Annotated in this window: 58 protein-coding genes, 2 tRNA genes, 1 other RNA gene and 1 riboswitch (1 of these 62 running past the window's edge); of the genes, 28 read left to right on the top strand and 33 right to left on the bottom strand. The window is 36.0% G+C overall.

Annotation, left to right across the window (positions count from 1 at the left end; translation table 11 throughout):
- Together BGO88_RS01275 and BGO88_RS01270 are read left to right on the top strand one after the other, a co-directional pair.
- A protein-coding gene (locus BGO88_RS01275; protein WP_056073710.1) for an OmpA family protein crosses the window boundary here: on the top strand, positions 1 to 1,203 show its 3' portion. 63 nt of this gene lie to the left of the window's left edge; the window shows 1,203 of its 1,266 coding nt (coding positions 64-1,266); the start codon falls outside the window, past its left edge; its stop codon occupies positions 1,201 to 1,203.
- 69 nt (positions 1,204 to 1,272) lie between these two features.
- Complete coding sequence (locus tag BGO88_RS01270; RefSeq protein ID WP_273237219.1) at positions 1,273 to 1,674, top strand: glyoxalase; 402 nt, start codon at positions 1,273 to 1,275, stop codon at positions 1,672 to 1,674.
- A gap of 36 nt (positions 1,675 to 1,710) precedes the next feature.
- Here the strand turns inward: BGO88_RS01270 and BGO88_RS01265 are convergent, their stop codons facing one another.
- The 15 genes from BGO88_RS01265 to BGO88_RS01195 all read right to left on the bottom strand — a co-directional run bounded on the left by BGO88_RS01265 (position 1,711) and on the right by BGO88_RS01195 (position 17,088).
- Positions 1,711 to 2,508, bottom strand: coding sequence for an META domain-containing protein (locus tag BGO88_RS01265; RefSeq protein ID WP_286705662.1), 798 nt, complete (start codon positions 2,506 to 2,508; stop codon positions 1,711 to 1,713).
- Positions 2,509 to 2,513: 5 nt separating this feature from the next.
- Positions 2,514 to 2,936: an META domain-containing protein gene (locus BGO88_RS01260; protein WP_056073718.1), complete on the bottom strand. Its 423-nt coding sequence runs from the start codon at positions 2,934 to 2,936 to the stop codon at positions 2,514 to 2,516.
- A 407-nt stretch (positions 2,937 to 3,343) separates the two neighbouring features.
- Positions 3,344 to 5,371 (bottom strand): hypothetical protein, encoded by a 2,028-nt coding sequence (locus BGO88_RS01255; RefSeq protein ID WP_286705661.1) that lies wholly within the window; start codon positions 5,369 to 5,371, stop codon positions 3,344 to 3,346.
- Positions 5,372 to 5,704: 333 nt separating this feature from the next.
- The gene (fabG, locus tag BGO88_RS01250; protein WP_056073724.1) at positions 5,705 to 6,451 is read right to left on the bottom strand and encodes a 3-oxoacyl-[acyl-carrier-protein] reductase; all 747 of its coding nucleotides are present in this window, start codon (positions 6,449 to 6,451) and stop codon (positions 5,705 to 5,707) included.
- A 74-nt stretch (positions 6,452 to 6,525) separates the two neighbouring features.
- Positions 6,526 to 7,851 carry a Na+/H+ antiporter NhaC family protein gene (locus BGO88_RS01245; RefSeq protein WP_353743389.1) on the bottom strand — a complete coding sequence of 442 codons (1,326 nt, stop codon included), beginning with the start codon at positions 7,849 to 7,851 and terminating at the stop codon, positions 6,526 to 6,528.
- A 56-nt stretch (positions 7,852 to 7,907) separates the two neighbouring features.
- Positions 7,908 to 8,004: riboswitch (SAM-I-IV-variant riboswitch) on the bottom strand.
- Positions 8,005 to 8,154: 150 nt separating this feature from the next.
- The gene (locus tag BGO88_RS01240) at positions 8,155 to 9,030 is read right to left on the bottom strand and encodes a pirin family protein (protein WP_273237229.1); all 876 of its coding nucleotides are present in this window, start codon (positions 9,028 to 9,030) and stop codon (positions 8,155 to 8,157) included.
- A gap of 50 nt (positions 9,031 to 9,080) precedes the next feature.
- Positions 9,081 to 9,566, bottom strand: a complete 486-nt coding sequence (locus BGO88_RS01235; protein ID WP_286705660.1) for a DNA-deoxyinosine glycosylase — start codon at positions 9,564 to 9,566, stop codon at positions 9,081 to 9,083.
- 82 nt (positions 9,567 to 9,648) lie between these two features.
- A complete protein-coding gene (gene sucD / locus BGO88_RS01230) occupies positions 9,649 to 10,521 on the bottom strand; it encodes a succinate--CoA ligase subunit alpha (RefSeq protein ID WP_056073732.1) in 873 nt (290 codons plus the stop codon).
- Positions 10,522 to 10,616: 95 nt separating this feature from the next.
- Positions 10,617 to 10,979 carry a nuclear transport factor 2-like protein gene (locus BGO88_RS01225; protein WP_056073734.1) on the bottom strand — a complete coding sequence of 121 codons (363 nt, stop codon included), beginning with the start codon at positions 10,977 to 10,979 and terminating at the stop codon, positions 10,617 to 10,619.
- Positions 10,980 to 10,981: 2 nt separating this feature from the next.
- Positions 10,982 to 11,911 carry a UDP-3-O-(3-hydroxymyristoyl)glucosamine N-acyltransferase gene (locus tag BGO88_RS01220; RefSeq protein WP_286705659.1) on the bottom strand — a complete coding sequence of 310 codons (930 nt, stop codon included), beginning with the start codon at positions 11,909 to 11,911 and terminating at the stop codon, positions 10,982 to 10,984.
- A gap of 81 nt (positions 11,912 to 11,992) precedes the next feature.
- A complete protein-coding gene (efp, locus tag BGO88_RS01215) occupies positions 11,993 to 12,559 on the bottom strand; it encodes an elongation factor P (protein ID WP_056073737.1) in 567 nt (188 codons plus the stop codon).
- A gap of 36 nt (positions 12,560 to 12,595) precedes the next feature.
- The gene (gene lpxA / locus BGO88_RS01210; RefSeq protein ID WP_056073739.1) at positions 12,596 to 13,381 is read right to left on the bottom strand and encodes an acyl-ACP--UDP-N-acetylglucosamine O-acyltransferase; all 786 of its coding nucleotides are present in this window, start codon (positions 13,379 to 13,381) and stop codon (positions 12,596 to 12,598) included.
- A gap of 13 nt (positions 13,382 to 13,394) precedes the next feature.
- Complete coding sequence (locus BGO88_RS01205) at positions 13,395 to 14,783, bottom strand: bifunctional UDP-3-O-[3-hydroxymyristoyl] N-acetylglucosamine deacetylase/3-hydroxyacyl-ACP dehydratase (RefSeq protein ID WP_056073741.1); 1,389 nt, start codon at positions 14,781 to 14,783, stop codon at positions 13,395 to 13,397.
- A complete protein-coding gene (gene lpxD, locus BGO88_RS01200; RefSeq protein ID WP_056073743.1) occupies positions 14,776 to 15,819 on the bottom strand; it encodes a UDP-3-O-(3-hydroxymyristoyl)glucosamine N-acyltransferase in 1,044 nt (347 codons plus the stop codon). The genes BGO88_RS01205 and lpxD overlap by 8 nt, the downstream gene beginning before the upstream one ends.
- Positions 15,820 to 15,849: 30 nt before the next feature.
- Positions 15,850 to 17,088, bottom strand: coding sequence for an HD domain-containing protein (locus BGO88_RS01195; protein WP_286705658.1), 1,239 nt, complete (start codon positions 17,086 to 17,088; stop codon positions 15,850 to 15,852).
- Between the two features lie 170 nt (positions 17,089 to 17,258).
- Here BGO88_RS01195 and BGO88_RS01190 point away from each other — a divergent pair, with 170 nt between their 5' ends.
- Both BGO88_RS01190 and BGO88_RS01185 read left to right on the top strand, forming a co-directional pair.
- Positions 17,259 to 17,582: a hypothetical protein gene (locus tag BGO88_RS01190; RefSeq protein WP_286705657.1), complete on the top strand. Its 324-nt coding sequence runs from the start codon at positions 17,259 to 17,261 to the stop codon at positions 17,580 to 17,582.
- A gap of 165 nt (positions 17,583 to 17,747) precedes the next feature.
- Complete coding sequence (locus BGO88_RS01185) at positions 17,748 to 17,894, top strand: hypothetical protein (RefSeq protein WP_286705656.1); 147 nt, start codon at positions 17,748 to 17,750, stop codon at positions 17,892 to 17,894.
- Between the two features lie 86 nt (positions 17,895 to 17,980).
- Here the strand turns inward: BGO88_RS01185 and BGO88_RS01180 are convergent, their stop codons facing one another.
- Complete coding sequence (locus tag BGO88_RS01180) at positions 17,981 to 18,232, bottom strand: hypothetical protein (RefSeq protein WP_056073749.1); 252 nt, start codon at positions 18,230 to 18,232, stop codon at positions 17,981 to 17,983.
- Between the two features lie 281 nt (positions 18,233 to 18,513).
- Here BGO88_RS01180 and porX point away from each other — a divergent pair, with 281 nt between their 5' ends.
- The 6 genes from porX (at position 18,514) to BGO88_RS01150 (ending at position 22,471) form a co-directional block, all read left to right on the top strand.
- On the top strand, positions 18,514 to 20,067 hold the full coding sequence (porX, locus tag BGO88_RS01175) for a T9SS response regulator signal transducer PorX (protein ID WP_056073752.1): 1,554 nt from the start codon (positions 18,514 to 18,516) through the stop codon (positions 20,065 to 20,067).
- Between the two features lie 13 nt (positions 20,068 to 20,080).
- A complete protein-coding gene (gene tsaE / locus BGO88_RS01170) occupies positions 20,081 to 20,488 on the top strand; it encodes a tRNA (adenosine(37)-N6)-threonylcarbamoyltransferase complex ATPase subunit type 1 TsaE (RefSeq protein ID WP_101472518.1) in 408 nt (135 codons plus the stop codon).
- A 122-nt stretch (positions 20,489 to 20,610) separates the two neighbouring features.
- Positions 20,611 to 21,804, top strand: coding sequence for an alanine dehydrogenase (locus tag BGO88_RS01165; protein ID WP_286705655.1), 1,194 nt, complete (start codon positions 20,611 to 20,613; stop codon positions 21,802 to 21,804).
- 28 nt (positions 21,805 to 21,832) lie between these two features.
- Positions 21,833 to 22,219, top strand: coding sequence for a DUF4258 domain-containing protein (locus tag BGO88_RS01160; protein WP_101472516.1), 387 nt, complete (start codon positions 21,833 to 21,835; stop codon positions 22,217 to 22,219).
- Positions 22,220 to 22,279: 60 nt separating this feature from the next.
- Positions 22,280 to 22,354: transfer RNA gene (locus BGO88_RS01155), tRNA-Val, on the top strand.
- Between the two features lie 43 nt (positions 22,355 to 22,397).
- Positions 22,398 to 22,471: transfer RNA gene (locus tag BGO88_RS01150), tRNA-Val, on the top strand.
- A gap of 66 nt (positions 22,472 to 22,537) precedes the next feature.
- On the opposite strand, the gene BGO88_RS01145 is transcribed toward BGO88_RS01150, so the two are convergent.
- Positions 22,538 to 23,707 (bottom strand): proline dehydrogenase family protein, encoded by a 1,170-nt coding sequence (locus tag BGO88_RS01145; RefSeq protein WP_286705654.1) that lies wholly within the window; start codon positions 23,705 to 23,707, stop codon positions 22,538 to 22,540.
- Between the two features lie 146 nt (positions 23,708 to 23,853).
- Between BGO88_RS01145 and aroB the strand changes: the two genes are divergently transcribed.
- The 6 genes from aroB (at position 23,854) to BGO88_RS01115 (ending at position 28,647) form a co-directional block, all read left to right on the top strand.
- On the top strand, positions 23,854 to 24,921 hold the full coding sequence (aroB, locus tag BGO88_RS01140) for a 3-dehydroquinate synthase (RefSeq protein ID WP_286705653.1): 1,068 nt from the start codon (positions 23,854 to 23,856) through the stop codon (positions 24,919 to 24,921).
- A 57-nt stretch (positions 24,922 to 24,978) separates the two neighbouring features.
- The gene (locus tag BGO88_RS01135) at positions 24,979 to 25,158 is read left to right on the top strand and encodes a hypothetical protein (protein WP_056067444.1); all 180 of its coding nucleotides are present in this window, start codon (positions 24,979 to 24,981) and stop codon (positions 25,156 to 25,158) included.
- Between the two features lie 56 nt (positions 25,159 to 25,214).
- Positions 25,215 to 26,615, top strand: coding sequence for a type III PLP-dependent enzyme domain-containing protein (locus tag BGO88_RS01130; RefSeq protein ID WP_056067446.1), 1,401 nt, complete (start codon positions 25,215 to 25,217; stop codon positions 26,613 to 26,615).
- Positions 26,616 to 26,739: 124 nt separating this feature from the next.
- Complete coding sequence (locus BGO88_RS01125) at positions 26,740 to 27,711, top strand: deoxyhypusine synthase family protein (RefSeq protein ID WP_056067448.1); 972 nt, start codon at positions 26,740 to 26,742, stop codon at positions 27,709 to 27,711.
- A gap of 10 nt (positions 27,712 to 27,721) precedes the next feature.
- Entirely contained in the window at positions 27,722 to 28,120 is a 399-nt protein-coding gene (locus BGO88_RS01120) for a hypothetical protein (protein ID WP_056067449.1), read from the top strand.
- Positions 28,121 to 28,332: 212 nt separating this feature from the next.
- Positions 28,333 to 28,647, top strand: a complete 315-nt coding sequence (locus tag BGO88_RS01115; RefSeq protein WP_143395043.1) for a hypothetical protein — start codon at positions 28,333 to 28,335, stop codon at positions 28,645 to 28,647.
- On the opposite strand, the gene BGO88_RS01110 is transcribed toward BGO88_RS01115, so the two are convergent.
- The 4 genes from BGO88_RS01110 to BGO88_RS01095 all read right to left on the bottom strand — a co-directional run bounded on the left by BGO88_RS01110 (position 28,642) and on the right by BGO88_RS01095 (position 33,543).
- Positions 28,642 to 29,160, bottom strand: a complete 519-nt coding sequence (locus tag BGO88_RS01110; protein ID WP_286705652.1) for a DinB family protein — start codon at positions 29,158 to 29,160, stop codon at positions 28,642 to 28,644. The two genes, BGO88_RS01115 and BGO88_RS01110, sit on opposite strands and share 6 nt — an antisense overlap.
- A gap of 7 nt (positions 29,161 to 29,167) precedes the next feature.
- On the bottom strand, positions 29,168 to 31,753 hold the full coding sequence (locus BGO88_RS01105; RefSeq protein ID WP_286705651.1) for a phosphoenolpyruvate carboxylase: 2,586 nt from the start codon (positions 31,751 to 31,753) through the stop codon (positions 29,168 to 29,170).
- A 78-nt stretch (positions 31,754 to 31,831) separates the two neighbouring features.
- Positions 31,832 to 32,311: an Lrp/AsnC family transcriptional regulator gene (locus BGO88_RS01100; RefSeq protein ID WP_056067456.1), complete on the bottom strand. Its 480-nt coding sequence runs from the start codon at positions 32,309 to 32,311 to the stop codon at positions 31,832 to 31,834.
- 77 nt (positions 32,312 to 32,388) lie between these two features.
- Positions 32,389 to 33,543 (bottom strand): M14 family metallopeptidase, encoded by a 1,155-nt coding sequence (locus BGO88_RS01095; protein WP_286705650.1) that lies wholly within the window; start codon positions 33,541 to 33,543, stop codon positions 32,389 to 32,391.
- A 304-nt stretch (positions 33,544 to 33,847) separates the two neighbouring features.
- Between BGO88_RS01095 and BGO88_RS01090 the strand changes: the two genes are divergently transcribed.
- Positions 33,848 to 34,237 carry a helix-turn-helix domain-containing protein gene (locus BGO88_RS01090; RefSeq protein WP_286705649.1) on the top strand — a complete coding sequence of 130 codons (390 nt, stop codon included), beginning with the start codon at positions 33,848 to 33,850 and terminating at the stop codon, positions 34,235 to 34,237.
- A 64-nt stretch (positions 34,238 to 34,301) separates the two neighbouring features.
- On the opposite strand, the gene BGO88_RS01085 is transcribed toward BGO88_RS01090, so the two are convergent.
- Together BGO88_RS01085 and BGO88_RS01080 are read right to left on the bottom strand one after the other, a co-directional pair.
- A complete protein-coding gene (locus tag BGO88_RS01085) occupies positions 34,302 to 35,321 on the bottom strand; it encodes a YncE family protein (RefSeq protein WP_286705648.1) in 1,020 nt (339 codons plus the stop codon).
- Between the two features lie 77 nt (positions 35,322 to 35,398).
- Positions 35,399 to 35,950 carry a 1-acyl-sn-glycerol-3-phosphate acyltransferase gene (locus BGO88_RS01080; protein WP_286705647.1) on the bottom strand — a complete coding sequence of 184 codons (552 nt, stop codon included), beginning with the start codon at positions 35,948 to 35,950 and terminating at the stop codon, positions 35,399 to 35,401.
- 58 nt (positions 35,951 to 36,008) lie between these two features.
- Between BGO88_RS01080 and BGO88_RS01075 the strand changes: the two genes are divergently transcribed.
- Positions 36,009 to 36,671 carry a spermidine synthase gene (locus tag BGO88_RS01075; RefSeq protein ID WP_286705646.1) on the top strand — a complete coding sequence of 221 codons (663 nt, stop codon included), beginning with the start codon at positions 36,009 to 36,011 and terminating at the stop codon, positions 36,669 to 36,671.
- 218 nt (positions 36,672 to 36,889) lie between these two features.
- Here BGO88_RS01075 and BGO88_RS01070 read toward each other — a convergent pair whose 3' ends face one another.
- The 3 genes from BGO88_RS01070 to BGO88_RS01060 form a co-directional block, all read right to left on the bottom strand.
- Positions 36,890 to 37,246 (bottom strand): PKD domain-containing protein, encoded by a 357-nt coding sequence (locus BGO88_RS01070; RefSeq protein ID WP_286705645.1) that lies wholly within the window; start codon positions 37,244 to 37,246, stop codon positions 36,890 to 36,892.
- A 239-nt stretch (positions 37,247 to 37,485) separates the two neighbouring features.
- Entirely contained in the window at positions 37,486 to 38,211 is a 726-nt protein-coding gene (kdsB, locus tag BGO88_RS01065) for a 3-deoxy-manno-octulosonate cytidylyltransferase (protein WP_056067466.1), read from the bottom strand.
- A 92-nt stretch (positions 38,212 to 38,303) separates the two neighbouring features.
- On the bottom strand, positions 38,304 to 39,725 hold the full coding sequence (locus BGO88_RS01060) for an ATP-dependent DNA helicase (RefSeq protein ID WP_286705644.1): 1,422 nt from the start codon (positions 39,723 to 39,725) through the stop codon (positions 38,304 to 38,306).
- 106 nt (positions 39,726 to 39,831) lie between these two features.
- Between BGO88_RS01060 and BGO88_RS01055 the strand changes: the two genes are divergently transcribed.
- Both BGO88_RS01055 and BGO88_RS01050 read left to right on the top strand, forming a co-directional pair.
- Positions 39,832 to 40,650, top strand: a complete 819-nt coding sequence (locus BGO88_RS01055) for a DUF3822 family protein (RefSeq protein WP_056067471.1) — start codon at positions 39,832 to 39,834, stop codon at positions 40,648 to 40,650.
- The gene (locus BGO88_RS01050; protein WP_101472495.1) at positions 40,651 to 41,247 is read left to right on the top strand and encodes an RsmD family RNA methyltransferase; all 597 of its coding nucleotides are present in this window, start codon (positions 40,651 to 40,653) and stop codon (positions 41,245 to 41,247) included.
- Between the two features lie 51 nt (positions 41,248 to 41,298).
- On the opposite strand, the gene BGO88_RS01045 is transcribed toward BGO88_RS01050, so the two are convergent.
- Both BGO88_RS01045 and BGO88_RS01040 read right to left on the bottom strand, forming a co-directional pair.
- Positions 41,299 to 43,389, bottom strand: a complete 2,091-nt coding sequence (locus tag BGO88_RS01045; RefSeq protein ID WP_286705643.1) for an outer membrane beta-barrel family protein — start codon at positions 43,387 to 43,389, stop codon at positions 41,299 to 41,301.
- Entirely contained in the window at positions 43,379 to 44,392 is a 1,014-nt protein-coding gene (locus tag BGO88_RS01040; protein WP_286705642.1) for an alpha/beta hydrolase, read from the bottom strand. The genes BGO88_RS01045 and BGO88_RS01040 overlap by 11 nt, the downstream gene beginning before the upstream one ends.
- Positions 44,393 to 44,535: 143 nt before the next feature.
- On the opposite strand from BGO88_RS01040, the gene BGO88_RS01035 reads away from it, so the two are divergent.
- Complete coding sequence (locus BGO88_RS01035) at positions 44,536 to 45,915, top strand: ATP-binding protein (RefSeq protein ID WP_286705641.1); 1,380 nt, start codon at positions 44,536 to 44,538, stop codon at positions 45,913 to 45,915.
- 24 nt (positions 45,916 to 45,939) lie between these two features.
- On the top strand, positions 45,940 to 46,623 hold the full coding sequence (locus BGO88_RS01030) for a response regulator transcription factor (protein WP_056067503.1): 684 nt from the start codon (positions 45,940 to 45,942) through the stop codon (positions 46,621 to 46,623).
- Here the strand turns inward: BGO88_RS01030 and rnpB are convergent.
- An RNA gene (rnpB, locus tag BGO88_RS01025) (RNase P RNA component class A) lies at positions 46,621 to 46,935 on the bottom strand. The two genes, BGO88_RS01030 and rnpB, sit on opposite strands and share 3 nt — an antisense overlap.
- Before the next feature lie 147 nt (positions 46,936 to 47,082).
- Between rnpB and BGO88_RS01020 the strand changes: the two genes are divergently transcribed.
- The 4 genes from BGO88_RS01020 to dnaX all read left to right on the top strand — a co-directional run bounded on the left by BGO88_RS01020 (position 47,083) and on the right by dnaX (position 50,268).
- Entirely contained in the window at positions 47,083 to 47,391 is a 309-nt protein-coding gene (locus tag BGO88_RS01020; RefSeq protein WP_056067482.1) for a hypothetical protein, read from the top strand.
- A gap of 3 nt (positions 47,392 to 47,394) precedes the next feature.
- Entirely contained in the window at positions 47,395 to 48,474 is a 1,080-nt protein-coding gene (locus BGO88_RS01015) for a DNA topoisomerase IB (RefSeq protein ID WP_101472492.1), read from the top strand.
- Between the two features lie 13 nt (positions 48,475 to 48,487).
- Positions 48,488 to 49,096 (top strand): hypothetical protein, encoded by a 609-nt coding sequence (locus BGO88_RS01010; RefSeq protein ID WP_286705640.1) that lies wholly within the window; start codon positions 48,488 to 48,490, stop codon positions 49,094 to 49,096.
- 86 nt (positions 49,097 to 49,182) lie between these two features.
- A complete protein-coding gene (dnaX, locus tag BGO88_RS01005) occupies positions 49,183 to 50,268 on the top strand; it encodes a DNA polymerase III subunit gamma/tau (protein WP_286705639.1) in 1,086 nt (361 codons plus the stop codon).
- A 16-nt stretch (positions 50,269 to 50,284) separates the two neighbouring features.
- Here the strand turns inward: dnaX and BGO88_RS01000 are convergent, their stop codons facing one another.
- Positions 50,285 to 50,434, bottom strand: coding sequence for a hypothetical protein (locus BGO88_RS01000; RefSeq protein WP_286705638.1), 150 nt, complete (start codon positions 50,432 to 50,434; stop codon positions 50,285 to 50,287).
- A 4-nt stretch (positions 50,435 to 50,438) separates the two neighbouring features.
- Between BGO88_RS01000 and BGO88_RS00995 the strand changes: the two genes are divergently transcribed.
- Positions 50,439 to 50,900, top strand: coding sequence for a DUF8439 domain-containing protein (locus tag BGO88_RS00995; RefSeq protein WP_286705637.1), 462 nt, complete (start codon positions 50,439 to 50,441; stop codon positions 50,898 to 50,900).
- Between the two features lie 74 nt (positions 50,901 to 50,974).
- On the opposite strand, the gene BGO88_RS00990 is transcribed toward BGO88_RS00995, so the two are convergent.
- The 3 genes from BGO88_RS00990 to BGO88_RS00980 all read right to left on the bottom strand — a co-directional run bounded on the left by BGO88_RS00990 (position 50,975) and on the right by BGO88_RS00980 (position 54,561).
- Complete coding sequence (locus BGO88_RS00990; protein ID WP_056067493.1) at positions 50,975 to 51,865, bottom strand: Ppx/GppA phosphatase family protein; 891 nt, start codon at positions 51,863 to 51,865, stop codon at positions 50,975 to 50,977.
- Positions 51,866 to 51,935: 70 nt separating this feature from the next.
- Positions 51,936 to 54,074 (bottom strand): polyphosphate kinase 1, encoded by a 2,139-nt coding sequence (ppk1, locus tag BGO88_RS00985; RefSeq protein WP_286705636.1) that lies wholly within the window; start codon positions 54,072 to 54,074, stop codon positions 51,936 to 51,938.
- Positions 54,058 to 54,561 carry a SixA phosphatase family protein gene (locus tag BGO88_RS00980; RefSeq protein ID WP_056067496.1) on the bottom strand — a complete coding sequence of 168 codons (504 nt, stop codon included), beginning with the start codon at positions 54,559 to 54,561 and terminating at the stop codon, positions 54,058 to 54,060. The genes ppk1 and BGO88_RS00980 overlap by 17 nt, the downstream gene beginning before the upstream one ends.
- A 558-nt stretch (positions 54,562 to 55,119) precedes the next feature.
- Here BGO88_RS00980 and BGO88_RS00975 point away from each other — a divergent pair.
- Positions 55,120 to 57,671, top strand: a 2,552-nt coding sequence (locus tag BGO88_RS00975) for a choice-of-anchor L domain-containing protein (RefSeq protein WP_286705635.1), incomplete at its 3' end; no start/stop codon positions are given.

Below are 57,671 nucleotides of genomic sequence, written 5' to 3'. Positions count from 1 at the left end.
GATTCTGCTGCAACCGTAGAAAAGGCTTCATCAGATGGCTACAACAAATGGTCGATTGAAGTAAACGGAGGGGTAAATAAGCCAACCAGAGCAATGACTGATGGTTATTATACTTCAACATTAAATCTGTTCCATGCAGATTTGGGTGTCCGATACATGTTCAATCCAAAATTTGGTTTGAAACTTGATTTCGGTTATGACAAATTTCAGGAACATGATGACAGCAATCCATTTGAAAGTACTTATTTAAGAACAAGCCTTCAAGGAGTTGTTAACTTGGGAAGAGTATTGAATTTTGAAGATTGGACTGATACATTTGGTTTGTTAGTTCACGGTGGTTTTGGGGTTTCTCAGTTATCTGCCAAAGATGGTTTTGACGGAGAAGATTACATGGGTAACGGAATCCTGGGAATTACCGGTCAGGTAAAATTAAGCAACAGTGTTGTATTGACCGGAGATCTTACAGGAATTGTTCATGGAAAGCAAAATTATAATTTTGACGGCCAAGGACCTACAACTACAGGAACATTTGATGGTACATTATTGAATGCATCTGTAGGTTTGACATTCTATCTGGGTAAAAATGAGAAACACGCAGATTGGTATTCTGAGACTAAGCTAGACGAGCTTAAAGCTTTAGAAGAAAGAGTTGGAATGATTGAAACAGGTTTGGCTGATTCTGACAAGGATGGTGTGCCGGATATGTATGATTTAGAGCCAAACTCTATTGCCGGAGTTGCTGTAAACACAAAAGGTCAGTCTATTGACAGAAACCAAAATGGTGTGCCTGATGAATTGGAAAGCTATCTTGATAAAACGTACGGACAAAATGGTAAAGGTTCTGCTTCCAACAGTACAATTGAAGAACTAATCAATGGTGGTTATGTTAATGTATATTTTGACTTTAATTCTGCCAAACCAACAACAACTTCCCTATCTGGTGTTGATTTCTTAGTGAAATATCTGAAAGCAAACCCATCAGCTAATGCAGAAATCATTGGTTATGCAGATGAAATAGGAAATTCAGATTACAATAAAGATTTGTCACAAAGAAGAGCAAATTCTGTAAGAGATATTGTTGTTAATTCAGGAATCAACGCTTCAAGATTAACAGTTATTGGAAATGGTGAAGATGCTTCTGTAAATAAAAATTCTAAAGAAGCCCGCCAAATCGTAAGAAGAGTTACTTTCAGAGTTAAATAATTTCTTCATAAATATTTCAAAACCGCTGTAGTAATACGGCGGTTTTTTTTTATCTTTAAAAGAAAAACCATGGAAAACAGGGACGCTTTCATTTCTGAATTCAGAGGTGAAACTTTAGGAACAGTTACAAGCGAGTCTTCATCTGATGAAATTTTTCAAAACCAGGTCTTACGCCCGATATTAAAACTTCAGAACGATCTTTTTATTGATGTTTTTAGAAATTATATTTCAAAATATAAAAATGATTTCTACAGCTATCCCGTCGAAAAGAAACTGGCGTATATAGAAAACTCTATTCAAAAGGATATTAAGTTCCGGAATTCTCTTAAAGGAATTGTGATTGGTTTGTTTACAATTCATGAATATGATGTATACATAAAAAACTCATCCTCCCTGAATAAGAGAATGATGAACATGCTGATTGAAAGATTAAAAAACCAGGTACAACTTTTTGAACTGCAAGAAGAATAAACAAAAAAAAGAGGCAAAATTGCCTCTTTTTTTGTTTTAATTCGCTTTTCTAAGAACTGCTTTGGTTCCGTCAGGATTAAGAAGATAAAGCTTGTCTTTTTTTATCTGATAAGTTGTTGTGTTTTGTAAGGCTTTTACAAATAATTTCTCCTTATCATAATTAGGGCACATCATTTCTGTTGTAAAAACATCCGTAAATCGCAATATTTCTGTTTCATAGAACAGCCTGCCTCCCATTCCATTACAACCTGCAAAACCTGTAAATTTGGATTCTTTGGCATTAATCTCTATGCCCGGCAATTTTTTTTCAAAGTCATCGGGATTAATTTTTTTGCCTTCTAATTCTTCCAAAATCCAATTTCCTTCCAATTGCTTATCTACAATATAATTTCCGCAACCTTCAAGATTTTTAAAATCTTTATCTTTTCCTCTTTTTAATGAAGCTTTCACATGATAATTGTATTCATTATCAGACATGCCGTCGGAACATTTGCCTTGCTGTATCGTAAATTTTAAATGAATGCTATCTGATTTTGCTTCATACGAAATGACATTGGCATCCATAGCCCTATTCGGCTTTCCGTATGATAATGTAAAATTATTTTCCGTTTCGGGTGATGTAAACCGGACCGAATCCTTCATGATTTCAATTCCCCAAAACGGCTCTGTTCCTGAGGCTTTGAAAAAAACGTCATTTGTTTGTTTAATGGCTATACTATCCTTTGATACAGAAAGAGAATCAGTCCCACTAACTTCTTTTTCTGCTGACTTGGGTTTGCAATTAATAAATAGAAAGCTTAAGGCGGCCAATGCGATTATTGATTGTTTTTTCATGAGATTTATTTTTTAATGAAAGACAGTACTTTAGTACCATTCCCATCATATAATTTCAATTTGTTTCCCTGTAATTTGAATTTTTGTACGGAATTGAACAAGGTCATAAATTTTCCTTCTCCGGTTCCCTGACAAGCCATTTTTGTCTGTGCGATTGGACCGAAACTAATATTGTCTTCATTAATAGTATAACTTCCCGACATTGAATTGCATCCTGAATTTCCAGAAATACGGTTTTCTGTTTTGTCGAAATTCAGTACTGGAATTTTAGCAAATTCTCCTTTGTCAATGGGATCTCCAAAAGTTTGTTCTAATTCCCAGCTTCCTGTTGAAAGTTCAGCAATGGCTTCTGCTCCTTTTTTGCAGCTACAAGATTGTAATCCGACTAAGACTATGGCACAGATTACAGATAAAAATTTAGCTTTCATATTTTTTTGATATTATGATTGAAACATAAATATACGCTTTTCATGGCAGAGTATAAAATCAGAAAAGATATTAGAGTTCAAAAAAACTTAGAAAATCTATATTTAGATACAAAGATTGGATTTAGGCTGACCCAACTTTAGATTTGGACAAGTTTGGCCACAGATTAAAATAATTACACAGATTTAAGAACCCTCTATAAAATACTTTCTCTTCTACCATGAATACACAACCTTAGCACCTCAGAACCTTAGAAACTTAGCACTTTGAAAATTTTAAATTTGAACGCGGATTGGCCACGGATTAAAACAATTTATGCGGATTTTTAAAGAAGTTTTATTAAAATACTTTCTCTTCTACCATTGAATACACAACCTTAGCACCTCAGAACCTTAGCTGTTTAGCACCTTTACAAAAGCCCATTATATTTCCTTATAAACCATTCAGCGGCAAGGGAAACTACAATCAGTATTAGTAGCCATATCCAGTCTACCAACGGTGTTTTTTTGATAATTTCTTTTTGTGTGGCTTTGTATTCGTCATTTTGCAATAGCGATTTAATAAGCTCTTCCACCTGATTAGGATGGAAAACCTTTCCCTGGGTTTGGGAAGCCAATTGTGTCAGTTTATTCAAATCAGGATTAACAAACTGCCTTTCAATATCAAAATCCAAAACTTCAAAAAAGCCGTTGTAGGTGTTTTTTGATTTTGCCTCCACTACCTTGAAGCTATATTCACCGGCAGAAAGTCCGTCAAGATTGACCTTATAGGAATTATTGCCTTTTAAAAGGTCATAGTTTTTGGTTTGTTTTGTCTTTTTATTGGTGATGGAAATTGTGAGTCTGGCATTTTCATCAAATTCGTAATTCTTATTAAAATACTGTGCGGTAATTTCAATAGCCTCGCCAGAGTTATAGAAGTTTTCATGATTAACCACAAGTGATTTCCTTGCATTATTCGATGCTAAAAATTGTATGGTCTTATCAATAAAAACATCAAATTTATCATAGGATTGGTTCTCTATATGGTTTTGCAATCTCCATTTCCAGATATTTTCCCCTAAAAGAAAAGCATTTCTTTTTCCCTGGTTTTCGGAATATGCCAATAGAGGGGCTCCGGTATTGACATTTCTGATACGGGATGAAACCAAAACTTCTATGTTTTCCTTTGGAGTAACGGTTCCAAAAGCATTTTGCAATGGTGGTAGATTTTCAAAACCGATATTATCAATAGCAAACAGATTGAACTGAGCATTAAAATCGGACAGGTAATCTTCTTTTTGCCCACTCATTCTGAATTGCAATGTGTTTTGTTGCTGGTTCAGAAAATTAAAATCTGTATTGGTTCCAGTAATAATCCAGGTATTCAACCCAGCTAGTTTATTGGCTTCAAAAACAGATTTAAATTCTGAATTAGGCTGATATAAAATCAAGACATTATAATCTTGTAATGAATTGATTTTATTTGGATTGACTATCGTTACTTTACGCTGTTGATTAGTTTCTATTGAACGTTTTAAAGCGCCAATATCAGGATGATTTATTGCAGTAATTAAGGCAACTTCAGACTTTTGATCAATGACTTCAACAGCAAAATTCTTGTGATTATTATAGGTGTTTTTTTCAGCCTCTTTAGAAGTTATCGATGCCTTAAAAACCTGAACGCCTATTTTATCTGCCGGTAATAAAACGTTTAGTACGGCTGTTTTCTTTGAAGGCGTAAAAGAAACGCTTTGTTTTGTCAAAACAGCTCCTCCTTGTGAAATACTAAAATCGGCGGCAATACTTTTGTTTCCGGAATATTGAAGAAATACTTCTACTGGAAATTTGTTCTTATGAAATGCATATTTATTGACATTGAGCTGGCTGATTTTCAAATCCAGAAAAGTAGTCGTATCTCCCAGAATTACAGGAAATACCCTATTATTTGGATTAAAGCTATAAACATAATCATTCCCTGAAGTCTGGTTTCCATCAGTTAGGATGACGGTCGGGAAAGCCGTGTTTTTATTAATGCTTTTCAGGTTCTTGGCAACTTCATCCAGATTGGTCTGCGTTCCCTTAAAATTAAAACTATCAGATAGTTCAAATTCATTAGAAAACTGATACGACTGAATATCAAATTTTTCCTGTAGTCTTGAATCAGAAACCAGTTTTTTATGGATATCCAAAGCCGTTTCGTTTGCTTTTAATTCTGTTATAGAACTGGAATTATCAACAACAACAGGTAATGGCGTTTTTACTATTTCAAGAGTACTGGTTGTAATTTTGGGATTGATTAGCAAGAGTAAGATGCCAAAAATAGAAAAGAAACGTAAAAAGGCTAAAAGCAGTTGGGTTTTCGACTTATTTTTAGACCTGAAAAAGTATTGGAAAAAAGACAAACCTCCTGCTATTAGTATTGAAAGTAAAAGTAATAGAATGGTGTTTGTCGTCATTTTTTATATTAATTTAATATCTGAAGGGATTTTGGATTCATATCAAGAAAAATCATTTCTTCTTGTTTTTTCTCACTATAAAAATCAGTATTGCCAAAGCTATCAACAACAAACCATAATAAACCATTATTTGCCCTGTAATAAAGCCTATTTCAAGACGTGCTACAATGAATATCACTCCAAGAACTACTATAATAGCACCAATTATCCCTATACCAAAGCTATCTTTCATTTAAACTTCATATAAAATCTAAGGTGTAAAATCAAAAGATTAGGACTTTACACCTTAGAAGAAAGTATTGATTTAATTTGTCTTTTGCTTAAAAGCTTTTATTAAGTTAGCATTCCACCATCAACATTCATAACCTGTCCTGTAATATAGCCACTCATATCAGAAGCTAAGAAAAGACAAGCATTTGCGACATCTTCAGGTGTTCCGCCGCGTTTTAACGGAATAGCGTCTCTCCAGCCCTGAACAACATCTTCGTTTAGTTTTCCTGTCATTTCAGTTTCAATAAAACCTGGAGCAATTGCATTACAACGGATATTTCTTGAACCAAGCTCTAAAGCAACTGATTTTGTAAATCCGATAACTCCGGCTTTTGAAGCCGCATAGTTGGTTTGTCCGGCATTACCCTTCACTCCTACTACTGAACTCATGTTTATAATAGAACCTGCACGGTTTTTAAGCATAATTTTCTGAACAGCTTTTGTCATGTTGAAAACAGACTTCAGATTCACTTCAATTACTTTATCGAAATCTTCTTCTGAAATACGCATCAGCAGGTTATCTTTTGTAATTCCTGCATTGTTAATCAAAATATCAATAGTTCCAAAAGTTGCGATTACATCATCTACTAGTTTTTGCGCTTCATTAAAATCAGCAGCATTAGACTGATATCCTTTAGCTTTTACGCCAAGCGCTATCAATTCATCTTCCAAAACTTTAGCCGCTTCAGCAGATGAACTATAAGTGAATGCCACATTTGCACCGTGCTTTGCAAAAACTTCTGCAATTCCTCTACCAATTCCTCGGCTGGCACCTGTAATGATCGCTGTTTTTCCTTCTAGTAATTTCATTATAAAATATATTTAGTTTGTCTTTGTTGAGTGACAAATATAAGAATTCAATCGCAATACTGTAAGACAAGCCTTTAAACTTTCAGGAATTTATCTATCCTTTTGTTCCATGTTTTGCTATAAATCGCAATTAGCGTAAAAATCAGCAATATATAAACATACCATGCATTTGAAATCAGGTCAATCACATTCAATCGTCCCTTGGCAAAATTTAAAATCAGCAGTACTTGTGCCCCATACGGAAGAATTCCTTGCACTATACAGCAAAAAATATCGAGAATAGCTGCTGTTTTTTTAGGACTCAGTTCATATTCATCACTAATCTCTTTGGCAATGGCTCCGGTAATTACAATAGAAACAGTGTTATTGGCAATAGCCAGGTTGGTAACACTAACCAAAGTACCTATTCCCATTTGCGCTGATTTTTTGCTCTTAATTTTTGACTTTATCTTTTGCAGAACATAATCTATACCTCCCGCTTTTTCAACTAAAGCGGCCAGTCCACCCGTTAGCATTGATAATAGAAATATATCGGTCATACTTAAAAAGCCTTCATAGTTTTTCTGTAAAAAACTCAGTACAGTGAAATCATTTTGAAAAAAACCGATAATTCCTGCGACCAATATCCCAATCAATAAGGTTATAAAAACATTTAAGCCTGAAACTGCCAAACCGATTACAAGAATATAAGGTACTATTGTAATCAGTTCGTAGCTTTCTTTTTCAATAGTTACCGGACTTATTTCTGAATTAATTCCCAGATAGAAAAGTAATAGTATTGTGATAATAGATGCCGGTAACGCTATAAAGAGATTGACTTTAAATTTATCGCGCATTTCACATCCAAGCGATTGTGTGGCAGCAATTGTGGTATCTGATATAATAGCCAAGTTGTCTCCCAACATTGAACCGCCCAGTAACGATCCGGCAATTAAAGGCATGGAAGCACCGCTTTTGTCTGCCAGGCTAATGGCAATTGGTCCTAAGGCTACTATAGATCCGACAGAAGTTCCTGTGGCAGTTGATAAAAATGAGGCTATTAAAAAGATGCCTAATGGGAAATACTCCGTGTCTATTGTACTGATTCCTAAATTTACAACTGTATCTACAGCTCCCATTGCCTGGGTAACGACAGCAAAAGCTCCGGACAGCAGATAAATAAGGCACATTGTGATGATTTGATTATTTCCACAGCCTTTTATCAGCGTGTCAACTTTTGCCTCAATAGATTCTCTAAAAAGTAAAAAGGCTGTAATTATCCCAAAAGTTACTGCTATTGGAGACGGCAAAGCATAAAAGTCATTGAGTAGGATTCCGGCACCAAGGAATGTAAAAATAAAAACGAAAAAGGGCAATAAGGCTACAATAGAACCTTTAGTTTTAATAAGATGTTTCATCATCGATTGCTTAAAAATTAATAAAGCTCACGACGAAAAGCAAACCGAAAAAAGTGTGGAATGGCAACATTTTTTCCAAAGGATTTGGCTTATCGTTTTAGCACCTTGCTTGTTGTTGCAGGTTGCTATCTCTTTATGAGATTCGTGATAACGGATGCAAATATAGGTCTATTTTTAAATTATATTTACCTTAAGTGTGTTTTTTACAAATATTTAATAATCTTCCGCGCAATTAAATTATCTGTAAAAACAAAGCCTCTCTGTTATCAATTCAACAGAGAGGCTTTTTGGTTTGTTTTATTTGAATTAAACTTCCGGCATGACGACATAGCTGTTATCGTCTTTTACCTTCGGAAATTCTTTTTTTCTCCAACGTTCTTTCGCCGCTTCAATTTTTTCATTGCTGGAAGACACAAAATTCCAATAGATAAATCGCTCTTCAGGAAGCGGTTGGCCACCAAAAAGAATAATATGGGTATCTGGTTTGAGCGTCATGGAACAGGCATTGTCCAATTTTGACACTAACATATTTCCTTTTTCAACATGATTATCACAGGCCTGAACAGCGCCTTCAACGACACAGATTCCAATTTCCCCAAAAAGCTGTCCTTCTGTATGGAGAAGATATTCATCCTGGGTTTTGATTTCGACCATAAACAGATCAGAATGTACCGGAACCGGTGATTCCTTACCGTATCCTTTTCCTGCCACTAATGTAAATTCTGCCGTTTCGTCTTTCCATCGTGGCAGATCGTTCCTGTCAAAATGGTGAAATTCCGGCTCCATATCTTCTTTGTCTTTTGGCAGTGCTACCCATATTTGGTAACCATGCATCATATACTCTTTTCCGTGTCTTAATTCTTCGGGAGTTCTTTCGGTGTGGGTTACACCATTTCCGGCAATCATCCAGTTCACTGAACCAGGAGCTATTTTCTGTACAGTGCCAATACTATCCTTATGCATGACTTCGCCTTCGAGCAAGAAAGTCAATGTTGCCAATCCAATGTGCGGATGCTGGCCTACATCCATATAATGATCCGGTCCCATTTTTGTTGGCCCCATATGGTCAATAAAAATAAATGGCCCTACCATTCTTTTTTTACGGAAAGGTAATAGTCTGCCTACCAGAAAGTCCCCGATATCACGTGGCCTTTCTTCTATGATTAAGTCGATGTTTGACATATTTTGTTTTGTTTATTAAGGATAATTCTAAGGAATCTAATTTACTAAAATTATTTCAGTGCTTCCAAAATAGCTTCCCATTCTTCCAGTTTTTGTAAAAAACTTTTAGAAGCATTGGCACCACTTGGTGATGGTAAAATGGAATACTGCAAATCTTTTTTCCGACCTACATATTTATCATAGAAATTGGATGCATTTTTACTCGAAAAAAAGACATGTTTAATATTGGGATATTGCTTGTAAAAGCTTTCAAAATCATTGGCTTTTTCATTCTTTATATTGCTGTCCAGACTTCCTGTTCTTTCACAATAGGCCAGAACATCCCAAAGTGCAATATTGTTCTCTTCTAATAACTGTTTCTTTTCTATATAATCTTTTGGCAAGGGCCGGTTAAATAGCGTGAAAAGTAGCTTCCAGAAACTGTTCCCTTTATTACCGTAATATTCCTGTAATTCCAGCGATTTTTCTCCGGGCATAGTTCCTAAAATAAGGATTTTGGAGTTTTGATTAACTAATGGCGGAAAGGCTTGTTTCATTCTTTAAAATTATAAAAAAATCGTCATTAAATAAAAAAGCCTCGCAATATGCAAGGCTTTTTTTGTATCAATTGTATGGAGATTAACCCATAACTTCTTTTACTTTTTTACCGATTTCAGCAGGAGAATCAACAACGTGGATACCATTTTCTCTCATGATGCGTTTTTTAGCTTCAGCTGTATCGTCAGCTCCACCTACAATTGCACCAGCGTGCCCCATTGTTCTTCCTTTTGGAGCAGTTTCACCAGCGATGAATCCGATAACCGGTTTTCTGTTCCCGTCAGCTTTAATCCATTTAGCAGCATCGGCTTCTAATTGCCCACCGATTTCACCAATCATGATGATACATTCTGTTTCAGGATCGTTCATCAACAATTCAACAGCTTCTTTTGTAGTAGTTCCAATGATTGGGTCTCCTCCAATACCGATAGCCGTAGTGATTCCCATACCTTGTTTTACCACCTGATCTGCTGCTTCATAAGTAAGTGTTCCTGATTTGGAAACGATACCTACTTTTCCTTTTTTGAAAACGAAACCTGGCATGATACCAACTTTAGCTTCTTCCGGAGTAATTACACCCGGACAGTTTGGACCTACAAGGCGACAATCTTTATTTTGAATATAAGCGTAAGCCTTAACCATATCAGCAACCGGAATTCCTTCAGTAATTGTGATAATGACTTTGATTCCTGCATCTGCAGCTTCCATAATTGCGTCAGCCGCAAAAGCTGGCGGTACGAAAATGATTGTAGTATCTGCTCCAGCCTGATCAACAGCATCTTTAACAGTGTTGAAAACCGGACGGTCTAAGTGAGTTGTTCCTCCTTTACCCGGAGTTACACCACCTACAACATTTGTTCCGTATTCAATCATTTGAGAAGCGTGAAAAGTTCCTTCGCTTCCTGTAAAACCTTGAACAATTATTTTAGAATCTTTATTGACTAAAACGCTCATAATATATTTTTTAAATTTATTTTTTTGAATGGTGTTGCAAAAGTAAGGTTTTGATGCCTAATAGGAAAGTTTTTTATGCTTAAATATTTAAGAAATCAGGACAGTTGGCTCATTTGAAATCCCCTGTAAAGTTTGCCGTCTTTTATTTCCCAGATTACCATAAAATGGGCCAAAAGCATCTCTTCTCTTGGGTTTTCAAATGTTTTTACATAGTGTGAATATCTTACAGAAACCAAATTTTCTTCTTCCAGAATATGGCTGATGCGAATTTTTGATCGTGTATAGGCAACCTGAAGTTCAGCAGACAAGGCTAATATTTCAGTCCTGTTCATCTGCAAAAATCCTTTTGAACTATTCCAGTCTAAAACAACTTCAGGATGCAATGAAGATTCCATTATTTTTTGGTCAAGAAGTGCATCTGACTTGTAAAAATTCTGTACGATTTCTTTTGGTGTCATTCTTATTTCAGTTTATTAAGGATTTCCGGAATTTTCTTTACGTTGGCATATTGTTTTAATTTTTCACGGGCTTCGTCGGCCGGAGTACCAAAATAGGTTTTATCGCCTTCGATTGATTTTGTAATACCGGATTGCGCCATAACAACAGCCCTTTCACCAATTGTGATACTGCTAATGACACCTACTTGTCCCCAAATGGTTACTTCGTCCATGATTTTTACACAACCTGCGATTCCGGTCTGTGCAGCGATAAGGCATTTTTTTCCGATTACCGTATCGTGTCCAACATGAACCTGATTGTCCAGTTTTGTTCCTTCACCAATAGTGGTATCACCAGTTACCCCACGGTCGATAGTACATAAGGCACCTATTCCCACATTGTCTTCAATAACAACTCTTCCACCAGAAATAAGCTGGTCAAAACCTTCAGGGCGCTTTTTATAGTAAAAAGCATCTGCTCCTAAAATAGCTCCGGCATGAATTATTACGTTATCTCCAATAACCGTATGGTCATATATAGAGACATTCGAATGAATGATACAATTTTTCCCTATTCTGACATGATTACCAATAAAACAATTGGGCTGGATATAGGTTCCTTCACCAATTTCTGCGCTAAGCGAAATCGCAGTTTCAGTAGCTCTAAAAGGTCTGAAATGTCTTGTCAGTTTATTAAAATCCCGAAACGGATCGTCTGAAATAAGCAATGCTTTTCCTTCCGGACATTCTACTTCTTTATTAATCAGAATAATTGTAGCTGCTGATTGTAACGCTTTGTCATAATATTTTGGATGGTCGACAAAGACAATATCTCCTGGCTCTACGACATGAATTTCATTCATTCCGTAAACCGGAAAATTTGGATCGCCAATATATTTGCTGTCAATAATGTCAGCAACTTCTTTTAAAGTATGTGTTTTAGGAAATTTCATATTGGTCGTATGATTTGAAATTGAGCTAATAAGAAAATGAGATAACTAAAAGCTATCTCATTTTCAAATTTACTAATTTAATTATTCTTTTACACGCTCCATGTAAGCTCCTGTAGCGGTATCAATTTTGATTTTGTCACCTTCATTGATAAACAAAGGAACGTTTACAGTAGCTCCGGTTTCTACGGTTGCCGGCTTTGTTGCGTTTGTAGCCGTGTTACCTTTTACTCCAGGTTCTGCATAAGTAACTTCTAAAATTATAGAAGCCGGCATGTCTACAGAAAGAGGCAAATCCGTTTCTGTATTGATCTGGATCATTACATTTGTTCCCTCTTTTAGTAATTCCGGTGCATCAAGCACATCTTTGTTTAATGAAATTTGCTCAAAGGTTTCAGCATTCATGAAGTGATACTCATTTCCTTCAGCATATAAGAATTGGAAAGTGTGTGTTTCAACACGGATTACATCAATTTTATGACCTGCAGAAAAAGTGTTGTCCAAAACTTTTCCTGAAGTTAAGCTTTTTAGTTTAGTTCTAACGAAAGCCGGACCTTTTCCAGGTTTTACGTGAAGGAACTCTACAATTTTATAAATATCGTGGTTGAATTTAATACACAATCCGTTTCTAATGTCTGCAGTACTTGCCATTTGTTTGTTATTTCGTTTTTTATTTTGCTTTAATTATTAATAAATTCCTGTATATCCTTTCATTACTCCTCTTGATGAGTTTCTGATGAAAAGGATAATTTCGTCTCTTTCCGGAGTTGCTTCCATTTCTGCTTCAATTATACTTAAAGCCTGAGTCGTGTTGTAATTTTTCTGGTATAAGATTCGGTAGATTTCCTGAATTTCTCTGATTTTTTCAGTAGAAAAGCCTCTTCTCCTCAATCCCACAGAATTAATTCCTACATAAGAAAGCGGTTCTTTTGCTGCTTTTGTATAAGGAGGAACATCTTTTCTTACCAGAGATCCTCCGGAAATCATAGCATGATCTCCAATGCTGATGAACTGGTGAACGGCTGCTAAACCTCCTATGATGGCGTAGTTACCTACAGTTACGTGACCTGCTAAGGCAACACCATTAACTATAATTGCATTGTCGCCAATATGACAGTCGTGGGCAATATGCGCAGTTGCCATAACCAGGCAATTCTTGCCTATAACGGTCTGACCGGAAGCAATTGTGCCTCTGTTGATGGTAACACATTCTCTGATTGTTGAATTATCTCCAATAATTGCCAAAGAATCTTCTCCTCCAAATTTAAGGTCTTGCGGAACTGCTGAAATTACAGCACCCGGAAAAATATTGCAGTTCTTCCCTATTCTTGCACCTTCCATAATTGTAACATTAGAACCTATCCAGGTTCCATCACCAATAACAACATTATTATGAATTGTTGTGAATGGCTCTATTACAACATTTTTAGCGATTTTTGCACCAGGATGAACGTATGCTAAAGGTTGATTCATAAATCTTTTTTGATTAGTTAGTTTTTGAAATTTGCGCCATCAGCTCCGCTTCTGCTACTAATCTTCCGTTAGCATAAGCACTGGCCTGCATCTGGCAAATTCCCCTTCTGATTGGAGACATCAAATCACATTTGAAAATCAGGCTGTCTCCCGGCAATACCTTTTGTTTGAATTTTACATTGTCGATTTTCATAAAATAAGTCAGGTAATTTTCAGGATCCGGTACAGAGCTCAAAATAAGGATTCCTCCCGTCTGTGCCATGGCTTCTACAATGATAACGCCTGGCATTACCGGTGCTCCTGGAAAGTGGCCTACGAAGAAACTTTCATTCATAGTCACATTCTTTAATCCAACAACATGTGTATCTGACATTTCTATAATTCTGTCAATAAACAGGAAAGGTGGTCTATGAGGCAAAATGCTCATAATTTTATGGATATCCATTAAAGGTTCCTGATTTAAATCATAAACAGGTACCTGATTTCTTTGTTCTATTTTGATGATTTTGGACATTTTTTTAGCGAATTGCGTATTCACAAAATGTCCTGGTTTATTTGCTATAACTTTTCCTTTAATCTTCATTCCGATTAAGGCCAGGTCACCAACAACATCAAGTAATTTGTGACGGGCTGCTTCGTTTGGATAGTGTAAAGTCAGGTTGTCTAAAACTCCGTTTGGTTTTACAGAAATCTTATCTTTTCCAAAAGCTACCTTTAGGTTTTCCATAGTGCTATCAGAAATTTCCTTGTCAACATAAACAATAGCATTGTTTAGGTCGCCTCCTTTTATCAATCCGTTTTCCAGCAATGCTTCCAATTCGTGAAGGAAGCTGAAGGTTCTTGCATCTGCAATTTCTGTCTTGAAATCAGCAATGCTTTTCATGGTAGCGTTTTGAGTACCCAAAACTTTTGTACCAAAATCGACCATAGTGGTTACCTGATAATCGTCAGATGGCATTACCAAAATTTCGCTTCCGGTAGCCTCATCAGTATAAGAAATAACTTCTTTTACTACATATACTTTACGCTCGGCATCCTGTTCTTCAATTCCGGCTTTTTCAATCGCCTCAACAAAAAACTTTGAGGAGCCATCCATAATAGGCGGTTCCGAAGCATCCAATTCAATAATAACGTTATCGATATCGCAACCAATGAATGCTGCCAATACGTGTTCAGAAGTTTGAATTTTTACTCCTTTTTTCTCTAAGTTGGTGCCACGTTGTGTGTTTACTACATAATTGGCATCTGCTTCAATAATAGGCTGGCCTTCTAAATCTACCCTTACAAATGTAAAGCCATTGTTTATAGGAGCAGGCTTGAAAGTCATTTTTACTTCTTTACCAGTATGCAATCCCACGCCTGTTAGTGAGATTTCATTCTTTATGGTCTTCTGTTTAACCATTGTTTATGCTATTTTCGTTTGTTACTTGTTTTTTTAAGGCTTCAATATCTGATACTATCTTTGGCAGGTTCTTGAAATGAACATACGATTTATTAAAATCAGAATAGCCTAATGCAGGACTACCCTGAACTGTTTCTCCGTCAGCAAGGTTTTTACCCACTCCGGACTGCGCCTGAATACGGACACCATTACCAATAGTAATATGACCTACTATGCCTACTTGTCCGCCAATAATGCAATTACTGCCTATTTTGGTAGAACCGGCAACACCCGTTTGTGAAGCTATAACCGTATTTTCTCCAATTACTACGTTGTGAGCAATCTGAATCTGGTTATCGAGCTTAACGCCTTTTTTGATTATAGTAGAACCTAATGTAGCCCTGTCAATGGTAGTGCATGAGCCAATATCTACATTATCTTCAATAATAACATTTCCTATTTGTGGTACCTTACTGTAAACACCTTCTTCATTTGGCACAAAACCAAAACCGTCAGAACCTATAATAGCTCCCGAGTGGATGGTGCATCCTCTTCCTATTTCTGTTTCTGAATAGATACGCACACCTGCAAAAAGGATAGTATTATCACCAATAGTTACATTATCTCCTACAAAACTATTAGGATATATCTTAACGTTCTCTCCTATTTTGACATTTTTGCCAATATAGCAAAAACTTCCCAAATAGAGGTTATCACCATAGGTCACGTTTTCAGAAATTACAGAAGGCTGTTCTATGCCAGACTTCATCAGTTTAACCTGATTGTAATATTCTAATAATTTGGAAAAGGATTTATAGGCATCTTCTACCTTAATAAGTGTGGTAGTAATTTCAGATTCCGGAGTAAATGTAGTATTTACAATCGTAATCGTTGCCTGAGTGGTATAAATATAATTAAGGTATTTAGGGTTTGCCAAAAATGTCAGGGATCCTTCGGAACCTTCTTCTATTTTTGACAATTTATAAACTTCCGCATGGGGATTCCCTACTACTTCACCGTCTAAAATACCTGCTATTTGTTCTGCTGTGAATTTCATCTTGACAAAAATATAAAAATTTGATTTTATTTATGAATTTTCCGCAAGTACTTTTGGGAAACAAATAAAATATTTGGTTACAGGCTTTGAAAGTGCCTTGAGATTGAGCTGATCCGAAGCTTCAACAACATCTTCAATTGTCCTATCCTTTTTTAATATTTTGATAGGTTCAACATCCTTATTATAGGCCTGGTTTTTAATTTTTCCTTTGAATATAAAATAGGAAGCTTCCTGTTGTGAAATCCTGTAAAAATTAGTCAACTTTGATTTTAGGTCTTCCACGTCTTCAGGTGTATATTTTTCGCTACTGAGCTTAATTTTCAGCAAATCCCGATTCACAATCATTTTACTTAAATTACTCAATATAAAATCATTATGATTTTGCCATGCTTTTAAAGCCGCAATAATATCGGTGTCATCCAATTGTGAAAATCTTTCAAGAACAGCATCGTCAAAATCATTTAATTCAACCTTATGCTGCATAAAATACAATAACGGTTCGCTACACGGCAATACGATTCCTTTTTGTGATAATTCCTTTGCTCTTTTGAGTACTCTAACCAGCATATTTTCTGCTACCAGGCTCGTTTTATGAAGATAAGCCTGCCAGTACATTAGCCTTCTTGCCATCAGGAATTTTTCGACAGAGTAGATTCCTTTTTCTTCAATGACCAAAACATCATCAACCACATTCATCATCTGAATTAATCGGTCCGAATTGATATTTCCTTCTGCAACACCCGAGTAAAAACTGTCTCTTCTAAGGTAATCCATCCTGTCCATGTCCAGCTGACTCGAAATAAGCTGTAGCATAAACTTTCTATGGTATTCACCTTTGAAAACCCGTATTGCCAAAGTAAGCTGTCCATCAAACTCTTCATTAAGCCTTTTCATGAATAATAATGAAATTGCTTCATGATTTACATTTTCTACTATACTGTGTTCCATAGCATGCGAAAACGGACCATGTCCTATATCATGCAATAAAATCGCAATGTATAATGCTTTTTCTTCCTCATTTGAAATAATAACGCCTTTATACCGCAATACTTCAACAGCCTTTTGCATAATGTGCATACAGCCTAAGGCATGATGGAATCGGGTGTGGTGCGCACCGGGATATACCAGGTATGATAATCCCATCTGTGAAATCCTACGAAGCCTCTGAAAATAAGGATGTTGGATTAAATCATATAAAAGCGTATCCGGAATCGTAATAAACCCATAAATAGGATCATTAAATATTTTCAGTTTGTTCGTATAGCTCACTGTTGTTAAATTGGAGTACAAATATAAGCAAGTTAGCCGTTTTTTAACTAAAAAGTATAATTAACACTATTTAATATATGCCGTTAAATTGCAGTTAATTAGGATTTCAAACTTCAGCAGGTAGTTTTTAAGCCGTAACTTTAAGTATCGAAAAAGCTAAAAAAGAAATTATGAAAAAGATATTTATAGCCATTGCTTTTTTTGCCGGCATCGGTTTTGGTTCTGCCCAAATTGATAAAGACGACAACCCTCAGGCTGATATACAAGACAGAATACAGCAGGAGCCTCCCCGTCCTACTCAAACTCAAATGGAAAGGGCTGCCCGAATTGATGCTGATAAAAAGAAAGAGGAAGAAAAGCTTGAAACTGAAAAAAAGGCAGCAGATAAGGAACAATCAAAAAATAACACGAAAGTGAATCCCGACAAACTATCTCCTGTCACAAAAGATAGTAGCAAGGGTGTACAGCCCGTGAAAAAACCAAGAAATAAGTAGATTCTATTTAGAGTATTGAAGAAAAGGTCTCCTAGTAGTGCGGGAGACCTTTTTATTTTCCGGTATATTTAAAACCGTGGAATTGTATAACAAAAAAAAATAAAAACATAAGAAGAAATCGCCTTTGTTTTAGAATATTTGAGATTGAACAAAAAACACAATCTTATGAAAACTAACACAAAATTCATAACATCATTATTGCTTCTATTGGTAGCATTTATAGCAGGTTGCAGTAATTGCGACGATGGCACTTCAAGTGATACCAGTCAGGAAAAACAGGCTGTTAGAATAGACAGTACTTATACCAAATAACAAAAGGCTCGAAATGAGCCTTTTGTTTTTATATTCGCTAACTAAAATAAATTTGTCCGAAAAATTTCGAACTTGTCCATCAATGCTTATCGGTCAGGGGTGTTCTCCGTTATTACCCTGGCTTCAGGCGTCCTCAATGAGGATCTCGTAAAAGAATGTGGTCTGTAATCAACATGATCTTCTTCAAGAGATTTTTCAAACATAACCTTTGCTTTTTCGTTGAATTCATCTGATTCAAGATACTTTAGGTTTTGCATGTTGTTGTAGGCAAGCGTTTGATTACCGCCAAACCATTCTCCATCCCATTCTTCAATTGTTTTGTTTCTGTCCGTTTCCATGATTGCAAAAGTGTTAAGTTATACAAGCCATTTAACTATCGTAAATTTACTAAAAAAATAGTTAAAACAAAAATTAAATATTTATATTTCAACAATTTACATCTATTTTAAATAAAATAAAGCCATACCTTTATTTTTAGATTTTTTGAGAATAAAAATCATAAAATTGAACTTTATTATAACGTATTTTTGTTGGTTATTTTTACATAAATTTTAAGAGATTCGAAAGACAAAAGTGTTAAATTGCGATGTAATTGTTACGATAAACCTATCCGAAAAATATGGACAAAATAAAGATACTCTGGGTTGATGATGAAATTGATCTGCTTAAACCTCACATTCTGTTTCTTGAGAAAAAAAACTATGACGTAACCACTTGCAATAATGGTCGGGATGCAATAGACATCTTCGAAGAAGGCAATTTTGATATTGTTTTTCTTGATGAGAACATGCCCGGAATGAGCGGTCTGGAAACACTTTCTGAAATGAAAGAAAAAAAGACCGCCACCCCAATCATCATGATTACAAAAAGTGAGGAAGAATATATCATGGAAGAAGCCATTGGCTCCAAAATTGCAGATTATCTAATCAAACCGGTTAATCCAAATCAGATACTTCTTAGCCTTAAAAAAAATCTTGACAATACAAGACTTGTTTCTGAAAAGACCACACTTGACTACCAAAAAGAATTCAGAAAGATTTCTATGGAACTGGCTATGGTGAATTCTTATGAGGATTGGATAGAACTGTATCAAAAATTACTGTATTGGGAACTGGAACTTGAAAATATTGACGACCAGAGCATGTTTGAAATCCTGGAATCCCAAAAAGTAGAAGCCAACTCCCAATTTGGAAAATTTATAGAACGGAATTATGAAGACTGGTTCCAACAAAATGCAGACAGGCCTACCTTATCTCACACGCTTTTTAAAGAATTGGTTCTTCCGGAATTAAAGAAAAAAGACCGCCCTATATTGTTTGTAGTTATCGACAACCTGCGCTATGATCAATGGAAAGCCTTTGAAAGTGTGGTTGCCAACCATTACAAACTGGAAAAAGAAACGCCTTTTTTCTCCATATTACCTACTGCAACCCAATATGCCAGAAATGCTATTTTTTCAGGATTGACGCCTTTAGAAATGGAGAAAAAGTACCCGCAATACTGGAAGAATGATGTAGAAGACGGAGGAAAAAATTTATACGAAGCTGAATTTCTTACCGAACAGTTGAAACGCCTCGGAATGAATATCAAACAGGATTATTTCAAAATCACCAATTTTGCAGGAGGAAAAAAACTGGTTGACAATTTCAAGACATTGAAAAACAACGACCTGGTTACGGTTGTTTATAATTTCGTGGATATGCTTTCGCATGCCAAAACCGAAATGGAAGTGGTAAAAGAACTGGCATCCAATGACAAGGCCTACCGCTCTCTTACTTTGAGCTGGTTTAAAAATTCGCCTCTTTTAGAAATCATACAACAGGCACAGCAATTAGGATTCCGTCTGATTCTGACAACGGACCACGGTACGATAAACGTAAAAAACCCATCAAAAGTAATTGGTGACAGAAATACCAGCCTTAATCTTCGTTACAAAACAGGAAGAAGCCTTACCTATGAAGAAAAAGATGTTTTTGCCATAAAAGATCCAAAAAGCATACAACTGCCTGCCATAAATATGAGCAGTTCTTATATTTTTGCAAAAAATGATTATTTTCTGGCTTATGTGAACAATTATAACCACTATGTCAGCTATTACAGAAATACCTATCAGCACGGTGGTATATCACTGGAAGAAATGATTATTCCGTTTTTGGTATTCAACCCGAAATAGACCTTTTGAATCTATGGAAATACAATTTACACTTGATGAAATCAATCAGGTTGCTCAAAAGATATTAGTACAAAAACCACATAAGGTCATATTGTTTCATGGTGACATGGGAGCCGGAAAAACAACTATGATTAAGGCACTTTCCAAGGCTTTGGGAGTTTCTAATGCGACTTCAAGTCCTACATTTTCTTTAGTTAATGAATATGAAACTGATGGCGGTGAAATTGTCTATCATTTTGATGTTTATCGTTTGAATAACGAAAGTGAAGCTTATGATATGGGAGTCGATGAATATCTTTATTCCGGAGAATGGTGCTTTATTGAATGGGCTGAAAAAATTCCTAGTCTTATCCCTTCCGAACATTCGATTATTACGATAAAAGTTGAAAAGGACGGAAAAAGAAAACTGACATTAAAATAATTTTTAAAAACTGACCCTGGCAGGGTTTATAACCCTGCCAGGGTTGTTAATTTTTATAGTACTGAACTCTTGCGACTTCATAACTTTTTCTTAACTTAGACCTTTAATACACAGCAGGAAATATGTCATTCACACCTTTCACCAAGCAGCAGTTGATTCCACAGGAGGAAAAGCTGGAAGTTGCACGCAAAAAAAGTGACCTGTTCATTGGAATCCCTAAAGAATCTTCTTTTCAGGAACGCCGAATCTGCCTGACTCCCGATGCAGTGAATACGTTAACCTCTCATGGGCACCGTATTTTGATAGAAGCCGGAGCCGGAGAAAGTTCCAGTTATAGTGACCAGGAATACAGCAATGCCGGTGCAGAAATCACACAGGATACAAAAAAAGTATTCAACTGCCCAATGGTCTTAAAGGTCGAACCATTGACATTGCCGGAGATTGAAATGATGAACAGCAATTCGCTTGTTATTTCTGCATTACAAATCAAAACCCGTAAAAAAGAATATTTTGAGGCTCTAGCCAGAAAAAAAATTACGGCACTTGCTTTTGAATTCATAAAAGATGATGACGGCTCCTATCCTGCGGTAAAATCATTAAGTGAAATTGCAGGAACCGGCTCTATACTCATTGCTGCCGAATTAATGATTAATAACCAATTCGGGAAAGGGCTTCTTTTTGGCAACATAACAGGCGTACCTCCTACTGAGGTTGTCATTATAGGAGCGGGCACTGTAGCTGAATTTGCGGCCAGAACCGCCATAGGTCTTGGAGCCAGTGTAAAAGTTTTTGACAACTCAATTACAAAACTACGCAGACTGCAGAACAATCTGAACCAAAGAATTTTTACTTCAACTATACAGCCTAAATCTTTACTGAAAGCCTTACGAAGATGCGATGTGGCTATAGGTGCGATGAAGGGCAAAGACCGATGCCCTGTAGTGGTTTCAGAAACTATGGTTGAGCATATGAAAAAAGGTGCTGTAATTGTAGATGTCAGTATTGATACCGGTGGTTGCTTTGAAACCTCGGAAGTAACCACGCATGAAAAGCCTACGTTTATCAAGAATGATGTAATTCACTATTGCGTACCAAACATCCCTTCACGTTATTCTAAAACAGCATCACTTTCCATCAGTAACATTATTACTCCTTCCCTATTACAGATTGCCGAAGATGGTGGAATTGAAAGTGCCATCCGATGCAACAAAGGACTCAAAAACGGAGTTTACTTTTATCATGGCATACTGACTAATAAAACCATTGCAGATTGGTTTGATTTGCCGGGAAGCGACATCAATTTAATTGTTTTTTAATCTTATCTTTGCGCCAAAATCAATTCTAATGAAATTTTCACAACGCCTCGCCTATTATCTGGGAGGATTATTACTAGGAACCATAATAGTCGTTTATTTTCTTCAGGCCAAAGCCGAATCCAGAAATGTAAGTTTCTGTTATTTACCCAACTGTCGCGTACTTCAGGATTTAAGAAAAAAGCCGCTTCATTACAGTGCGGAATCTGAAGCCACTTTAAAAGAAAATTGGGTAACATTACAGGATGTTAAGAACTGCATGCAATATGGCGATGTTGATTTTTCAAAAAGTAATGAGCCATTTAAAGGAGGCAAAATTTATTTTATAAAAGGCAAAAACACTAAAGGCGAACCAATTACGGTTTCCATGGTTAATTATTCGGATAAGGTTCTTCTGAACGAAATAAAAAAAGATTAAAAAAAGCGGGCGAAACACTTGCAAATACAAATAGTTCGTGTATATTTGCACTCGCAATTGGGGCGATTAGCTCAGTTGGTTCAGAGCATCTGGTTTACACCCAGAGGGTCGGGGGTTCGAATCCCTCATCGCCCACAAAGCAAGCCTTTAGGCTTGCTTTTTTTATTTCAACACATTTGGGTCATTAACTCAGCGGTTCAGAGTGCTACCTTGACAGGGTAGAAGTCACTGGTTCGATTCCAGTATGACCCACACATCTTTAAATAATAAAAAAGCCGGTTTCTCTTGAAACCGGCTTTTTTATTTATATTCAGGAAACTACTTCCCTTTTCTTCTATCTCTTTCCGCTTTAATAAGGTTCAATTCCCTGCTGGTTTGTCCTGCTACTGAGGTATTTTCCTCAGCCCTGCGGATTAAATATGGCATAACATCCCTCACGGGGCCAAAAGGAAGGTACTTGGCAACATTGTAGCCATTCGATGCCAGGTTATAACTGATATTGTCACTCATTCCATACAATTGCCCAAACCAAACTCTAGTATCGCCTTTTTCGATATTATTCTCATCCATAAGTTTCATCAGCTTATAAGAACTGTCTTCATTATGGGTTCCTGCGAAAATGGCCATCTTTTCCAGATGTTCAACCATATAGATTACAGCGGTATCATAATTCACATCGGTCGCTTCTTTTGAAATACAGATTGGAGAAACATAACCTTTTTCTTCAGCACGTTTATTTTCCTTTTCCATATAAGCGCCTCGAACCAGCTTCATACCGATATAAAATCCTTCAACTTTGGCAATCTCATGGATTTTTTTCAGGTAGTCTACCCTATCCCAACGATACAATTGCAACGTATTAAAAACAATCGCTTTCTCTTTATTGTATTTACGCATCATTTCCAATACCAAATCATCTGCCGCATCCTGCATCCAGCTTTCTTCAGCATCGATTAGAAGCGCAACATCTTTCGCATGAGCGGTTTTACAAACCAGATCAAATCGGTTAACAACACGTTGCCATTCTTCTGCTTCTTCTTTTGAAAACTCTTTTCCTTCTCCTAATTTTTCATACAATTCAAATCTTCCCAATCCGGTAGGTTTAAAAACCGCAAACGGAATAGCCTGTCTTTCTTTTGCAAATTCAATTGTTTTCAAAGTCATTTCGAGCGCCTGGTCGAATTGCTCCTCTTCTTCTTTTCCTTCTACCGAATAATCCAGAACAGACGAAACACCTTTTGTAAACATTTTATCTACTACTGTAAGGCAATCTTCTTCGTTAACGCCTCCGCAGAAATGATCGAAGACTGTCGCCCGGATCAGGCCTTCAACCGGTAAATGTGCCTTTAAGGCAAAATTTGTGACTGCCGTACCAATACGAACCAATGGCTCGGAGGCAATCATTTTAAAAAGAAAATAAGCCCTATCAAGTTCAGTATCACTCTTTAGTGCAAAAGCAACTTGTGTATTGTTGAAAATCTTTTCCATTCGTTTGTTTAATAATGTTGCAAATATAAATAGAGCTTCGTGATTTTTTCTTAAAAATTGCCTTATTTTGCCTTTTAAAATTACAAATAAGCAATTTTTATGGCGCTTGTCTGAATACGTCATGAATTGCCACTCAAAAACATCAGATGAAACCAATTGAAGCCAACGGATATTCTATCTTTTTTAATGAAAATGCCTACGAAGCATTAAACAGCCATTTGGCAGAAAATCAATATTCTTCTATTTTTATTTTTGCAGACAGTGATACTAATGAATATTGCCTTCCTGTATTTCTCCCTAATCTTGAAACTGATTTAAACATCGAAATCATCGAATTTGAGCCTGGAGAAATCAATAAAAATATAGAAACCTGTGTTGAGCTTTGGAATGTCCTGACTGATTTGGGTGCCGACAGAAAAAGTCTTGTTATTAATGTTGGTGGTGGCGTTGTAACCGACATGGGAGGCTTTGTGGCTTCTACATTTAAAAGAGGGATTGATTTTATAAATGTTCCGACTACATTATTAGCTATGGTCGATGCTTCAGTTGGGGGTAAAAACGGAATCGACCTCGGGAGCCTTAAAAATCAAATCGGTGTTATTAACGTACCAAAAATGGTTTTGATAGACACGACCTATCTGGAAACATTGCCTCAAAACCAAATGCGTTCCGGATTGGCTGAAATGCTGAAACACGGACTAATCTTCGATAAAAAATACTGGTCATTATTTTTAGACTTAAATAATTTAAATACAGGTGATTTAGACACTCTTATTTATCAATCAGTTGAAATAAAAAACACTATCGTAACCCAGGATCCGAAAGAAAACGGATTGCGAAAATCCTTGAATTTTGGACATACTTTAGGCCATGCCATTGAAAGTTATTTTCTGGAAAATGAAAACAAAACATCACTGTTGCATGGTGAGGCTATTGCTGCTGGAATGATTTTAGAGAGTTATATTTCACTGAGAAAAGATCTCATTTCCGACCTGGAATTTGAAGAAATCAAAAACGGAATTGATAATATTTTTGAAAGGATTGTTTTTGAAGAAAAAGACATCCAACCCATACTGGATTTGCTCATTCATGACAAGAAAAACGAATACGGAACAATCCAATTTGCACTTCTTGATGGAATTGGCGGTATATCCACAGGACAAAAAGCTGATAACGAATTGATTATAGATGCGTTTTTAGAATATAATTCTTAATATATTTTTAATAAAAATCATTGCATATCAGTTATAATATTTTTTACATTTGCCCCAATGAAAAAAAGTCAAAACGCCAATTCTTTTTCGAGCGTGGGAGCCGAAAACAAAGCAACTTTTCAGTATTTCCTGAAAGGTTCTTTTGGTGTAAAGAGCATCCATAATTTTGATATTTTTCAATACTCCAATATGTATCAGGAAAAGCTCCCAATCATTTATGCAAATATTAGGGTCTGAACTTTAGATTAAAAATTATTTTTTTCTTATTTTTAATCTAAAACACTGACAAATAAATGAATACAAAATATTTTGACCTAATCAACCAAACTTATTATTTCCCTCAAGACGAGTTTAAATTAAACAAAGACAACCTTCAATTTCACAATATCGACCTGATGAAATTGGTGGAGCAATATGGCACACCTTTAAAGTTCACCTATTTACCACAAATTTCCAACAATATCAACCGGGCTAAAGCCTGGTTTAGAAAGGCGATGGAAAAAAACAAATACGAAGGAAAATATTACTATTGCTATTGCACAAAAAGTTCTCACTTTGAATTTGTGATGAACGAGGCTTTTAAAAACAACATCCATATCGAAACTTCTTCTGCTTTTGATATTAATATTGTTGAGAACCTGCTTGAGAACGGTAAAATTAACAAAAGTACTTATGTTATTTGTAACGGTTTCAAAAGAGACCAATACATTACTAACATTGCACGACTGATTAATAATGGCCATAAAAATGCCATTCCGATTATTGACAACTATGAAGAATTAGACCTTCTTCAGGCTGAGATAAAAGGAAAATTCAAAATCGGAATCAGAATTGCTGCTGAGGAAGAGCCAAAATTCGAATTCTATACTTCCCGATTAGGAATAGGATATAAAAATATTGTGAACTTCTATAAAAAACAGATTCAGGAAAATAAAAACCTGGAACTGAAGATGCTTCACTTTTTCATCAATACCGGTATTAATGACAACTCCTATTACTGGAACGAACTTGTAAAATGTATTAAGGTATATATCGCACTTAAAAAAGAGTGCCCAACATTGGACGGACTGAACATTGGCGGTGGTTTCCCTATCAAAAACTCTCTTGCTTTTGAATACGACTATCAGTACATGATTGACGAAATCATCAATCAGATTAAAATTGCGTGTGACGAAGCTGAAGTTGATGTTCCGAATATCTTTACTGAGTTTGGCTCTTTTACAGTTGGAGAAAGTGGCGGTGCCATTTATCAGGTATTGTATCAAAAACAGCAAAACGACAGAGAAAAGTGGAATATGATTGACTCGTCTTTCATTACTACACTACCAGATACCTGGGCAATCAACAAACGCTTTATTATGTTGGCCGTCAATCGATGGAATGACCAATATGAAAGAGTCTTATTGGGCGGAATGACATGTGACAGCGATGATTATTACAACTCTGAGCAGAACATGAACGCGATTTACCTGCCAAAATACAATAAAGAAAAACCTTTGTATATTGGATTTTTTAATACCGGCGCCTATCAGGAAACCATTGGAGGCTTTGGCGGAATTCACCACTGTTTGATTCCACAGCCAAAACACATCTTGATTGACAGGGATGAAAATGGTATTTTAGCCACAGAAGTTTTTTCTGAGCAACAAAGTTCAGAAGATATTTTAAAAATATTAGGTTACGCGAAAAAATAATCTATTTTTGGAAAATAATTAAAAGTGGGTTTTTCCCGCTTACAATCATCCCGACTTACCCCATTTCAAAATTATTTTGGATTGCCAGTCGGACAAACATTAAAAGAAACTAACAAACAACAAAATGAGTAAAGGACCAATCAGTCAATTTATTGAGAAGTACTATCTGCATTTCAATTCTGCCACCGTAGTTGATGCTGCAAAAGCTTATGAACAACAGTTACAGAACGGATCAAAAATGATGGTGACTTTGGCTGGCGCCATGAGTACGGCTGAAATCGGAAAGATTTTTGCCGAAATGATTCGAAAGGATAAAGTTCAGATTATTTCCTGCACAGGAGCGAATCTGGAAGAAGATATCATGAATCTTGTTGCGCATTCTCACTATGAAAGAGTTCCAAATTATCGCGATTTGACGCCACAACAAGAATGGGATTTATTAGAAAGAGGATTAAACCGTGTTACAGATACATGTATTCCTGAACACGAAGCTTTCAGAAGATTACAAAAACATATCTATAAAATCTGGAAAGATGCTGATGATGCCGGAGAACGTTATTTCCCGCATGAATTCATGTACAAGATGCTACTTTCCGGAGTATTGGAAGAATATTACGAAATTGACCTGAAAGACAGCTGGATGTATGCTGCTGCAGAAAAAAACCTTCCTATCATTGTACCGGGTTGGGAAGACAGCACAATGGGTAATATTTTTGCTTCTTATGTTATCAAAGGAGAACTAAAAGCTTCTACAATGAAGTCAGGAATCGAATACATGACTTTCCTTGCTGACTGGTATACAAAAAACAGCGACAAAGGTGTCGGATTCTTCCAAATTGGAGGAGGAATTGCCGGAGACTTCCCTATCTGTGTTGTACCAATGCTATATCAGGATATGGAAATGCATGATGTTCCTTTCTGGAGCTATTTCTGTCAGATTTCAGATTCGACTACCAGCTACGGTTCCTATTCAGGAGCTGTTCCAAATGAGAAAATCACTTGGGGTAAACTAGACATAAACACTCCAAAATTTGTTATTGAGTCGGATGCTACCATCGTAGCTCCATTAATTTTTGCTTACCTACTAGACTTATAATAAAAATTGTATGAAAAGAATTATTGTAGATTATTCTAAACTAACCAATGAAATTCTGACTTTGCTTGTCGAAAAATTTCCTGATGGATATGACGACTCCAATATCATCCGTTTCAAAAATGCTAAAAACGAGTTGGTAGAGGCTGTAGAAGTTAGAACAGAAGACACTATTTATCTGGTAAAAGTGAGCACCAAACTTGCCAGCAGAATCGAAAACTTTGATGAAGATGATGATTTAGAAGATGTAGTTGTACCAATGGAAGCCATCAAAGATCTTGACATGGATGATGATGCAGACGATGATGACGACGACGAAAAAGAAGACAAAATCGAATTGGATGACGAAGATGATGATGAGGACAGAGATATTGCTGATATCGCTGACGATGAAGATGATGATGAAGACTAGCTTCCCAGCTATTTCCATAAAAAAAACGGAACTCAATTTGAGTTCCGTTTTTTTTATTCCACAGAGTGGAACAGATGTAAAAAAATCATTTATTTAACAATTACTAAAACAAACATACGTAATTTATCGTATATTTCTAAATATACATCGATGTTTTTTCTAAAATAAATACATATTTCATATTTTTACACTCTACCACAATCTTAATGACCATGTTATTTAAAAGCAACCGGAAACAAAAGCATTGCCAGGAATGGTTTGATTTCAAAACTTTAATAGCTCTAAAAATAATTTTCCTCCTATGGGGTCTTTCTATTTTAGGAATCTACCTGCGGATGTTCGAAATCACACGCGGCTTTAAAATCGCAATCCCAATTGCCTTTGGTTTTTTCATCCTGTCTTTATTTTCCAGAAATAAACATAGGAAAGAAAAAGGGATTGTTCTGTTCCTGTTTGCCCTTGTACTGTTTGCTATTATACAGGCGATTGATATTTTTGCCGGAACCCGTTATTTTTCCAAATTATAAGTAACGTTCCATAAAGATCTTCTGATGGTGCTTCTGGTGTCCGATGATTATAAAACCCAAAGCCCTGACTGAGACATCATATCCGGATGCAATCCCCATTCTTTTTAGAATTTCTTCATTAAACGTAGCAAACAAGGTTATTGTAGACTGTCTGATTACAGCTAATTCTGTAAGCAAATCCCTAATACTCCTTTCATTTGCATTAGCAGTATCGGCATAATCGTTTTCCTCAAAACCAGGCAATGGCGTTTTATCGTTTCTTGCAATTCTGAGGGCACGATAAGCAAAAATCCTTTCAGAATCCATCAAATGCTGGATAATATCCTTAATGGTCCATTTACCTTCAGCATATCGATAATCATACTTATCCAAAGGAATGTTTTGTACAAATTTTATAAATTCATGTACAGAAATTTCAAGCTCTTCAAGCAGGTTTGCTTCCTGATCTACCTTGGAAATATAGGTAGAATAATATGGCGCAAATTCAGTTGGTAATAATTGGTCTGTTTTCATAGTTATTTTAAGCAGAGTTTCTACTGGCATTAATATTTCCAAAAAGAGAACGCATTACTATTTTTTCATAGATTTTCAGCATTTCTTCGTCCGGATTGCCTTTAAGGTTTAAATCGTTTATTTTAGTCAGGGCATATTGTTGTATAGTAAGCAATGGCAATACAATTTGTTCCCGCATTTGTATAGAAGCTTTCCCGTCAGGATAGTTTTCCATCAAGGCATCAAAACCGGATAATTTCAGTACCAGCCTTTTTGTTTCTTTAAATTCAGTAAAAATGATTTCCCAAAATTCACCAAATTCCGGATCGTCTTTCATATAGGATGTCAAAGGGAAAAACGATTTTGCCAACGACATCATACTGTTTTCAATCAAGGTTTTAAAGAAAAGTGAATGGTCATACAACTCCTGAACTTCCTGCCACTTTCCATTGTCTTCAAAATGCTTCAGAGCTGTACCTACTCCAAAAAATCCGGGAACATTTTGTTTTAATTGACTCCAGGCCCCTACAAAAGGAATTGCCCGAAGGTCATTGAAATCAAGTTTTTCGGATTGGCTCCTTTTAGAAGGACGGCTACCTATATTTGCCATTGCATAATACTTAAGCGCACTTCTTCTTTCCAGATATGGGATAAACTTAGGATGGTTTTTAAAATCGGAATATTCTTTATAGCTTATTTGCGAAAGCGATTCCAAGGTCTTTTTTTCAGCATCAGAAAGTTTATTTTCTCCCTTATTAAAAAACTGATTGGCTGCTCCGGCACTTAACAGATTTTCAAGATTATAACGGCAGGAATCCAAAGTTCCAAAATTAGAACTGATGGTTTGTCCCTGAATGGTAATCTGAATTTCATTATTTTCTATATCGGGTCCCTGTGAAGCATAGAACTTATGGGTCTTACCTCCTCCTCTGGCCGGTGGCCCTCCTCTTCCGTCAAAGAAAATAACTTCAATACCATAATTTCTGGAAATTGAAGTCAGCGCCTCTTTTGCCTTATAAATACTCCAATTGGCCATCAGATAACCTCCGTCTTTTGTTCCATCAGAAAAACCAAGCATAATGGTCTGCTTATTATTTCTGGATTTTAAATGCTCCGAATACAGCGGATTGGTATAAAGCGTTTCCATTACTCGTTGCGCATTTTCCAAATCCTCTACAGTTTCAAAAAGCGGAACAATATCAACAGAAGGATTTTCCCATCCGCACAAACGAAAAAGTGCATAGGTTTCCAAAACGTTTAGTGCGCTCTGGTTATTACTGATGATGTAACGATTAGCCCCCATTTCACCATTCTGTTCCTGTATTTTCTGTATGGCATATATTGACTCAACAGTAGCCCTGGTCAGTTCATCTTCAAACCATTCCGGATCAAGACTGGCAGCGGCTTTCGCCATCCAATCTAATTTTTGACTTTCATCCAATGAGGAATAGTCTTTAGGAAAAACAGACAATTGGCGTTCGTTAGTAACTTTTACAATATCCTTAATAACCTTATCATGAATTTTGCTGTTTTGCCTGATGTCCAATGTAGCAAAGTAAAACCCGAAAAGATTCACTTTGTTAATAAATTCGTCCAAATCGTCAAGATACAATGATTGGTGGTTTTCAATAATCCTATTGCGAATGTCCAACAATGTGGCTTTCATTTCGTCCAACGTTATATACAAATCGCCTTCCGAATAAAACACAGAACGGTAAATTTTATGTTCAAGCTCTGTCCATAATTGGTCTACCTGATGAAAAGTCAGCTTTCTTTTCAAATCCCGAATATCCCTGTAATAGCATTTGAGTATTGAAGTACGCAATCTTTGTGTTACCTGCAAAGTTATATCTGTTGTAACAAAAGGGTTTCCATCACGGTCACCTCCGGGCCAGAATCCCAGATTTAAAATTTGATTTTTAGGCAATTCTCCATCATAAATATTTTTCTGGAAAAAATGCATCATTTTTCCTGCCGTTTCGTAAAAAACGTTTTCAAGATACCAGGTCAGGCTGACCGCTTCATCAAAAGGAGTCGGTTTTTCTTTTTTAATGAATGGCGTTTTTCCTAACTGTGCCAGAAGTTCACGCATTCTTTTCAGATTATTGTTTCTGATGGCATCTTCTAAATCTGTAATAATCCCTAATACTGATCCCGGATAAAACTGTGTAGGATGCGCTGTCAGTACAGTCCGGATTTTAAATTCTTCAAAAAAAGCTTTTAGTTCCTTCAGATTGTCTTTAGACTCCGCCTTGTCTTTTGTGTTCCTGAGCGAATTTTCTCCATCGAGATTATTCACTACAGAAAAAGCAGCATCTTCAATAGCATCAAACAAGACTACCTGCCTTTCTACATATTGGATAAACCGGAACATAAGGTCTATTTTTTCTTTTTCGGAAGCATTATCCAGGTATTTTTCAGAGAAAAAATCTACAATCTGTTGGGGATTCCATTCCTTTTTGTAACCTGATTCACAAACTTCTGCAAAAAGCGGCAGCATTATTCCTGTATTGCCAATATTGTCAAACGGAAGCGTAATAAGAATACTGTTATATATCTGATATTTAGCGAGTACGTTTTCTTCAAACCTCTCTAATCTCGGGGAAGTGTACATGGGTATAATTTTGCATTAAATTAATAAAAAAACCCTCAAGTTTTCACAAGAGGGTCTTAAATTATTCTTATCAAAAGATTACATATCCTTGAAGATAGTGTGCATCAAACGTTTTTTATCGTTGATACTTTCGTCAAGAGAAATCATGGTTTCAGTTCTGTATACTCCTTCGATATCATCAATCATAAAGATTACTTCTTTTGCATGTTTTGTATCCATAGCACGGATTTTACAGAAGATATTGAATTTTCCGGTAGTTACGTGTGCAACAGTAACAAAAGGAATTTCATTGATTCTTTCCAATACAAATTTAGTTTGTGAAGTATTGTGAAGAAAAACTCCTACATAGGCAATAAAAGAATATCCTAATTTCTCGTAATTCAAGGTCAAAGATGAACCCATGATAATACCAGCTTCTTCCATTTTCTTAACTCTCACATGGACAGTTCCTGCAGAGATTAGTAGTTTTTTTGCTATATCTGTAAAAGGAACTCTTGTATTGTCAATCAGCATATCTAATATCTGATGATCAACTTCATCTAAACGAAACTTATTCATATAATTTTATGTTTGTATTTGTTTTCAAAATTCGACTACAAAAAAATTAATTTTTTTTAAATAAAAAAAGCGAATCGTTAAACATTTGGCAATCCGTTAACAATTTTAACTTTTTCTGATAAATAAAACTCAGCTTTTTGACCCAATTTCGGAATATTGTCCTGATCATCAGAATAGGAAGCTCCTTTTGCATCATATTCAAAATGTCCAAAGTTTTGTGTCAGCTCACCTATTTCGACAATGAAGGCAATAAATTCAATTTTCCCTTCATTCAAAACCTCCGTAAATTGAATTGCAAAATTCGTAATAATTTGTTTATTATCATAGTAAATTTTGATATTTTTATAAATGAAGTCGTAAAAAACTGGTTTGTTTTGAGGAATATTGAAATATTTTTCCGTTTCATTGAGAACTATATCGTTTTCGTAAATATATTTCAACCCTGAAATCAATGCTATAAAAATAAATTTTCGCGTCATTTCGCGTTCGTAATCCTGCTGATAATGTCCGGCTTCAAATAAAATAGTTGGCGATCCCAGATAAGTAAAGGTATCTCCAACACAATTCAGATTAAAACCGTCATCAAAACGCCCCACTTGTCCGGGAATAAAAGATTGCAAAGTTGCATTCATTGCAACTATGACATCCATTGCTTTTAAACGAATCTCGTTAACTTCTCTTGCATCATTAAACGAAGGCGCTAAAAAGGAAACCGTTGCAGGTTTATTAACATCTCCAGCCGCAAAAATAGTACGTTGGTCATGGAGATTATAGCAAAAGTCCGGTTTAAAGTTATTATATAGCTCTCTGAGCAGACGGCTTTCAGGCTGGCTTAAATCCTGGAAATCCCTGTTAAGGTCAATTCCGTTAGCGTTAATGCGCGTATATCTTTCCGCGCCATCCGGATTAAGCATGGGTACGGCCAGAAAAGTAAAATGGCTTAGAAGCTCTTTTCCTAAAATCGTATCGCTGTTTAATACATTTAAAAGATCAAATAATGCCTTGGTAGTCGTTCCTTCATTTCCATGCATCTGTGACCAAAGCAGTATCTTAATTTTGCCTGTTCCGATAGTATAGGAATAGATTGGTTTTCCTAATACTGATTTTCCAATTACATCTAAATTATCATTCTTGTTAATCGTTCTTAATAAAGGCTCAATTTTATCAAGAGTAATATATCTTCCTTCTAACGTTTTTTCCTTATTCTCCCGGAATACTTTTTCAAAATCCATAGTGCTGAATTATATTTTACAAAAGTAAACATCTTATTATTTACAATTGTAAATCAATTAAAATTCAAAATAATTTAACTCTGTAAACAAAATACTGCCTGTCACTATATTTTCGTTAGAAAAACTTTAACACATTTTACTTTAAGCGACTTTAAAATAATTATAAATCTATTAATCAATTATTTAAATATAATCATATAAACTAAAAAAGCATATAAAAACACCCGGTTCTATTTATAAATTACATTTATAACAACTATATATTTACATTTGTAACGTTCTTTTATTAAAATAAAGCTTTACAATGGTAAACACGGAAGATTTTATAAAACGGCTTGAAAAAATTCTTGACTATTACAATCTCACTGCTTCTTCTTTTGCCGATAAGATTGGTGTGCAACGTTCCAGCATATCACATCTTCTATCCGGAAGAAACAAACCAAGCCTTGATTTTATATTAAAAATTTTAGATGTATTTCCTGAAATTGATTTGTATTGGATTTTAAACGGCAAAGGTTCATTCCCGAAAAATAACGAAGAATACAATATAGCATATCCGCCTACTCTATCAAATACAGATGAAAAACAACCCGTCAATTTCAAAAAGGAAGAAACGATTATTAAAAATGATACAATTGAAAGAATAGTAATCTTTTATAAAAACGGAGCCTTTAAAGAATATCGCCCCCAATAGACGGCATAAAAAAACCTTGACTCTCAAGCCAAGGTTTTCCCAACTAATACATAAAAAACAAACATTATTCCCTTCTTAAATATATTCCGGTAACACCCGGTTCTAATCTTGCTGTTAAAGGCATGGCATCTGACTGGGCTGATGTTGGATAAGCAAAACTTAATACCTGTCCTCCACCATTTAATCTTTCAGCCACATAAATTTTATTGGTCTGTTCATCATAAGAAACATCTACCGGATTTCCCAACAATGAATTAGGCCCGTATATTCTTTTTTGTTTCGACAAGGCGATAGAACCTCCTGATGCTGTTGACGAAAATACTGAGTTAAAATTTTCTATAACTACAATTCCCCCATCTGTTGCAGAAGCAGCTAAACCTACATCAGTAAGAACCATAACATTATCTTGTTCCGAATAGGCAATTCCATGTGTCCTGGTTAATCCTTCTATGCTAACTCTCTTGTCTGCCACCAATGTTCCGTTTGGTTTTGAAAAAAAAGAGTTAAAGACAGCTATATCACTGCTAAGATCTACTACTGCATATAAATTTCCATTAGAAACAGTAATTCCCCATAGTTTAAAACCTACAGTAAATGTTTTCTCCAATGTAAATCCTGATGTAGTTCTTTGATACACTAAAAGTTTATTAGTGTTACCATTAATTTCGGCCTGATCCTGTACTACAACTACCCTGTCTCCAACAACGGCTATTTCTCTTGCATTGGTAAAATCGCCTGTTGTACTACTGGCGGTCATCGTTAAAGATGTGGCAGAAGACGATAATGCATTTCTGAAATTGCCATAAACTTCGAGACGATTGTTAGTTCGGGATGCAATGATAACCTCGTCACGGGTATTATTATAATAAATACCATCTGCATCCAGAGAACCTACAGTAAATGTTTTTGCCATTGGCATTGATGCTAATAAATCCGTGTAGGTAATTGTTCCGCTTGTATTGCTCGAAGTAAACAATTCAAGTTTTGCGCTGCCTGGATTTCCATTTGAATCGTCATCACTGCTGCACGAAACAAATCCTAAAATGCTACAAAAAAGTCCTGCTAGTAAAAGTTTTTTTCTCATAATTATGGTTTTAAAAAAGGTTGATAATTATAAATACGAGAAAAAAACGGATGTGGATTTATTTTTTTAAAACCTGCCTAAATTTCAAAACTGTATTCCGGAACCCTGCCTACTATACCTTTGTATTTGCTCTTTAGTTCTGCAAAATCTTTTTGTATATCGCCTGTAGGATAAAAAGCCTCATTGAGTACTACCTCCTTTTTTGCATAATCAAATGCAACCGGAATTATGGGAACTTCTGCTTTCAATGCAATATAATAAAAGCCTGTCTTCCAGTCTGTCACTTTTTTACGGGTTCCTTCCGGAGCGATTGCCAATCGGAAGATTTCTCTTTTTTTAAAAATCTCCGCTATGGCCTCCACGGTATTTTGTCGGGAGTTTCTGTTGAGTGGAGCACCACCCATCCAACGGAAATAAGCGCCGAATGGAAATTTAAAAAGTTCTTTTTTGGCGACATAATTCATCTCCAGATTGATAATGCCTCGGGCAAAAAGGCCTATGTAGAAATCATGCCAGCTGGTATGCGGCACGACAATAATAATAGATTTCTTAATTTCGGGATTCATCGTTCCTTTGATGCTCCATCCCATTATTTTGAAAAAGATAAGTTTATAAATAATACGCTTCATGCTTTATTATTTTCTGTAAATGTAACATTTATACTTATTTTTGGGCAAATTAAGTTTTGTGCTAAAAAAAATACTAAGCTACCTCCTGCCCATAAATGTTTACAAGCAGCATTCACCCGTGAGTAAAAACCTGGAAGTCACCTGGGCCAATGGTGAATTGGTATTGGATTCTAAAAACACCAATTATTCTTATGGAAGCCTGCAGCGTATTCTTAGAATAGGATTGGAAAGCATAGGTTTTGAGACTGTATTAAAAGCGGAACACATTCTTGTTCTTGGAGTTGCTGGCGGAAGCGTAATTAAAACTTTAAGTGAAGAAATTGGATTTAAAGGCAGGATTACGGGAGTAGAAATCGATTCTGAAGTACTGCAAATCGCCAATTCCTATTTTGGATTGGACAAAATCCCGAATTTAGAAATCATTGTTGATGATGCTTCTAAATATGTTTTAAAAGACAAAAACAAATACGGACTTATTATTGTTGATATTTTTCAGGATACTACAATGCCGGACTTTCTTTTTGAAGATTCTTTTCAGAAACAAATCTGTGAACTTTTAGACAAAAAGGGAATTATTCTTTTTAATACGATGTGTCTTACTGATAAAGACAGGCTGCGTAACAAAGAGTATCTGTCCAACATCAATTCGGAATTCTATACTTTACGAACTATCCCAAGAATTGAGCGTTATAACGAACTCATTATAATAGAAAAGAAATAATTGAGATTCCCAGCAAAAAATTCACTTTTAGATTTCTGTAATCTTACATTTGTATTCTATTTTGCCACTGATTGCACAGTTTTTTCCAGACTGTCCTCAGAAATCGTACATTCTGAAATCTGCTATCTTAGTCTTATCTGCCACAAATCATACAAATTAAACAGATTTTCATCTCCAAAATCTTATATCAGAAATCTAAAATCAATTTTTGCTTCGTCTTATTGTATGGTAACATGCTCATGAAGGTCTGACGAACAGGTTGCCCCATTTACACTAACCTTAACAGAAGCCGTAGCTGTATAGTTTCCTGGTTGCGAATATGTATGACTTACTTCAGTACCTGTAACTGTCTGTTGTGTTCCGTCACCAAAATCCCATTTAACAGTATTGTTCAGTGTATGGCTTCCTTCATAGGTAACGCTATAATTTACCTGCATTGGATTTTCACCGGATATAGAATGATGGGCATTTAAAAATATGGATTCACCAAGGCAATCGACTATACTTTTACCGTCATCCTTATCACAGGCAGCAAAAGTGAAAGCAAAAATGGCAATAAGAGACAGTCTTTTCATAATGTTACCGTTTAGTTTGATAACCCTAAGATAGGTAAATATTTTTAGTCTTTAAGTAAAAAGGCATTATCTTCTTTACTTTATTTCAGTACAAACTAAATGCAATTCCGCAAGTTGCAAGCTGAAATCTCACATCTGAAATCTGCAATCTTAATCCAAAATTTTGTTTTTGCCACTGATTACGCAGATTATACAGATTTTCTTCTCTTAACTACTTCTAAAATCTGCAATCTTAAATCCTAAACCAACTTCCTCGCCTTCTCCAAATCTTCAACCGTATCAATACCAATTCCTACATGAGTGGTTTCTACCATTTTTATTTTCTTGCCATATTCCAAATATCGGAGCTGTTCCAATTTTTCAGAAGCCTCCAGAGATTTCATCGGCAGGCTGTAAAAATCCATTAAAGCCGGTTTTCTAAACGCATAAATACCAATATGCTGGAAATAACGTACACCAGCATTTTCATCTCTCGGGTATGGGATAACCGAACGTGAGAAGTATAAGGCCAGACCACTTTGGTCAACAATTACTTTTACATTGTTTGGATTTGCAATTTCTTCCTTGTCTTTTATTTCACGCATCAGAGACGCCAGGTCAATCTGGCGGGCTTCATCATTTCTGAATACTTCTAAAAGTTTTTCAAGCGGTTCTTTATTAATAAAAGGTTCGTCGCCCTGCACGTTTACAACAATATCAACATCCAGGTCTTCAACAGCCTCAGCTATCCTATCACTTCCGGATTCATGTTCCTTTTTGCTCATGATGGCTTTACCTCCATTGGAAACAATTTCGTCAAAAATGAGTTGAGAATCGGTAGCAACAAAAACATCATCAAAAAGCTGTGTTGAAACGGCCGCTTCATAGGTTCTGGAAATTACTGTTTTCCCTCCCAAATCCTGCATCAGCTTGGCATGAAATCGGGTTGATGCGTAACGCGCCGGAATAACTGCTATTATTTTCATTTTAAATATTTTTGATTTATGATCTATGATTTTAGATTTTTGACTCTCAACTATAAACTAACGCCTATCCACTACCGACTATAGCCTATCCACTATTCTATAAAGTTTTCATCTTTAAAGCCAATTAAATACAATTTGTCTTTAGCTCTTGTAATTGCCGTGTATAACCAGCGGATGTAATCTCTGTCGATTCCGTTGGGCAAATAAGGCTGTTCTACAAATACGGTATTCCATTGTCCGCCCTGTGATTTGTGGCAGGTCATGGCATAGGAAAACTTCACCTGCAATGCATTGAAATATCTGTTTTCTTTTACTTTCTGGAATTTCCTGTAGGCTGTTCTTTCCTCTTCATAATCCAGCATTACTTCCTGATACAGTCGGTTTGATTCTTCATAGGTCAATGAAGCCGATTCGCTTGTCAATGTATCTAAAATCAAGACCGTTTCAAATGGTATCTGATTCGGATAATCAACCATTCTTATTTTTACGGTAGCAAAATTAAAGCCATACAATTCCTGCATCTTATAGATTTCCATAACTTCGACAATATCGCCATTGGCTATAAAATCGGTTTCTGTAGAATCCTTGAGCCAAAAATAATTATTTTTTACAACCATAAGGAAATCGCCCGTAGAAAGTTCACTCTCCTTATCCAGGATTCTAGTCCGGATTTGCTGGTTATAAGCATTGGCCCTTTTGTTGGAACGTACAATAAATGCGGTATCTTCCAATCCGTAATTGCTGTAGGCTGTGTGGATGGCATCCTGAATGTCATAACCGTCTGTTAGTCTGACAATATCTTTAAAATGCGTTACATCAAACTTGAAATCTTCAAAAAAGTCTTCCTCCAATTGTTCCCTCAGTTCAGTTGCATTGAACAATATTCCCGAATTTTCTTCCTGTCGCATTACTTCATCAAATTCGATGTGGGAAACTTCCATATCATAATTTCTATGTAGCAGATTAATATCCAGAGCCGGCGATATATCAAGATTTACCGGCGGTAACTGTGCCGTATCACCCAAAAGAATCATTTTACAGTTAACTCCGGAATACACATAATATATGAGATCATCTAACAGTGAACCATTTTCATACATACTGGTTTCATTACCCGAATCTGAAATCATAGACGATTCGTCAACGATAAAAATCGTATTTTTATGTTTGTTCTGCTGAGTAGTAAAGGTTACTCCTCCGCTTTTTGTTTTAGGATAATAGATTTTTTTGTGGATGGTATAGGCCGGTTTTTGGGAATAATTGGCAATAACCTTTGCGGCACGACCAGTTGGTGCCAAAAGCACATATTTTTTATTGATTTCTGTGAGGTTGTTGACCAAAGTCGAAATTACGGTTGTCTTTCCTGTTCCGGCATAACCTTTTAGTACAAAAATTTCATCCTGTTTGTCATTGGTCAGAAATTCAGCAATTTTCTGGAAGAAGATATCCTGTTTGACAGTAGGCTGGTACGGAAACTTCGACTTCAGGGTTTTGTAGAAAAATGCAGCATTCATGGTTTATTATTTGCTGTAAAGTTATAGATTTAGTAGAAGTTTTGCCCTATAAATATGAGGAGTATGCCACAAAAAATTGTAAGTTTGCGAACACCAGAAAAAATCAATGTCGGCTAACACAAACATAACAGAAAAAAAATACAGGAAACTTTCCATTCAGGTATCTTTGAATGGATTCCGATTTTGCTGTTTTGATACTTTGAATCAAACCGTTCTGTTTGTCAAGGAAGTCGATTTTAATGATTTTGAAAAATCTATTAAGGTAGAAGACCATTACTGGCAGGCTTTTGTAAACCATAAAGAACTTACGGCAACCTATGACGAAGTAGTTGTTCTCCACGAAAACAATCTTTCTTCTTTTGTGCCAAAAGCGATGTTTGATGAAAACTATTTAGGAAGTTATCTGCAATACAGTACCAAAGTTTTTGAATCTGATTTTTTTGCCTTTGACGTTCTTGAACCTTTTGATATGGTCAATACTTACATTCCGTATGTTAATTTCAATAATTATCTGCTGGACCAGTTTGATAGTTTTGATTACCTGCACGTAAACAGTATTTTAGTGCAGAAACTTCTTGAGAATTCAAAGAATGTTTCAGAAACACAGCTATTTGTTCATGTAGGGAAAGAACATTTCGAGATTGTCGTGATAGAAAACCAAAAGCTTTTGCTGTTTAATTCGTTTGAATACCAGACCAAAGAGGATTTTATCTACTATATCCTTTTTACAGCTGAGCAGCTAAAATTGAACCCTGAAACTTTTAAACTGCAATTGCTGGGCGAAATTTCAGAAGAGAGCGACCTGTTTAAGATTGCTTATCGTTATATCAGGAACATTTCATTGATGAATGTATTCCATACGCAAAAGCACAATGATTTTTCAACACTGGAAAACTTAAAATATTTTATATTATTCAACTCATAAATGAGAATTATATCCGGGAAATATAAAGGAAGGCGTATTTCGCCTCCAAAAGGCCTGCCGGTCCGTCCTACGACAGACATGAGCAAGGAAGCCCTGTTCAACGTATTGAACAATTATTTCAATTTCAACGGATTGAAAGTTTTAGACTTATTTGCCGGAACCGGTAACATTAGCTATGAGTTTGCTTCCCGTGGCTGTGAAACGATTACAAGTGTTGACGGTGATTTTGGCTGCGTAAAATTTATCAAACAAACAGCCGATGAATTTGGTTTTGGCATAGCGGGAATCAAAAGCGATGTGTTTAAGTTTGTTGAAAAGAGTAAAGCGGCTTATGATATTATTTTTGCCGACCCGCCTTATGACCTTGATCAGGCAACATTTGAAAAACTAGTCGAACTTATCTTTGCCAATGAACTTCTCGAAGAAGACGGCATGATGATTATCGAACACTCAAAATATACAAAGCTGGACCACATGATTAATTTTTCGTTCAAGAAAAGCTATGGTGGGTCTGTTTTTTCATTCTTTGAAATCAACAGCGGTGAAGATGAAGAATTAAAAAATGAAGCCGAAATTACAGAAGATGACGAAGGATAATCCGCAGACATAACCGTTTGTGATTTTTGATTGATGAATAATGCTGCGGAATTATTTTATCCTTCCTGAATTTTCGTTTACTTCTTTTTCTTTATAAATAGAGTCTTTTATTTTTCCTAAAGTATATCGGATTGCTATTGAAAATTCGCAATTATCTACAAAAAATATAGCGTTGGAACGTACTTTACTGACTTCAAAATTTTCTGTAAACGTTCTGTTCCTAAATACATTATTGTAATTAAGCGTACAGGAAAGGTTTTTAAAAAAAGTCTTTGAAGCCGCTAAATCCAATTGGAAATAAGAGTTTCTTTGAAAAACTCCTTCATTTCTGCTCGTGAGTCCCCAGCCCGTTAAGGAAAACTGCAATTCATTTTTTAATTTAAAAACATGATTGGAATAATAATAGGCATACGGTTTAGTATCTCCAATTACTGCAGAAGAATCTTCAATCTTATTTAAAATAAAACTGACAATGTTAGTCGAAGACCAGAAATTGCTGCTAAAAGGCAACATAAATTCCAGATTATATCCTGTTTCTTTTTCAAAATTTTGCGGTCTGTAAATCAATAAGTTCTGCGGTTCATTATATAAAAAACCATAGTTTATTACGTTACTATTTTCGTAGTAGCTCAACTTTACAGATTTGTCCCTATACTGCAAAGTAGCTACTATTTCACTCGTAATAGATGGATTTAAGTTGATATTGGTAGCGAAGGCAAAATACGGATTGATATAAGTAAGGCCCTGGCTTGTAGATGAATAATCCGGCCTGGAAATACTTCTTCCATAATTCAGGTTCAGCGTTTTTGTACTGTCAATAGGTATACTTAGCTGCGCTTTTGGAAATAAAGTAGTATAGTTCTTATCAACTGAAACCGGCTCTCCCTCATAACGTCCGAAGATTTTTGTGTTTTCTGCCCTGACACCTGCCATCCAGGAAATCTTCATAAGTGTTCCTGATAATTGAGCATAGGCCGCCGTATTTTTTTCTTTGAGTTGGTACTTTGAATTGGAAGCCAAATCCTGCTCAAAATTTTTAATATCTAAATCTGTATGGGCAATAGCTGAAGAATATTGGGCTCCTGTCTCCCACTTTATTTCATTTTTAAATTTCTTTTCAAAATCAATCCTTCCTGAAAAGACATTTACATTGAAACCATCCTGGGTCTGTTGGAAAGGCTCGTAGCTTGTTTCATTGTAATTGTTCAAAGCACTTGTAAACGATTCCGAATTGTAGTTAGAATACTGCAATCCTGCAAAAAGAGACGCTTCCCAACTGGTTATTTTTTTATTATAATTTAAAAATGAATTGATAAAATTTTCATATTCTTTACTTTTCCCTAAAGTCCGTATACGATTTTGTTCTTCTCCAATTTTGCTGTTTGTTTTGGTAGAAAAGTCAAAATCATCATTTTTGGAGGTTCCGTTTGCGGTAAATGAAAAATCTTCTTCTTCATTAATCTTATGATAGACACCCACGCCATAAACGTATTTATTTCTGTTCGTATAGCCTGCAACCCGGTAATCAGATTGGATATTGTTTGCCGGAATCTTATAGTCACTTCCGTTACTTTCCCAAGGATTTAACCTGTTGTAATTGAAGTTTGCCTTAAATTCTGTTTTACTTAATTTGAAGCTTGAATTCATTCCGAGATAATTATTGAATTTCTTTTTAAAAGCAGCAGTTTCTAAAAAAGTCAGTTGGTAACCTTCTTTTTTGTTTCTTTTTCTGGTAATCAATATGACAGACCTGCCTTCGGCTTCATATTTTGACGACGGATTATCAATGATTTCTATTGTTTTGATGTCCTCAACCGATAGCGCATTCAGGTCGTTCATTTCAACTTTCTGATTGTCTATATACACTAATGGCGTTCCTTTTCCTATAACCGTAATTTTTTCCCTATCCGGGCTTATTTGGATTTTGGGGAGCCTCGACAAAAGGTCTAAAGTATTGGAAACGGTTTTGTGAATTGAATTTGCGATATCAATCTTAACATTTCCGTTTTTATAAATAAATGTTTTCGTGTTTCCTTCAATGACAACTTCTTCCATTTGATTCAAGGTGTCGTTTTCTGTTTTCTGGGCAAAAGAAGGATAACTTGCCAATAGTACGGTCAGTACTACTAACCTAATTTTCATTATCAGAATTGTTTAGCCAGTTTAACCAATCTGCAGCGATTTTATCCCAATTATACACTTCATAATTAACAGTACCATCCTCATTGACAGGAAAATAATTATGCTCCAGATTCAGATAGCTTTTAAAAATGTAATTGTCTTTTTTTTCGCGGATGGCTTCAATTTGAAACAAGTCATTGAACGGACCTGACCAATCTTTGGTTCCATAAGAAACCAATACCGGAATCTTTAAGCCCATCAGGTTATCTTTTTGAGGTAATGAAAAACTGTAGGTCGTTTTATAGGTATCGCCATTCGTCAGACTTGTATCGTTAGAATGTGCAACGACCTTTTTCCAATGTTCTATCGTATTTTTTCCTTCATCTGTGAAATCCGTGTCAAAGCTTCTGCTCTGTGCCAAAATATTCATTATTCTTCCATAAGGATTGCCTCCTGAATAAATCAGGTGGGTGATTTTTTTATTGATAGAGGCCATTTTTGCAGCAATAGAACTACCTTCGGAATGTCCGGCTACAACCAGTTTTTTATTCTTTACCCAACGTTCTTTAGCCAGCTGCTTTACTATGAAGTTATTCCGAAACACATAATAATCCAGATAATTTCTTTCGGTATATCCTTTGGGCGGGATTTCCTTTTCTATGTCTTTCAAATACATATAGTCTTTCCCTAATTTATTGACATCAGAAATAATTGGTATGAATGGTTTTCCGACAATAACAATATGATAGGTTTCGAGAAAGGAATTCTCATCAAATGGTAGTGTACCGTAAAGCCCTTTTTCATCATATTTTACAACAGGTTGCGGCAGACTTCCCTGGCAAAAGAAGAAAACAGGTTTGGCTAACTTTTCTTCGCCTTTTTTAGAGATAACAATAATATCAACCGGGTCGTCCTGATATTTCATAGCAATATGTCTGTAGCCGAAATCTTCCGGGATTTTCTGTGAATAGGAATAGATTTTTGAAAACAGCAGCATAATTATAAATACTTGTTTGGTTTGCATTTTGCGATTTGAAATTGTTCATATATCGTATGTAGCAAAATTGGTTTAAAAACAGACTGCGAGAGTTAATGCTAGGTTAATGCTGGGTTAATGTCTTTTTTTTCAGAATAAATCGCTTATTTTTGGTTCTGCAATCTGTTAGTATGAAAAAGAAAATCAACCTATTAATAGGATTCTCGGCTCTGGTTCTGGTCGTGCTTTCGGCCATACAATACTATCTGGTCAAAACTACCTATGAGTATAAAGTCGAGCAGTTCCGTTCTGAAATCAAGGCAAAAATTGCAAAAATCACCAACGATTATAGTGATATCGATTCTACCATATTCAGCAAAAAAGACTTGTTGTATAAACAATTAGCAGAAAATTATTTGCGGGATAAAAGCACTCGTTTCCATATTAAAAATGCCCTGCTGCAAAATGAATTCAAAAGTGAACTTACCCGAAAATTGCAGGAAGAATTTGAAAATGAAATACCAAACCTGACTATAGATTTTGCGATTGTTTTAGACAAATTCGTGATTTATGACGCTACAAAAGAGGCCGACACTATATTCGCAGAAAAGCCTTTTATTGAAAATAAATTATACGGTGACCTGGCTTCTCTGGACGATGCTTTCCTGATTCGGAATTATGTGGGAACTACCAGCGGTTCATTCAAAAAACAGGAACTCAATTCCGATTATAAACTTCTGACGGAAGACACCTTATACGTATCCATTAAAAACTGGGAATATATCGTACTTAAAAGAATGGCACTCATTCTTATTTTTGCTGTTTTCTCCATACTCACACTAATCACCCTTTTCGTAATCGCTTTAAAAGCCCTGATTAAGCAAAAGAAAATCAGTGACATTAAGACTGACTTTATCAATAATATTACCCATGAGCTCAAAACACCGCTAACCACACTTTCTGTTTCTACAAAAATTCTGGAACGTAAAGAAATACGCGAAAATGAAGAAACCTATAACACGGTGTTGGGAACCATTATTCGCCAGAATAATCGTCTGCAAAATCTAATTGACCAGGTGATGACCAATTCCTTAGGCTATGAAGAAATTGAACTGCACAAAGAAAAAGTGCTGATGCCTGACTTTTTAAATTCAATTATCAACGATTTCCAGATTGCCTATCCCGATATTTTGATTGAAAAAATGCTCGATTCCAAAAAAATCAGTATTAACCTAGATAAGTTCCACCTGACCACCGCTATCACCAATGTTTTAGAAAATGCCGTAAAATATGGCTGTACAAACATTAAGGTAAAATCTTCGTTGGAGGAAGGTCAGTTTGCCATCAGCATTTCAGATGACGGAATTGGTATTTCGAAAAACAAACATTCCCTCCTGTTTGATAAATTTTACCGTGTAGAACAGGGCGACCTGCATGATGCCAAAGGATTGGGGTTAGGACTTTATTATGTAGACCAGATTATAAAAGCACATCAGGGAAGCATTCATGTTATTAGCGACCTTGGCAAAGGAGCTACTTTTGACCTTAGACTTCAGGTTTCCAACGGATAATTTATTTAAGCAGTGGCGATTACTATCAAAAAAGTACTTTTAGCAGAAGATGATTTTGATTTTGCAATGATTCTCAAGCAATATCTTGACCTTCATAATTTTCAGGTTTTTTGGGCCAAAGATGGCGAAGAAGCGTTGAACCTTTTCCAAAACGAAGAATTCAGTATCTGCATTTTTGATGTCATGATGCCTAAAATTGACGGATTCACACTGGCAGAAAAAATCATTAAAATTAATCCGGAAGTTCCTTTTGTTTTTCTCACAGCCCGAAAATTAAAAGACGATAAAATCAAAGGACTAAAATTAGGGGCCGACGATTATATTGCCAAACCTTTTGAAGCAGATGAACTGGTTCTCCGTTTAAATAATATAGTAAGAAGAAGTGAAAAGACATCTCTGCCTGTTTCAGAAGAAATCCGAATTGGTGATTATGTTTTTAATCCGCAGCGTCTGGAATTGAAAATCGGAGAAACTATTCAAAGAGTTACTGAAAAAGAAGGTTCCTTAATTTTTTTCCTTTACAAAAATAAAAACCAACTGTTGAAACGGGAAGAAATACTAAAAGCTGTTTGGGGAAATGATGATTTTTTTTCAGGTCGAAGTATGGATGTTTTTATCAGCCGTTTGAGAAAATACTTTGGAAATGACCCAAAAATCTCTATTGAAAGTATCCGTAATATCGGATTGGAGTTCAAACTCAAACAATAAAAAAGCAGACCTGTAAGCCGGGTTCTGTATTTCTTAAAAAGAAACCCTTATCATTTATCTAGATTCCGAATTACTCCGGAACTCAATCTACCTACCCTTCGGCAACGGACGAGCAGCCCTTAAAAGCCGATATACTTGGTATTTCACCACATAGAGTTTACCTGGTTTCACTACAGCATTACCTGTACATACTTTCTGTTGCACTTGTCCTCCCGGAATTGCTTCCGGTGACGGGCGTTACCCGCTATGTTGCTCTATGGTGCCCGGACTTTCCTCCCTCTTTTTCAAGACGGCGATAAGGCGGTCTGCGACTGCAAAACTAATGCAATTAATCGAGATTTCCATTAATCTGTAATCTTACCTTATAATCTTATAAACTCAATTAACATTCCGTTAGCAACTTCAGGGAAATTTATATTGTAAATTAGAAATACTAAAAACCAATTAAAAATATAAGTCATGGACCATCAAATGTATCATTATGCCACCGTATCCAAAGCTTTGGAAGAGTTGGCAGAAAAAGGATTCACAGTAGATTTTAATCTTGAAGCAGACCGTATTAAAGATTGTGGTGATTGCTTTGAAATTGTCCACATATACCGTTATGAAGGAGCTACCGACCCTGGAGACGAAGCAACCGTATACGGAATCAAATCGGACAAAGGTGAAAAAGGAGTCTATGTTTCCGGAGACCTGTCTTTTTCAGAAGACGAAGCAGCCCAAACTTTACATGAACTCGTAATTAAAGGCAGACAGCCTTCTGAATAAAGCATGAACCGATTAGAGGCAAAACTTCAAAAAATTGGCAGTAATCCAAAAGTAACAGCCCAGTCTGTAGGATTGAGATATGCTCCTCAAATGCATAAAGGCTATTACAGAATAAAAGGCAAAGACAATGCTTTTGTCTACAAGGATGAAAACAATACGATAATTAAAGATAAGTCTGTAATCGAAAGAATAAAAAAGCTGGTCATACCACCGGCTTGGGAGAATGTTTGGATTTCTCCTTATGAAAATGGGCATTTGCAAGTCACCGGAATTGATGCCAGAGGAAGAAAACAATACCGTTATCATCCGAATTGGAATAAAATCCGGAATCAATCTAAGTTTTACAGATTGAGACGGTTTGCAAATGCCCTTCCAATGATACGGAAACAAATCGAAAAAGATTTGAATCGTAAAGGACTTCCTTATGAAAAAGTAGTCGCGTTGGTTGTTAAACTAATCGAACTGACCCATATTCGTGTTGGAAATGATGCCTATAAAAAATTATATGGCTCTTTTGGATTAACAACATTGCGGGACAAACATGTGAAGTTTTCTAATTCATCCGTCTATTTTGAGTTTAAAGGCAAAAAAGGGGTGTCGCATAAAATAAGTCTGCAAAGTCGCAAGTTGGCCAATCTGGTCAAAAAATGCAAAGAAATTCCGGGACAGGAACTTTTCCAGTATTATGATGATGAAGGAAAACACCACTCCATTGGCTCGGCAGACATTAATAATTATCTCAAAGAAATTACACACGAAGATTTTACGGCAAAAGATTTCAGGGTATGGGCAGGAAGCGTGCACGCTCTGTTTACTTTTCAGGAAATAGGCCAGTTTATTACGGTTACGGAATGCAAAAGAAATATCGTTTCGGTTATTGATGATGTGGCCAAAAAGTTGGGAAATACCAGAGCTGTCTGTAAAAAGTACTATGTGCATCCTACCGTCATCGCCTCTTATGAAAAAGGCTCTATCTGGAATTATAAGGTAAAAGCTAATATTAAAAACAATAAACTGAACCCCGAAGAAGAAGCATTGGTCAGACTCTTGAAAAAAGAAACTATTGCTGAAGTTTTAGGATAAATTAAAAATTGTCATGAAAAAAACAATCTGGCTTTTTATGGGAATCGGTTTTATTTCCTGTTCCGACAAAAAAGCAAAAACTATTGAAACCACTCCTGTTTCAGATACGATTGCTGAAACTATTTTGGTTAAAACTACTGATAAAAAACAGCTTATCATTCCGGGAAAAAGCATAGGACTTACCCATTTGGGACAAAATGCAGAAACACTCGCTGCTTTAGGACGACCTGATTTTTCTGATGCAGCTATGGGAAAAGCCTGGAGTACCTGGTATTCCAAAGACGATAAGAAAAACGAGTTGAATATTTATACAACTTATAAAAATTCTGAAATGACCGAAAAAGTAATCCGGCTTATCCGTATTACTTCTCCGGAATTTAAAACGGAAGAAGGAATTTCAACGGGAAGTTCTATAAATACAATCCGAAACAGTTATCCAAAATTAGTATTATGTGGAAAATACAAAGATGCAGAAGGCACCGTTGAAATATATGATGCTGTAGATTTGGGAATTGCATTTGAAATCAGAAAAGAAAACTGTATCAGTATTATCATCCATGAAACCGGCAAAAAAGTAACTGACGAATACATTACTTTCCATCCCGATATGGAACGCTTTTAAGTATAGAAAAACTAATTTTAAAACTTTTCAACAGTATTTTTTAATCTTTAAATTTAGACCTATATTTGTCGTCCAGTCAAATTTCTATGGAACATTTCGTTGTATCAGCCCGCAAATACCGTCCGCAAACATTTAAAGATGTTGTGGGTCAGCAGACTATTACAAATACCTTGTTGAATGCTATAGAAAACAACCACCTTGCACAGGCTTTGCTTTTTACCGGACCACGTGGTGTTGGTAAGACAACTTGTGCCAGAATCCTGGCCCGTAAAATAAACCAGGAAGGTTATGACGACCCAACCGAAGATTTTGCTTTCAACGTTTTTGAGCTGGATGCCGCATCCAACAACTCGGTTGACGATATCCGAAATCTGATTGACCAGGTACGTATTCCACCACAAACAGGCCAATACAAAGTTTATATCATTGACGAGGTGCACATGCTTTCGCAGGCTGCTTTCAATGCGTTTTTAAAAACCCTGGAAGAACCGCCAAAACATGCCATTTTTATATTAGCAACTACAGAAAAGCATAAAATAATTCCAACGATATTATCACGTTGCCAGATATTCGATTTCAAAAGAATTACGGTAAAAGACGCCAAAAACCATCTGGCAGATGTAGCCAATAGCGAAGGAATTACTTTTGAAGATGATGCTTTGCACATTATTGCCCAAAAAGCCGATGGTGCAATGCGTGATGCCTTGTCTATTTTTGACAGGGTCGTCAGTTTTTCAGGAAACAACCTTACCCGATTGGCAGTAACCGAAAACCTGAATGTACTCGATTATGAGACTTATATCAACATGACCGACTTGATTTTGGAAAACAAAATCCCGGAACTGCTGATTGCTTATAATGAAATTCTATCCAAAGGTTTTGACGGACATCATTTTATTGCCGGACTTGCTTCCCATTTCAGGGATTTGCTGGTTTCAAAAACCCCTAGCACTTTGGCTTTGCTCGAAGCCGGAGAACAAGCACAGAAAATGTACGGATTGCAAGCCCAAAAAGCTTCACAGGATTTTCTTTTAAAAGGAATTGACCTGGCAAATGACTGTGATTTAAAATTCAAATCCAGCCAAAACCAACGTCTTCTTGTTGAACTTTGCTTAATGCAATTGGCCTCTATCACTTTTGATGGAGAAAAAAAAAAGTTGACGGATATATAATCCCACCGAATCACTTTTACGGAAGAGTACTCGAAATTCCTGTTAAATCACCGGAAATCATTGAAGTAGGAACGGCTCCAATTGTAGCTGAACCCATTCCTATAATAGAAAAACAGCCCGAAAAAGAAAATGTTACCCCTAAAACTGAAATTACGACAAATGACATCAGCGTGGCGCAAGTTAATCGTTTGTCCCTTAAAAGTGTCCTGGGCATACGTGAATTGGAAAAAGCCAGCAACGCTATAGTAAGACATGAGGCTGAATTGCCTAAAGAACCTTTTACAGAAACTGACATGCTGTTGCAATGGAACAAATATGCTCAGCGTTTGGGCGATAAAGGATATAAAATTCTGGAAGCGCTTTTATTAATTAATGACCCTAAATTAAAAGGAACTACCATTTATCATGAGCTTCCTAACGAAGGTTCAAAAATTGAATTTGAATCTGAAAAGCATGACCTTTTAGGGCATTTGCGTGGGAAACTCCATAATTACGATATCCAAATCGAGGTTGTTGTCAACGAAACCGTTGAGAATAAGTTTGCCTTTACACCTCAGGACAAATACAACAGGCTCAATGAAATTAATCCGAGCCTGGATATTTTGCGAAAAACGTTCGACCTTGATATTTAGGATTTTTGATTTAAGATTTTTGAATTTCGCTCTTAAATCCTAATTCTGATATCTTAAATCTAAAATCTTCCTTCTTAAATCTTATTATAATACATCGCCTTAACAATACCGTCTGAAAGCCCTATTTTTGGCACATAGATATTGCGGGCACCACTCCATTTCATTGCATTAAGATATACTTTGAGCGCGGGTATAATTACATCCGCACGGTCTGCATTGAGCCCCAGTTCGGCTATTCTTTGCTCATAGGAAAGTCCGTTGAGAAAAGAAAACTGAGAATTCAGATACATATACGACAAAGGCTTTTCCTGTAATTTTCCTGACATTTTAAAAACCTTATTAATATTTCCGCCGGAACCAATCATGTTGATGTGTTCGTAATCTTCCGTCACATGTTTAATCCATTTCTCAATTTCCTGCCATACGATGTCATTAACCATATTATTCAGCAAACGTACGGTTCCAATCTTAAATGATTTGGAGGCGACTATCTTGCCTTCTGTAAAAAGAGAAAATTCAGTACTGCCTCCGCCAACATCTACATAAAGATAGGTTTGGTCGGTTTTCAGCAAATGGTGCAGGTCTGAAGAAGCAATTATAGCCGCTTCTTTCTTTCCGTCAATAATTTCAATTTTTACATCTGCCTTTTTCTTAATCAGGTCTACGACTTCCTTGCCATTGTATGCCTCACGCATAGCAGAAGTTGCGCATGCCATATATTTTTCTACTTTATGCACTTTCATCAAAAGTTTGAATGCCTTCATGGCATCCACCATCCTTTCGATATTTTCTTCCGTAATTTCTCCTACGGTAAAAGCATCCTGACCCAGACGAATCGGGACACGCACCAGGGAACTTTTGCTAAATTGGGTTTCTTTTCCTTTTTGTTCAACAATATTGGCAATCAGCAGGCGCATCGCATTGGAGCCAATATCTATCGCCGCATATTTTCTTATCGTAATCATAAATTATTTATTCTATCATTTTAATAAAGCCGGAAACAATACCATTTCTGACCGTGAACAGATGTACAAACTAATTAAGGTTTTCTGCAATTACTTCCAGTTTGTTTCTGTAATAATTATAGGTTTCTAACTGTGCCCTGAAGACAGGAGCATCTTTGCGAACCCTGTACAAATTGTCTAATTTTTCAGAATGCAGCCTTGCTTTTACATTTCCTTTCCAGCCTATATTGAAGGTATCTATCAATTCCTGTTTTATGCTCTCATCATAAATAGGACAGGTAACTTCAACCCTTTCATCAAGATTTCGGGTCATAAAATCGGCTGATGAGATGTACACTTCCGGATCGCCATCATTATTAAAAATATAAACACGGGAATGCTCCAAATAATTATCGACAATACTGATGGCTTCTATATTATCGCTCATTCCCGGAACACCCGGAATCAGGGAACAAATTCCTCTCACAATCAGCCTTATTTTTACTCCTGCCCTGCTTGCATCATACAGTTTATCAATCATACCATAATCTGAAAGGCTATTCATTTTCAAACTGATATGAGCTTCTTTTCCTTCTTGAGCATTGGCAATTTCCCTATCAATCAGTTTTTCAAAACGTGTTCTTGTGTAATGGGGTGAAACGATAAGGTGTTTATATCGGTGTACGCGGTAATTGATATCAAAGAAATCAAAAATCTTTGCGACATCTTTTAATATTTTAGAATGGCTCGTAAACAAGGTCACATCAGTATAAACCTTAGCTGTTGATTCGTTAAAATTCCCGGTCGAAATTAGTCCGTAGCGTTTTACCTTTCCTTCTTCAACACGTTCAATCACACATATCTTACTGTGAACTTTCAGCCCTTTTATTCCAAAAATCAATTCAATTCCTTCAGTCTGCATCTGTTCTGCATACGAAATGTTGCTGGCTTCATCAAAACGGGCCTGCAATTCGATTTGTACAGTTACTTTCTTGCCATTTTTTGCTGCATTAATCAAGGAACTGATAATCTGGGAATTTTTAGCCAGACGGTACAAAGTAATCTTTATCGAAATTACTTTTGGATCCAGTGCTGCTTCACGTAAAAATTTAATCAGGTAAGAAAACGATTGGTAAGGCGCATTGACCAGATAATCTTTTTTGGCAATCTTTTCAAGCATGCTCCCTTCCAGACTTAATCCGTCAACCGGCAAAGGAACATTAGACTGGTATAAAAGATCTTGTCTCCCAAGATTAGGAAAATCCATATAATCCCGTCGGTTATGGTATCTTCCTCCAGGAATAATACTATCTGTCGAGTCGATTCCCATTTTATTCAGGAAAAATTTCAGCGTATCTTTTTCTATAGACTGGTCATATACAAAACGCACCGGTTCCCCTATCCTGCGATCTTTTACACTGGTGGAAATTTTTTCCATCAAACTTTTGCTCTGATCACTATCAATATCCAGCTGTGCATCTCTCGTTATTTTTATCATGTGTGCTGATATGCTCTCATAGTCAAAAATATTGAATATACTGCCCAGGTTATATCTTATAACATCATCCAACAATATGATATATTGCTTATCATTGCTTGATGGTAATACAACAAACCGGTTTATGGTTTTTGGAATTTCAATAACCGCATAGCGTACGTCCTTTTTTGGTTTTTTGATTTTTAATACCGTATCCTTGACAACTATTTTGGTTGTTGATTTGGGTTTGGTCATAACCAATTTAACAGCCAGATATCCGGATGTATCCTTTAAAACAGGAAATTCGGCAAGATCATTCAAAATAATCGTTACCAGAGCCGGACTGACTTTCTGTATGAAAAAGTCTTTTATAAAATTTTCCTGTTCACGGGAAATTTCGGTCTCGTTAATGATAAAAATATTCTCGTTTTCGAGCTCACTTTCAATATTGCTCAGGATCCTTAAACTTTCCGATTGTTGCTGAATTACGATTTCTGTTATATCCTTGACCAATTGCTGCGAACTGATGCCTCCCAAAAGTTTTTCACCTGAAACACCTGCATGGCTCAATCTGCGGATAGCTGCAAATCGGACACGGAAAAATTCATCAAGATTATTGGAAAAAATTCCTAAAAATCGGAGTCTGTCTAATAGTGGTACATTTTTATCGGCGGCTTCTTGAAGAACTCTCGCATTAAAAGCAAGCCAGCTTTTTTCACGATCAATATAACGGTAATCAGTTGGTGGAATCATATTTTTTTAAATCTCTAGGAAAAATCACTTGTTGCGTTTTGCCCTTATCGATCGATTGCCAGTCATTGCTTTGAAAATTAATAGAAACAAATCCGGTTGTAGGAACATTATCGATAAAAACGTTCCCAAATTTATTAACAAAATTTGTTATAGCATCATTATGTCCGAAAAGAATAACGTTGTCATAATCATTATTACATGATTTTATAATTTTCTCCAGCTGACGGTCATCGAAAGTATACAGTTCGTCCTTAAAAATAATGCTTTCAATCGGACATGAAAGATTTTGGGCAAAAATAATAGCCGTTTCTGAAGCTCTTTTTGCTGTGCTGCTTAGTATAGTAAAAGTTTTAGGAAGGTGTTTTCCTATTTCCATCGAAACCAAATGGGCATCCTGCATTCCTCTACTGGCTAAAGGACGATCTTTATCCAGAAGTGGGGCATTCCAGCTTGATTTCCCATGTCGTATTAATATCAAATTTTTCATAAATGATAATTTAAAAAACTAGTTAGACTTCAAAAAACACCACTATTTATAAGAACAAATTACAAAAAAAAGTTTACTTCACAGACATTTTAAGCACTTTTATCGAAAAAACTACCGATTTCGATTAGTTAAATATTTATTAACATAAATTCGCTATAGAAAAGTCAATTAATATAAACTTTAGACTACCATCAGTTGCAAATTTTAGATAGCAAAACTTAATACCACCTTTTGAAGTTTTCTATCAGTCAGGTTGCAAAATTTCCCTTTTAACAAATACTCTGTATCCAAAAATACTTGGACTGTCATTCTATGCTTTTATTTTAACGATAAATCAATAAAGAAACCAGAAAACTGACAATAATTAAAAAATCGAATTGAATAACCAGAGAATTATGTAAAAAAGATACTTTAACGACTATTTATGCTATTCACGGATAAAATTATTTATCTAAAAAACTAGATGTTAGTTTTATCCCGAAAAGTAATTCGAATGTTCTTATTTCTATCAAAATAAGATCTATGCTTTTTAAAAAACTTTACCCAAAAAATACGTACATGAAAAATTTTACGCTGCGTGAGGAAATAAAAGTTCCACAAGCTTTTATCACCGAAAAGAAAAATGGCTGCCTAAAAAAACAAGTCCGATTTAATAACAAAATAGTTCTTAGTAGATTATTTCTCCTAGGCTTGTTAATTTTAGTTGCGATACCTTCGTTTGCACAGCAAAAAGAACTTCCAGTATCCGGCAGGGCTACAAAGCCTAATATTCCCTATGCTCCTAAAGTAAAAGAGAATAAGGGCGGACTGGAATATCAAACCATGGCTGTTGCCGGATCAATTTCGGTAGCAGAAAATGCTACATACAATGCTTATACACCAGAACAATTGGTGAAAAACCTTTTTGTTACGGGTTGCTTATCGGCAAGCAATGTTAGATTTGGTTATTATTCAAGAAATAACAATACTTACACGTGGCAAAACCATACATGGTCATCAACACCTGGAAATCGCCAATTAGCTTATTTCAATAAAGCAACTTCTACTTTTCCTATTGAAGAAGGATTATTGCTTACGACCGGAAAAGCTTCATCTGCGATGGGACCAAACAATACGGGAGGAAGCACGGACGAAATGGTAAGTGCTGCCAATGATCCTGATTTGGCAAGCATTACAGGGAGAAGAATTTACGATGCTGCGACTTTGGAATTTGATTTCGTACCAGCAGGTAATACTTTAGAATTTAAATATGTCTTTTCTTCAGAAGAATATTTGGAATATTGTGAAACCGGATATAATGATGCCTTTGGTTTTTTCTTAAGCGGTCCTGGAATTTCAGGTCCTTACAGAAATAATGCTATCAATTTGGCATTACTTCCTAGTAGTACAACTCCAATCTCTATCAATACAATCCACGCGGCAGGAACAAACGTTGATGGTGTTAATTTCCCTGCAGTAAACGGACAATATTATCAAAATAATGCAGCTGGATCAACTACTACACAATTTGATGGAAATACCGTTATCTTAACTGCTACCTATCCTGTTACACCTTGCTCCACCTACAGAATCAAATTGAGTATTGGTGATGCAAGTGACCAGAAATGGGATTCCGGAGTTTTTCTGGGAGCCCGAAGCTTCAACTCCGAAAATATTGTTCTTACGAACTATGGAAATATGATTGAAAACCAGAACAATATTTTTGAAGGATGTAATAATAAATTCAGAGTACAAAGAACTGGCAGTGATATTTCACAGCCATTAGTTGTGAATCTGCTTTTGTCAGGAACTTTTACCAATGGAGTCGACATTCAGACAACTGGCGGACAGCCATTTCCAACACAGGTAACAATTCCGGCTAACCAAACTTATATCGACATACCTTATACTACAGTAGCTGATGCTATTTCAGACAATAGTGAAACTTTTATTGTAAGGACAATAACAAGCTGTCCTTGTTCCAGTGACGTAGTATATGTAACGCAAACGATGACCATCTACGAAACGGCTGTTCTTAATTCTATCAATGCTACTAATGCACAGTGTAACGGACAAAACAATGGAACATTGACCGTAAACGTTTCAGGTGGTTCAGGAAGCTACTTATATTCTATTGATAATGGTGCAAATTGGCAAAGTATCAATACTTTTTCAAACCTGTCACCAGGAAATTATACTGTAGTTGTAAAAGACCCTGGAAGTTGTAAACCAAATCTTAGTGGTACTGCTACTATTGGAAACCCTACTCCTATTGTTGCAAATGCTGGACCTGATGTTACTATCTGTCCGGGAGGAAATACGCAACTAAGCGGTAGCGGTGGTGTTATTTACAGCTGGAGTCCGTCAACAGGATTAAATTTCAATAATATTGCGAATCCTATTGCTTCTCCAACAACAACTACTACCTACACACTGACAGTAACCAATGCTAACGGGCAATGTGCATCAACAGATCAGGTAGTTGTTAATGTTGATTCAGCGCCTGTAGCGCCAACTGCTGCAAGCGTAAACAATAATAATATCTGTTCAAATGCAGGTGGAAATATTGTTTTATCTGCTACAGGAGGATCAGGCACTACCTTAAAATGGTATACTTCAAGTTGTGGCGGAACACCAATCGGAACAGGAAATAACCTTTCAGTTGAAGCTCCAACTCAAACAACTACCTATTATGTACGTTGGGAAAACAGCTGTGGAAATTCAACATGTGCTCAAGTGACTGTGACTGTAAAACCTACTGTTACCTTGACTGGTCCGGCTAATGCCAGTATTCAGGGATGTAACCAAAGTAGTATTACTCCTTTGACTTATAGCGAAACACCTGTCTCAATTACATTGGCACAATTCCAAAGTGCAGGAGGAACAACTTCAAATGCATCTCTGGCACATACAATAACTTATAAAGACACTAAAACAGGTAGTTGTCCTACGGTTGTCACCAGAGTATTTACAGTTGCAACAGACTGTACAACTGCAAATTTTACTCAGACAATCACAATAAACGACACCACTGCTCCAACATTTAACGGAACATTGCCATCAAACATCATAGCCGCTTGTGGAAACATCCCGGCTGCGGCTGCGCTTACCGCAACCGATACCTGCGGAAG

The sequence above is a fragment of the Flavobacterium sp. 38-13 genome, assembly GCF_001899155.1.
GTDB lineage: Bacteria > Bacteroidota > Bacteroidia > Flavobacteriales > Flavobacteriaceae > Flavobacterium > Flavobacterium lindanitolerans.
The sequence above is the reverse complement of the archived record's forward strand: the minus strand, read 5'-3'. Positions and strand labels throughout refer to the sequence as shown.

Coding starts and splice junctions, on each gene's coding strand:
- efp (WP_056073737.1), bottom strand. CDS start 12,559: ATGGCAAGTACTGCAGACATTAGAAACGGATTGTGTATTAAATTCAAC.
- BGO88_RS01235 (WP_286705660.1), bottom strand. CDS start 9,566: ATGAAACAAGCCTTTCCGCCATTAGTTAATCAAAACTCCAAAATCCTT.
- BGO88_RS01165 (WP_286705655.1), top strand. CDS start 20,611: ATGTCATTCACACCTTTCACCAAGCAGCAGTTGATTCCACAGGAGGAA.
- BGO88_RS01060 (WP_286705644.1), bottom strand. CDS start 39,725: ATGAATGCTGCATTTTTCTACAAAACCCTGAAGTCGAAGTTTCCGTAC.
- BGO88_RS01160 (WP_101472516.1), top strand. CDS start 21,833: ATGAAATTTTCACAACGCCTCGCCTATTATCTGGGAGGATTATTACTA.
- BGO88_RS01225 (WP_056073734.1), bottom strand. CDS start 10,979: ATGACACCAAAAGAAATCGTACAGAATTTTTACAAGTCAGATGCACTT.
- BGO88_RS01180 (WP_056073749.1), bottom strand. CDS start 18,232: ATGGAAACGGACAGAAACAAAACAATTGAAGAATGGGATGGAGAATGG.
- BGO88_RS00980 (WP_056067496.1), bottom strand. CDS start 54,561: ATGAAAAATTTGATATTAATACGACATGGGAAATCAAGCTGGAATGCC.
- BGO88_RS01125 (WP_056067448.1), top strand. CDS start 26,740: ATGAGTAAAGGACCAATCAGTCAATTTATTGAGAAGTACTATCTGCAT.
- BGO88_RS01015 (WP_101472492.1), top strand. CDS start 47,395: ATGAACCGATTAGAGGCAAAACTTCAAAAAATTGGCAGTAATCCAAAA.
- BGO88_RS01135 (WP_056067444.1), top strand. CDS start 24,979: ATGAAAAAAAGTCAAAACGCCAATTCTTTTTCGAGCGTGGGAGCCGAA.
- BGO88_RS01020 (WP_056067482.1), top strand. CDS start 47,083: ATGGACCATCAAATGTATCATTATGCCACCGTATCCAAAGCTTTGGAA.
- BGO88_RS01190 (WP_286705657.1), top strand. CDS start 17,259: ATGAAAAAGATATTTATAGCCATTGCTTTTTTTGCCGGCATCGGTTTT.
- BGO88_RS01270 (WP_273237219.1), top strand. CDS start 1,273: ATGGAAAACAGGGACGCTTTCATTTCTGAATTCAGAGGTGAAACTTTA.
- BGO88_RS00990 (WP_056067493.1), bottom strand. CDS start 51,865: ATGATTACGATAAGAAAATATGCGGCGATAGATATTGGCTCCAATGCG.
- BGO88_RS01220 (WP_286705659.1), bottom strand. CDS start 11,911: ATGAAATTTCCTAAAACACATACTTTAAAAGAAGTTGCTGACATTATT.
- BGO88_RS01040 (WP_286705642.1), bottom strand. CDS start 44,392: ATGCAAACCAAACAAGTATTTATAATTATGCTGCTGTTTTCAAAAATC.
- dnaX (WP_286705639.1), top strand. CDS start 49,183: ATGGAACATTTCGTTGTATCAGCCCGCAAATACCGTCCGCAAACATTT.
- kdsB (WP_056067466.1), bottom strand. CDS start 38,211: ATGAAAATAATAGCAGTTATTCCGGCGCGTTACGCATCAACCCGATTT.
- lpxA (WP_056073739.1), bottom strand. CDS start 13,381: ATGAATCAACCTTTAGCATACGTTCATCCTGGTGCAAAAATCGCTAAA.
- BGO88_RS01240 (WP_273237229.1), bottom strand. CDS start 9,030: ATGTCAAACATCGACTTAATCATAGAAGAAAGGCCACGTGATATCGGG.
- sucD (WP_056073732.1), bottom strand. CDS start 10,521: ATGAGCGTTTTAGTCAATAAAGATTCTAAAATAATTGTTCAAGGTTTT.
- BGO88_RS01185 (WP_286705656.1), top strand. CDS start 17,748: ATGAAAACTAACACAAAATTCATAACATCATTATTGCTTCTATTGGTA.
- lpxD (WP_056073743.1), bottom strand. CDS start 15,819: ATGAAATTCACAGCAGAACAAATAGCAGGTATTTTAGACGGTGAAGTA.
- BGO88_RS01130 (WP_056067446.1), top strand. CDS start 25,215: ATGAATACAAAATATTTTGACCTAATCAACCAAACTTATTATTTCCCT.
- BGO88_RS01010 (WP_286705640.1), top strand. CDS start 48,488: ATGAAAAAAACAATCTGGCTTTTTATGGGAATCGGTTTTATTTCCTGT.
- BGO88_RS01255 (WP_286705661.1), bottom strand. CDS start 5,371: ATGACGACAAACACCATTCTATTACTTTTACTTTCAATACTAATAGCA.
- BGO88_RS01055 (WP_056067471.1), top strand. CDS start 39,832: ATGTCGGCTAACACAAACATAACAGAAAAAAAATACAGGAAACTTTCC.
- BGO88_RS01265 (WP_286705662.1), bottom strand. CDS start 2,508: ATGAAAAAACAATCAATAATCGCATTGGCCGCCTTAAGCTTTCTATTT.
- porX (WP_056073752.1), top strand. CDS start 18,514: ATGGACAAAATAAAGATACTCTGGGTTGATGATGAAATTGATCTGCTT.
- tsaE (WP_101472518.1), top strand. CDS start 20,081: ATGGAAATACAATTTACACTTGATGAAATCAATCAGGTTGCTCAAAAG.
- BGO88_RS01045 (WP_286705643.1), bottom strand. CDS start 43,389: ATGAAAATTAGGTTAGTAGTACTGACCGTACTATTGGCAAGTTATCCT.
- BGO88_RS01085 (WP_286705648.1), bottom strand. CDS start 35,321: ATGAGAAAAAAACTTTTACTAGCAGGACTTTTTTGTAGCATTTTAGGA.
- BGO88_RS01095 (WP_286705650.1), bottom strand. CDS start 33,543: ATGGATTTTGAAAAAGTATTCCGGGAGAATAAGGAAAAAACGTTAGAA.
- BGO88_RS01000 (WP_286705638.1), bottom strand. CDS start 50,434: ATGTCATTTGTCGTAATTTCAGTTTTAGGGGTAACATTTTCTTTTTCG.
- BGO88_RS01090 (WP_286705649.1), top strand. CDS start 33,848: ATGGTAAACACGGAAGATTTTATAAAACGGCTTGAAAAAATTCTTGAC.
- BGO88_RS01050 (WP_101472495.1), top strand. CDS start 40,651: ATGAGAATTATATCCGGGAAATATAAAGGAAGGCGTATTTCGCCTCCA.
- BGO88_RS01070 (WP_286705645.1), bottom strand. CDS start 37,246: ATGAAAAGACTGTCTCTTATTGCCATTTTTGCTTTCACTTTTGCTGCC.
- BGO88_RS01105 (WP_286705651.1), bottom strand. CDS start 31,753: ATGTACACTTCCCCGAGATTAGAGAGGTTTGAAGAAAACGTACTCGCT.
- BGO88_RS01100 (WP_056067456.1), bottom strand. CDS start 32,311: ATGAATAAGTTTCGTTTAGATGAAGTTGATCATCAGATATTAGATATG.
- BGO88_RS01145 (WP_286705654.1), bottom strand. CDS start 23,707: ATGGAAAAGATTTTCAACAATACACAAGTTGCTTTTGCACTAAAGAGT.
- BGO88_RS01035 (WP_286705641.1), top strand. CDS start 44,536: ATGAAAAAGAAAATCAACCTATTAATAGGATTCTCGGCTCTGGTTCTG.
- BGO88_RS01080 (WP_286705647.1), bottom strand. CDS start 35,950: ATGAAGCGTATTATTTATAAACTTATCTTTTTCAAAATAATGGGATGG.
- BGO88_RS01260 (WP_056073718.1), bottom strand. CDS start 2,936: ATGAAAGCTAAATTTTTATCTGTAATCTGTGCCATAGTCTTAGTCGGA.
- fabG (WP_056073724.1), bottom strand. CDS start 6,451: ATGAAATTACTAGAAGGAAAAACAGCGATCATTACAGGTGCCAGCCGA.
- ppk1 (WP_286705636.1), bottom strand. CDS start 54,074: ATGATTCCACCAACTGATTACCGTTATATTGATCGTGAAAAAAGCTGG.
- BGO88_RS01120 (WP_056067449.1), top strand. CDS start 27,722: ATGAAAAGAATTATTGTAGATTATTCTAAACTAACCAATGAAATTCTG.
- BGO88_RS01205 (WP_056073741.1), bottom strand. CDS start 14,783: ATGGTTAAACAGAAGACCATAAAGAATGAAATCTCACTAACAGGCGTG.
- BGO88_RS01245 (WP_353743389.1), bottom strand. CDS start 7,851: ATGATGAAACATCTTATTAAAACTAAAGGTTCTATTGTAGCCTTATTG.
- aroB (WP_286705653.1), top strand. CDS start 23,854: ATGAAACCAATTGAAGCCAACGGATATTCTATCTTTTTTAATGAAAAT.
- BGO88_RS01115 (WP_143395043.1), top strand. CDS start 28,333: ATGTTATTTAAAAGCAACCGGAAACAAAAGCATTGCCAGGAATGGTTT.
- BGO88_RS01110 (WP_286705652.1), bottom strand. CDS start 29,160: ATGAAAACAGACCAATTATTACCAACTGAATTTGCGCCATATTATTCT.